Below are 56353 nucleotides of genomic sequence, written 5' to 3'. Positions count from 1 at the left end.
GTGCGCACCCGAGGACGTCCCCTCGATCACGTCGGGAAGGATCTCGCCGGTCGCGAGGTCCTTGATCCGGATCGTGTAGCGCTCGTCGCCCGCGACGTCGACGGCCCACAGCATGCGGGTGCCGTCCTTCGACACGTCGAACGACCCGAGCGAGAAGAACTCGTGCCCATCCGCCTCGGCGTTGGCGTCCAGCAGCACCTGCTCGCCCGGCACCTCGACCTCGGGGCTGAGCACCGGAGGAGTCCAGTCGTCCGGCCCCGCGATCGGTGCACGGCACTGCAGGCCGTACTGCTTGCCCGCGATCGTGCGGCCGTAGTACCACCAGCCGTCCCGGCGGCTGGGGAGGCTCAGATCGGTCTCGCGCACGCGGCCCCTGATCTCCTCGAAGATCCGCTCGCGCAGCGGCTCGAGGTGCGCGAGCGCCGCGTCGGCGTGCGCGTTCTCGGCCTCGAGGTGGGCGATCACCTCGGGAGACTCCTTGTCCCGCAGCCACTCGTACGGGTCCTCGAACGTGTCGCCGTGATGGGTCCGGGGGACGGGACGGCGGTCGGGGCGGGGAGCGGGCTGGGGGCGTTCGGTCTGCGGGGACGCGTGCGCGGTCATCCGACAACGCTATCCGCCGGGCGAGGCCCCGGTGCGCACGGGGCGCGCGGCGGTTTGACCCCTCCGCCCGCCGGTGCGAGGATCGATGACTGTCTGGTTGCCAGATCGTGAACACATGGCGAACTCTTCGTTCGCGTATGCCGGATCCATCGGATCCCCGCACCCGGAAGGCGGACGGTGGAAACCGCAGCCCTCATCGTCGCGCTCGTCATCGCGCTCGCACTCTTCTTCGACTTCACAAACGGCTTCCACGACACCGCGAACGCGATGGCGACGCCCATCGCGACGGGAGCGCTGAAGCCGAAGGCGGCCGTCGCCATCGCCGCGGTCCTGAACCTCGTCGGCGCGTTCCTGTCGACCGAGGTCGCCAAGACGATCTCGGGGGGCATGATCCGCGAGGACCAGATCTCGGGGACGGTGTTCCCCTCCCTGGTCTTCGCCGGCCTGATCGGCGCGATCACCTGGAACATGCTCACGTGGCTGCTCGGCCTGCCGTCCAGCTCGTCGCACGCGCTGTTCGGCGGCCTGATCGGCGCGACGCTCGTCGGCATCGGCGCCCAGGGCATCGACTTCGGCGTCGTGATGTCGAAGGTCGTGCTGCCCGCCGTGCTCGCGCCGCTGACCGCCGGCATCATCGCGTACGCCGTGACGAAGATCGCGTATGCCGTGACGCGCCGCTACGACGGCAAGCCCGACGGTCGAGACGGCTTCCGCTGGGGCCAGATCTTCACGTCTTCGCTCGTCGCTCTCGCGCACGGCACCAACGACGCGCAGAAGACCATGGGCGTCATCACGCTCGCGCTGATCGCCGTCGGCTGGCAGTCGCCCGAGCACCACGAGCCCCAGCTGTGGGTGATCTTCTCGGCGGCGGCCGCGATCGCGCTCGGCACGTACGTCGGCGGATGGCGCATCATCCGCACGCTCGGCAAGGGCCTCACGGACGTCAAGCCCGCCCAGGGCTTCTCGGCCGAGACATCGACGGCGGCCACGATCCTCGCCTCCAGTCACCTGGGCTTCGCGCTGTCGACGACCCAGGTGGCCTCGGGCTCGGTCATCGGATCCGGCCTCGGGCGCCGGGGCTCGGAGGTGCGCTGGCGCACGGTCGGCCGCATCTTCGTCGGCTGGCTGCTCACGCTCCCCGCGGCCGGAGCCGTGGGAGCGCTCGCGGCGCTGCTCGTCGTGTGGTCGCAGTCGCTGGGGCTCGGGGTCCTGGGCGTCGTGATCGACGCCGTGATCGCGTTCGCGATCGTCCTGGGGCTGTTCCTGCGCTCGCGCCGCGACGAGGTCCACGCGGGCAACGCCATGAGCGAGGTCGCCGAGTCGGGCCTGGCCGTGAAGGTGGACGAGAACCCGCCGCCCACGCCGCGGCAGCGCCGGATGATGTCCGAGAAGGCGCGGCGCAAGGCGGAGGCCAAGCGCCAGGGCGCGAGCGGGGGAGACGACAAGTGAACATCGACTGGAGCGCCTTCCTGCTCGTCTTCGCGGCCGCCCTGATCGCGGCGGTCGTCGTCGTGGGGTTCTACGCCCTCGGCCTGCGGATGCTCGCGCGCAGCGGTCGTGTGCCCGTCGTCGCGCCCGCCTCCTTCACGGACGCCATCACGGTGCTGTCGCCGAAGCGGCTCGCGAAGGCCGAGAAGGCGGCGGCGAAGGCGGCCGCGAAGAACCCCCTCAGCGAGGGGCAGAAGCGGCTGTCGCTGATCACGGCCTATGCGTGCTTCGTCGTGTGCGGCCTCGCCGTGCTCGCGGGCATCCTGCTGATCGTGCTCGGCTGATCCCGGCGTGTCACCCGCACGACCTACGATGACGCCCATGCAGCTCGGCCAGTACGCCCCCGCCCACCGGACGATCGTCCACCTCAGCGATAGCCATCTGCTGGCGCGCAACGCGCCCCTCGGCGGGCGCTACGACACCGAGGCGAACCTGCTGCGCACGCTCGCGCGCCTGGAGCAGCACGTCGCCGACGGCACGGTGCGGCCGGACGCGCTCGTCTTCACGGGCGACCTGACCGACCTGGGAGAGCCCGAGGCCTATGCGCGGCTGCGGGAGCTCGTCGAGCCCGTCGCCGCACGCATGGGCGCACCCGTCGTGTGGGTCGCCGGCAATCACGACGAGCGGCCCGAGATGCGGCGCGACCTGCTCGGCCTGTCCGCCGACGAGACGCCCGTCACGGGCGTGTGGGACCTGGGCGGGCTGCGCCTGGTGGCGCTCGACAGCTCGGTTCCCGGATGGCATCACGGAGCGATCGACGACGCCCAGCGCGAGTGGCTGCGCGGCGTGCTCGCCACGCCCGCGCCGCTCGGCACGATCCTCGCCCTGCATCATCCGCCGCTGCCGAGCCACGTGCCCCTGTTCGACATCCTCGAGCTGCGCGACCAGGGCGCGCTCGCCGAGGTGCTTGCCGGCTCGGACGTGCGCGCGATCCTCGCGGGGCACCTGCACTACTCGACGAGCGGCACGTTCGCGGGCATCCCCGTCAGCGTCGCGTCGGCATCCTGCTACACGATGGACGTCGCGCGCCCGCCGCAGCGCGTGAACGGGATGGATGCGGGACAGGCGTTCCACCTCGTGCATGTCTACGACCACACGATCACCCACACGGTCGTGCCGGTGGATCAGGAGGATCCCGCCGCGTTCTTCTCGCCCGAGTGGTACGAGCGGATCGCGCAGCTGACGCTAGAGCAGCGCCTCGAGGCGTTCTCGCGCAAGCCGCCGCGAGCCTAGGCTCGTATCGATGGCTTCTCGACGAGGAGGGGCCAGGCCGCCACACCCACAAGGAGAACGATGGCTGACGACTCGACCACCCGCATCGAGACCGATTCGCTGGGATCCCTCGAGATCCCGGCAGACGTGTACTGGGGCATCCACACGGCGCGCGCCCTCGAGAACTTCGACGTCTCGAAGCGCCCGATCTCGGTGTACGCCGAGCTCGTGGTCGCGCTCGCGATGACGAAGCAGGCCGCGGCGCGGGCGAACCGCGAGATCGGCGTGCTCGACCCGATCAAGGCCGACCTCATCGACCGCGCGGCGCAGCGCGTGATCGACGGCGAGTTCCACGACCAGTTCATCGTCGGCGTGATCCAGGGCGGCGCCGGCACCTCGACGAACATGAACGCGAACGAGGTCATCACCAACATCGCGCTCGAGCTCGCCGGACGCGAGAAGGGCGACTACGCCTACCTCTCGCCGATCGACCACACGAACCGCAGCCAGTCGACCAACGACGTCTACCCGACGGCGATCAAGATCGGCATCTCGCTGGTGCACGTGACGCTGCTGGAGGAGATCGAGCTGCTGCGCCGGGCGTTCCTGGCCAAGGCGCGCGAGTTCCACGACGTGCTGAAGGTCGGCCGCACGCAGCTGCAGGACGCCGTGCCGATGACGCTCGGCCAGGAGTTCAACGGCTTCGCCACCACGCTGGGTGAGGATCACGCGCGCCTCAAGGAGAACTCGTCGCTGCTGACAGAGATCAACCTCGGCGCGACCGCGATCGGCACGGGCGTGACGGCGCCGCACGGGTACGCGGAGGCCGTGCGCCGTCACCTCGTCGAGATCTCGGGGCTGCCCCTCACGACGGCGACCGACCTCGTCGAGGCCACGAGCGACACGGGCGCGTTCATGTCGTTCTCCTCGTCGCTCAAGCGCAATGCGATGAAGCTGTCGAAGATCTGCAACGACCTGCGCCTGCTGTCATCCGGTCCGCAGGCGGGACTCGGCGAGATCAACCTCCCCGCCCGCCAGGCGGGCTCGAGCATCATGCCGGGCAAGGTGAACCCCGTGATCCCGGAGGTCGTCAACCAGGTGGCGTTCTCGGTCGCCGGTGCCGACATGACGGTCACGATGGCCGCCGAGGCGGGCCAGCTGCAGCTGAACGCGTTCGAACCGGTGATCGCGAACTCGATCCTGCAGTCCATCACCTGGATGCGGCAGGCGATGCGCACGCTGCGCGTCAACTGCGTCGACGGCATCACGGCCAACCGCGAGCGCCTGGGCGCGATGGTGGGCTCCTCGGTCGGCGTCGTCACGGCGCTCACGCCGTTCATCGGCTACTCGGCCGCGGCGGCGCTCGCGAAGACCGCCCTGCTGACGAACCGCAACGTCGCCGACCTCGTGGTCGAGGCGGGGCTGATGGACCGCGCGGAGGTCGACAAGCAGCTCTCGCCCGCGCGCTTGTCCGGCATCGAGGCCATCACGGCGGCGCTGCCGGTCATCTCGCCCGAGGACCTGCAGGCCTCCTCCTGACGCGGCGCGCGGTCAGTCGAGCACGCGGCAGTGGGTCGTGAGCTCGCCGATGCCGTCGATGCCGACCGTGACGGTGGAGCGGTCGCGCATCAGCACCTGCGGCGTGCGGGAGTAGCCGGATCCGCCGGGGCTCCCGGTCGAGATCAGCGTGCCCGGCAGCAGCGTGATTCCGTGGGACAGGTGGGCGATGAGCTTGGCGACCGAGCGCACCATGGCGCCCGTCGTGGAGTCCTGCATGGTGTGGCCGTCGAGCACGGTCCAGATGTGCAGGTTCTGCGGGTCGGGCACCTCGTCGGCCGTCACGACGTACGGGCCGACCGGGGTGAAGCCGTCGAAGGACTTCGCGCGGCACCACTGCGACTCGGAGTACTGCACGTTGCGCGCCGTGATGTCGTTCACGACCGTGTACCCGAAGACGTAGTCGAGCGCGTCCTCCTCGCTGACGTCGCGCGCCGGCTTGCCGATGATCACGCCCAGCTCGGCCTCGTAGTCGACGGCCTCGCTGAGAGAGCGCGCCCACGTCGTGGTGCCCTCGTGCGGTGCGATCGAGTTCGGCCAGAGCGTGAATACGGTCGGGGTGTCGTCGGTCTTCAGATTGAGCTCGCCGGCGTGCGCCGAGTAGTTCAGCCCGACGGCCATGATCGACGGCGGGGTGAGGATCGCCGGAGCGAACGTCGTCTCGGAGATCGCGGTGCGCTCGCCGGTCCATCCCGCCGCGGCGTCGCGCACGGCGGCCTGCAGCTCGTCCCCGCCCGCGATGAGCTGCTCGATCGTGCGCGGACCGTCCGGGATCAGCGCGGAAACGGGGATCGCATGCTCTGCCTCGACGAGGACGAGGGTGGGGGAGTCGCCCCCCGGCAGGTTGACGTGGGCGAAACGCATGATTCCAGGCTACCGGCACGGCCGCCCGTCCCTTCCCGCCGTGAGCCTCGGCAATAGGATGACCGTGACCGCGCACCGCTCTCGCGGCGCGGCCTGACAGGGGGAGAGAGTATGTCGTACGGGACCGGCCTGACGCCGCCTCATCAGCAGCAGTTCCCGACGGCGCTCGCCCAGCGTCATCACGGCGCGGGCGCGGCGATCACGCCGGCGCCGTCCGCCACGGTCACGCTTCCCGTGACGTCGCCGAAGGGCCGCAGCCCGTGGGTCTGGCTCTGGCCCGTCCTCGGGCTGCTGGGCCTCGCGCTCGTGGCGTACTTCGTGACGTTCCTCGGTGCCGCGGCGTCGATCATCGGGCTCGTCGCCGCGCTGATCCCCTATGCGGTCGTGATCGCGACCGTCGTGCTGATCGACCGCTGGGAGCCCGAGCCCAAGGGGCTGGTGTTCTTCGCGCTCGCGTGGGGCGGCATCGCGTCCATCGCCTTCACGCTGCTGTTCGACCTCGCGCTCACGATCGTGCTCCCCGCGCGGGGCGACTTCTTCAGCTCCGTCATCCAGGCGCCGCTCGTGGAGGAGGGCTTCAAGGCCCTCGGCCTGCTGCTCGTGTTCTGGATGGGGCGCCGCGCGTTCGACGGGCCGGTCGACGGCGTCGTGTACGGCGCCATGATCGGCGCGGGCTTCGCCTTCACGGAGAACATCCAGTACTTCGCGATCTCGACGATCGAGGGCGGCGTGGAGGCCCTCGGCTTCACGTTCTTCCTGCGCGCGATCCTGTCGCCCTTCGCGCACGCCATGTTCACCGCCTGCACGGGCTTCGCGCTGGGCCTCGCGGCGCGCCGCGGCCTGGGGTCGGGCCCCGCGATCGCGCTCGCCGCGATCGGCTACATCGCCGCCGTGCTGCTGCACGCGCTGTGGAACGGCGCATCGTTCGTGGTGGGCGGCGGACTGATCGGCTTCCTCGGCTACTACTTCGTGCTGCAGGTGCCGATCTTCGCGCTGTTCGTGTGGGGGATCGTGATGCTGCGGCGCGAGGAGGCGCGCCTGACCCGCGCACGCCTGGGCGACTACGCCGCCGCCGGGTGGTTCACGCCGCAGGAGGTGGACATGCTCGCGACGCCCGCGGGACGGCGTGCGGGCAAGACCTGGGCGGCACGGCTGCCGGGCGGTCGCGGGCGCCTGATGGCGACGTTCATCCGCGACGCGGCGGCGCTCGCCGCAGCGCGCCAGCGGGCGATCTCGGGACGCGACCCGCAGGCCGCCTACGACGAGCAGGTGCTGCTGGCCCGCATCACGGCGACGCGCCACGCCCTGCTCTCGGCCTGACGCGCTCCGAGGGTCTTGACACTCCCGGCCCGTCGGCGCATCCTTTTCCTACGCCAACTCAGCGCCCGGAAGACTCGCAGGCATCGCCGCAGCCCGGGCGCTGAGTGCTGTCGGGCGGGGCTCTTCTCGCTGTCGGCGTAATCATGGCAAGCCCATGCCCGCGGGCGGGGGAGTCGTGGTTCGATGGGTCGCATGAGCGCAGATCGCACCAAGCCCGAGTTCGACGCACCGCAGGGCCCCGCGCCCGAGGAGCTCGTCATCCGCGACATCATCGAGGGCGACGGCGCCGAGGCCAAGCCCGGCGACACCGTCACCGTCCACTACGCGGGCGTCGAGTACGACACCGGCGAGGAGTTCGACTCGTCGTGGAACCGCGGCGAGAGCATCCAGTTCCCGCTGCGCGGCCTGATCCAGGGCTGGCAGGACGGCATCCCCGGCATGAAGGTCGGCGGACGTCGCGAGCTGGTGATCCCGCCGCACCTGGCGTACGGCCCCGCCGGCGCCGGCCACTTCCTGAGCGGCAAGAGCCTGATCTTCATCATCGACCTGATCGACGTCGCCTGACGTCTCGAAGCGACCGGAGCGCCTTCCCGCGGGAGGGCGCTTCGTCGTTTCCGGATCCGCGGCGTATGCGCGGGAATATATTCGCGCGCATGCGTATTGTCTAGGGAGACCGCCGCGCGGCGGCACGACCTCAAGGAGAGCAATGAGCATCGAGATCCCCGGCTACCGCCCCGGCACCTACGCGATCGACCCGTCGCACAGCGAGGTGGGCTTCAGCGTCCGCCACATGATGATCTCCAAGGTGAAGGGCGTCTTCCACGTGATCGAGGGCACGATCGTCGCCCCCGAGAACCCGCTCGAGGCGAAGGTCACGGCCAAGGCCGATGTCGCATCGATCAACACGAAGGACGAGGGTCGCGACCAGCACCTCCGCTCCGCCGACTTCTTCGACGCGGAGAGCAACCCGACCATCGAGTTCGTCTCCACCGGCGTCCGCGCGGAGGACGGCGACTTCTTCGTCGACGGCGACCTCACGATCCGCGGCATCACCAAGCCCGTGACGTTCGAGATCGAGTTCGGCGGCTTCGGCGTCGACCCGTGGGGCAACTACAAGGCGGGCGCGACCGGCACCGCCAAGATCGACCGCGAGGACTTCGGCCTGACCTGGAACGCGGCGCTCGAGACCGGCGGCGTGCTCGTCGGCAAGGACGTCACGATCACGCTCGACCTGCAGGGCGCTCTTCAGGCCTGAGCCCGTGCCGCCGTCTCGACCGGCGGCACCCACGATCGCCCCGGGTGGCCGCGCAGCGGCGACCCGGGGCGATCGTGCGTCCGCATCGGACATCGCACGGGCGACCGATCCCGCACGTGCGGATCCCGGTCGAACCGGTGCACGCGAGAGGCCGCGCGAGTCAATAGCCTGGAGCGAAGACGGACGACGTGGAGGCGATGATGACGGATCTGGCAGGCACGGACGAGGCCGTGGAACGGCTCGGCTTGATGGACACGCCGCCGGAGGAGCGCTTCGACCGCATCACGCGCCTCGCGCAGGAGGTGTTCGACGTGGACAAGGTGGTCATGAACGTCGTCAACTCCGCCACGATCTACACGAAGTCGCAGCCCGACGGCTCGCACTTCCGCCACACGCCTCCCGAGGACTCGTTCTGCGCCGAGACGATGAAGCAGGACGGCGTCCTCGAGGTCCCCGACGGCGCGGAGGACCCGCGCTTCGCGCACCGCGGGATCGTCGCCGAGCACGGGGTTCGCTTCTATGCGGGCTTCCCGATCCGCACCGAGGCGGGGGAGACGGTGGCGACGCTGTGCCTGCTCGACCCCAGCCCCGGCAAGCTGTCCGACGAGGACCTCGACGCGTTCGAGCGCTTCGGCAGGTGGGCGCAGGCCGAGATCCGGCACGGCGACCCCGCGGCGTTCGGGGCGGGGGACGCGCAGGCCCTCCCGGTGGCGCCGTCGACGGACGAGGACAGCACCGCCGACGGCGAGGTGCGGGTGGCGTCGCTCTCCATCCCGTTCAACCGGCTCAGCGGCGACCGCAGCGCCTGGATGCAGCTCGAGGGCAAGGTCGTCGTGACGCTCGCGGACGTCATGGGCAAGGGGCCCGTCGCCAGCGGTCTCGCCGAGGAGCTCATCGCGGCGCTGCAGGAGCGGCGCGACCTCGACCCGGTCGAGGCGCTGCTGTCGGTCGAGGACCAGGCGCGCGAGGTCCCGGCCTATCAGGAGACCTTCGCGACGCTCTTCCACGCCGTGATCGACACGACGACCGGCGTCGTCGACTACGTGGACGCCGGGCACGGTCTCACGCTGCTGCTCGGCGCGGACGGCACGGTCACGCGCCTGTTCTCGCGCAACCTGCCGCTTGGCCTGCGGCCGGGCGACGTGGAGTGGGAGTCCGGACGCGTCACAGTGCGGCCGGGCGATGTCATCGTGTCTGTCTCGGACGGCGCGCTCGACGCCTACGACTCCACGCTGGCCAGCCTGCAGATGATCGCCGAGGACCTGCGACGGGCGCGGGGCGTGACGAACGACTTCTTCGTCCGCCTCGCCGTGCGCGTCAGTGAGCACACGGTCGACGACGACGTGACCGCGATGATCGTCTCGATCCACTAGCGCGGGATCACACCGAACAGGAACCTCTTCTTCACCATCAGGAAGATGATCGCGATGACCGCGGTGTGGATCAGCGTCCCCTGCCACACGCTGGAGCGATCCAGCCCGGGGATGTTCGCCACGGCGAGCACGAAGAAGACGTGCACGATGAACACGTACAGGCTCGCCTGACCCAGGGGGATCCAGAGCCAGCCCATCGTGACGTCGAACGGCTTCCACGCGACCGTCAGCACGGCGTAGCTGCACAGGATCACCAGCACGATGTTCAGCAGGCGACCCCAGTGCATGTCGATGCGGGGGTACCCGCTGTCGTAGAGCATGCCGTAGAGGTCGGCCGGGAACGGGGCGGGGACGAATCCGAAGGCGTCGCCCGCCCAGAGGTAGACGAGGAAGCCGACGTACCCCACGACGAACACGCCCGCGGCGATCTTCCCGATCGGCGTCGTCATCGCACGGATGATCTGCCGTCGGTAGTAGCCGATCACGAGTCCGTGCGTGAAGAGGACCTGCCAGGCGAGAAGCGGGAACACGGCGTCGAACTGGGAGGAGAGCGGCGCGTAGTCGGGGAAGACGATGTGGACCGCGTACAGGCCCCAGCTGATCAGCAGCACGAGCCACCACAGGCGGCGCTTGATGAGGAACATCAGCGCCGGGTACGCCAGGCTCAGCACGACGAAGAGGCCCATGATGTTGAACGGCCAGGGACCCATCTCGAGCAGCAGGAACTGCCGGACGGCGTACCACGGCGGCGGATAGTCGAGCAGGCGGTCGGCGTTCGGGTACAGGTCGTAGACGCGCCCCTGCGTCGCCGTGCCGTCCTCGCCGGTGCCGCGGTCGGTGAAGGTCGTGACGGCGGAGGTGTCGACGAACGGCAGGAAGCCGATCGCGAAGATGAGCAGGATCACCGCCAGCGCGACGACGTACTGCTTGCGGGCCCGCGCCCACGCGCCGAGAGCGGCGGCCCACTCGCCACCGCGCCGCACGGCGGCGGGGAACACCATGCCGAGCACGATGCCGCTCAGCAGCACGAAAAGCTCCGCTCCCGTGATGGCGCCGATCACCTTCAGGGAGGCGAAGGAGTAGGGGCTCGTCACCTCGATGTGGGTCACCACGACGACGATGATCACGAAGCCGCGCACCATGTCGATGCGCAGGTCGCGCGCGCCGGAGTCGTCCTCGTACCGCCACTTCGGCAGCAGGCGCCCCACGATGCCGGATGCCAGGAACGCGACGGCGAGCACGGCGGCGCTGCCCGTGATCCAGTTCATCTCGTCGTCGGCGTCGGCCTCGCGCACCTGGACGGTCGCCGCGTTCGCCTGCTCCGCAGTGATCACCTCCGTGATCGGGCCCCACTCGAACAGCCCGCTGCCGATCAGGTCCTCGCGCAGCGCCTCCGCCACTTCGTCGTCGGCCGTGGCGCGCCAATCGACCTCCTGCTCGCCGGCCTCGGCCTCGGCGCGCTCCACCTCGAGCCACGTGATGGCGTCGATGCGGGGGCGCTCGCCGAGGGCGTCGAGGATCTGACGCCACCAGCCCTGCTTGACCTGGAGCTCGGTGTCGCCGTCGAGGCCCGGGTCGTAGAGAGCCCCCGTGTCGAGCAGCATCGGCAGGCCCTCGCCGCGCGCGAACCGGTCGTAGAAGCTCGCCGCCTGCGGCACCGTGTAGCCCCAGCGTTCGTCGAGGCGGGCCTCCACCTCCCCGGGGTCGGGCGCGCTGTTGGCCTCGAGCGGCACGTCGCGCCCCGCGGCGGCCCCGGCCTCGCCCTTGCCGAAGTAGAACAGCGTCAGTCCCACGCGGTCGACGGCGGCGTCGCCGGGCCAGTAGGGGCCATAGGGGTCGTCGGACTCGGTCAGCTGGCCGTCGTCGTCCGTGTCGAGATCCGCGAGTGCCCGCGGCGTGAGGTCGGCGAGACGTCCGTCCGCGCGCTCGAACGGATAGCCGGCGCCGTACGACGGCGCCCACACCATCTCGGCCCCCGACGACCCGTCATGCACGTGCTCGGCGAGCGTCCGGAAGGTGCCGACGTACTGTGCCGGCTGCTGACCCCAGTCCGTCCAGGATCCGTTCATCTCAGGAGCGAAGCGGACGAGGTGGTGCGTGCCGTACTGCTCATGCACGGTGTCGAGCTGCGCGGCGAGAATCTCGGCGTCCTCGGCCTTCAGATCCTCGAGCGCCGCGGTCGGCTCCAGCGTGAGGGTGAGCACGGCGCCCTGCGCGGCGACGTCCGATGCGGCGCGCTGCCAGCGCTGGCGCGAGTCGTCGTCGAGGGGGTATCCGAGCCTCACCGCGTACGTGGCGGGGGTCTCGCCGAGACGGTCGACATAGCCCTGCGGGCTGTCCTCGGCCCAGTCGAGCTCGGGCCCGAACCACGTCCCGGTCTGCTCGACCGGGGCGTCCGACGTCGCCGCCTGAGCGGGGCCGCCGATCCCGATGGCCGCCAGCAGGGCGAGCCCGACGGCGGCGGCGGCGCGCTGGATCCCTCGCTTCACGAGCGCCGGCACGTGAGACCCTGGGCGCCGCGGTCGCCGTCGCTGGGGGAGCGGCGTCAGTCACGCAGCGCCTCCTCGACCGTGACGCGGGGGCGGATCACCCGATCGAGATTCGTCAGGCGCAGGACCATCGTCACCTGCTCCGACGGCGCGGCGAGCCGCAGGTCCCCGCCGGCCTGACGCGCGGTCTTCAGGCATGCCACGATCGCCCCGAGGCCCGAGGAGTCGACGAAGTCCGTCTGCGACAGGTCGAGCACGATCAGTGCACCGTCGGCGGCGGCGATCGTCTCGGCCACCTGCTCCCGGAACGGGCGCGCCGACACCATCGACAGGCGCCCTCGGGGAACGACGATGCGGGCGCCGTCGCGGGCCTCGACATCGAGCTCGAGCATGTCAGTTCTCCTTCAGTTCCGGATAGGGCGTCGCCGCATAGAGCACGGCGCGGATGATGATGCTGAACACCGCGAGGTCGTAAAGCACCCAGGCGATGTTGACGAGCGGCGCGATGCCCTCCGCCTGTCCTGCGGCGTAGCGGATGGCGACGACGAGCAGCGAGAGCACCATGGCGGCCATGACGTAGAGCTGCGGGCGCACGAGGTCCCAGCGCGGGCGGTTCTCAGTCGTCCGCGTCTTCGGGGTGACCGAGAACGCCAGCGTCCGGCCGCGGTACACGTTGCCGAACGCGCTCGTGACGGCCCGGATCCACACGGGGAACAGCGCGAGCGAGTACTGGGCGCCCCGCCAGGTCGGTCTGCCGTTGGCCACGACGAGGAACAGCAGCTGGTTGAGCAGGAAGAACGGGATGAACCGGATGAAGAAGTCGAAGCTGAACGCGATCACCGGCATGGTCCCGAAGGACAGGTTCAGCACGGGCGCGGCGACGTACACGATCGCGGCGAAGCCCGACAGATAGCTCCACATCGTGGAGAAGTACATGAGGCGCTGACCGAGGCTGAGGCCGGGCTGCACGAGCGGGTTCTCGCGGAACATGACCTGCATCGTCCCCTGCGCCCAGCGCAGCCGCTGCGTGAGCATCGTCGGCAGGTCGTCCGGCGCGAGGCCCTTCGCGAGCACCTCGTCGTGGTAGACCGAGCGCCAGCCGAGCCCGTGCAGGCGCATGGACGTGGCCATGTCCTCGGTCACCGAGATCGTCGCGAGCGGCATGATCGCCTGCGCCTCCGCCTCGCGGCCCACCTCGAAGGCGTCGACGAGCATGCTGATCGACTCCACGGCGGCCAGCGGCGACAGGCTCCGGTCGTGCAGGCCCTCGAGCGTGATGTCGTCGATCGCCGCGAGCGTCGCGGCGTCGAGCGTGAACTCCGCGAGCTCGGCCAGCTCTGCCCGCACGCTCTCGACGTCCTGGCCGCTCATCATCGTGCGCACCGCGTCGATGCGCCGCTGGAAGCGGAAGGTGATGTCCGCCAGGCCCTCGCCGTGGGCGAGGTCCGACTTGACGTCATCCAGCGCCGCCGACACCTCGTTCAGCGCCGACAGGACGCGGCGATCCTGGCGGTGGTCTCGTCGCGCCCGCGCGAGGATGCGCCGCGACGAGCGCACGGCCCTGTTCACCGCGACGGTCACCTCGCCGACGTAGCGCGAGACGCCGAGCTGCATGAGCGCCTCGCGTCGCAGGATGGCGTTGGATCCGCAGAAGAACGCAGCGTTCCAGCCGTCCTTGGACTGCTGGATCGGCCCGTAGAACAGCGGCGCCTGGCTGCCGAGAGGGTCGGAAGGCGGGACGTTGACGAACCACTGCGGCGTCTGCACGAGCGCGACCTTCTCGTCCTCGAACCAGCCGAGCGTGCGGTCGAGGATGCGGGGATCGGGCACCTGGTCGGCGTCGAGGATCAGCAGGAACTCGCCCTCGGTCACCATGAGCGCGTTGTTGAGGTTCCCGGCCTTCGCATGGCGCGGCCGGTCGCGCCATGCATCGGAGCGGCTGATCACGCCGATGCCCTCCGCCTCCGCCATCGCGCGCAGCTCGGGCCTGTCGCCGTCGTCGAGGATCCACGTCTCGTGGGGGTATGCGATCGCCTGTGCCGCGCGCGCGGTGTTCATCACGAGATCGAGCGGTTCGTTGTACGTCGTCACCAGGACGTCCACCGTGACGTCGTGGCGCAGTGGAGGCGCATCGTGACGCTCGCGCAGACGCCACGCCCCGAGGCCGAACAGGAGCGAGTCGATCAGGCTGTAGGTCTCGGCGAGGACCAGGGGCACCGCGATCCACCACGCGTCCCAGTTGACCGAGAAGAGCCAGCGCCAGGCGACGTAGTTGATCCCGGCGATCGCGGCGAGCACGACGACAAGGCGGACGACCGCCTGCCGGCGCGTCGTCGACCGCAGCCGGCGCTGGTTCTCGCGCCTCGTCGCCTCACGGCCCACGGTTGTCTGCACGACCATGAGGTCCCCCTCTCCCGGATGTCCACGTTACTGATTCGCCGCGAGAGCACGGGGGTCTGGCGCCGTGCCGTGGGCTGCGGTAAAGGGCGCACTGTCGGCGCCCCGGCGTACTGTCTCCCCGTGAGCACGTCGCGCGTCGCGGAATGCGCGGTCGCGGGATGTCCGCGGCCGCTCGAGCCGGGCGCGCCCGCGCCGCTGTGCGCCGCTCATCTGCGGGAGGTCGCCGAGTGGCGCGAGGGCGCCGCGGGCGTGACCGACCTGCTGCCGTCGCCCTGCGCGCTGTGCGGTGCCCGGCTCGGCGTGCGCTGGCCCAGCGGCTGGCTCTGCGCGGTGTGCGAATGGCGGCAGGGGGACGTCGTCGACGGCGAGCTCCCGCCGCCGCGGATCGACGTCGTGTACTACGTGCGCTACGGCGACCGCGTGAAGATCGGCACCTCCGCGCAGCCCCGGCGCCGGCTGGCGGCGCTGGTGTACGACGAGCTGCTCGCGTTCGAGCGCGGCGACCGGCTCGTCGAGCGCCGCCGGCACGAGCAGTTCGCCGACGAGCGATTCGCGCGCACCGAGTGGTTCCGCCTCAGCGGGCGGCTCCGCGCGCACGCCGCCGCGCTGTCCGCGGGCGTCGACGATCCGTGGCGTCTGCACACCCGGTGGGTGAGCGAGGCTCTCGCGCTGCGCGCCTGAGGCGCACCTGTCCCGGGCGGACTGCGCGGGTCAGGGCGTGGGGTTCTCCGCGTCGTATGCGCGGAAGCGCGTCGCGAAGCGCAGGATCACGGCGACGATCGCGACGATCGCGATGCCGCCGGCGAGCGGCGGGAACCACAGCGCGATTCCCGACAGCAGCCCGGTGTAGAGCGCGCCGATCCGCGGCCCGCCCGCCACGACGACCATGAAGATGCCCTGCAGCCGGCCGCGCACCGCGTCGGGCACGGCGGCCTGCAGCATGGTCTGCCGGAAGATCGAGCTGATGTTGTCCGCCGCGCCCGTGAGGGCCAGGCACACGCACGCGAGCGCGATCAGCAGCACGTCGGGATGGTCGGCGTCCACGGTGCCGGCATCCGACAGGCCCAGTGCGGCGGCGAGCAGCACGAGGCCGAACAGGCCGGTCGCGAGACCGAACGCCTGGATCGCGCGCGCGATCCCGACCCCCTGGCGACGCACCGTGCCGATCCGGCCCGAGAACAGGCTCGACACGAGCACGCCCGCGGCGATCGCCGCCATGAGCAGGCCCGACGTGACCTCCCCGCCGCCGAGCAGCACCACGCCGATCGCGGGGAACAGGGCGATCGGGTGCCCGAAGGTCATCGCCACGACGTCCAGGATGAACTGCATCCGGATGTTCGGCGCGATCTTCAGGAACGCGAGGCCGTCGAGCACCGAGCGCAGCCCCGGGCGGTCGGTCTGCCCCTCGGGCCGCAGGTGCGGCAGGGTCGCGAGTCCGAGGAACAGCGACAGGGTCAGCACGGCGTCGATCGTGTAGGTGATCGGGTAGCCGAACAGCGCGACGAGCACGCCGCCGACCGCGGGACCGACCAGCACCATGACGCCGGACGTGATGCCGGTGAGCGCGGCGGCGGCCGCGATCAGATGCGTGCCCACGAGCTTGGGCGTCATCGCCGCCTTCGTCGCCCCGGCGACCGTGCTCGCGGCCGAGTTGACGATCGAGAGCACATACAGCCACGGCGCGTCGATGTGACCGGTCCACGCCAGCACGGCGAGCAGCACCGTGGAGGTCCAGCCGATCGTGGCGGCCGTCAGTGCCACGAGGCGGCGGTCGAAGTGGTCGGCGAGCATCCCGCCGTACAGGCCCGCGACGATCATGGGCACGAGACCGGCGACAGCGATCATCGACACCGCGAACGTTGAACCCGTCAGCGCGTACATGTGCAGCATGACGGCCGTGATCGTCAGCTGGCTTCCGAGCCCGCCGAGCAGTGTGCCAACCCAGAGCCGCGCGAAGGCCGGGCTCTCGGTGAGGGGGCGGATGTCGACGAAGTGGCTGCGCGCGCTCACGCGCGGGCTCGGATCTGGTGCTGCACGGATCGAGGCTAGTCGGTGCCAGAACGGGCGGACGCCGCGCGGTGCGCGATGTGTTCCATCGCTGGTAGACTCTTGTGGTTGCCGTTCGATCGGCCGCGGATAAAGAGAGCTCGCGCATCAGGTGACGGGCGCCGCGCAATGAGGAGAGAGGGGATCGGTTCTATGGCACTGGAAGCAGACGTCAAGAAGGCGATCATCGAAGAGTACGCGACGCACCCCGGTGACACCGGATCCCCCGAGGTGCAGGTCGCGATGCTGACGCAGCGCATCAAGGACCTCACCGAGCACCTCAAGGAGCACAAGCACGACCACCACTCGCGTCGTGGTCTGTTCCTGCTCGTCGGTCAGCGCCGCCGCCTGCTGGGTTACCTGCAGGACATCGACATCAACCGCTACCGCTCGCTCATCGAGCGTCTCGGTCTGCGTCGATAAGGCAGCAACGCACCAGCGTTCAATCGTCTTCTCGAAGGCCCGTCCCAGGTGTGGGGCGGGCCTTCGCCGTTCCTATGCGGTCTGGCGGCCGGGGGCGTCGGCATCCGCGTAGCCCACGGGTCGGTGCGACACGGGCTCGATTCCCGTGAGCGTGGCGAAGCCCTCCGCGAGAAGGGCCGCGTCCGTGCCCGGCTCCGGCACGTTCGGCAAATCCTCTACCGCGAGGCGGATGTGCTTCTCGTCGCGCTCGCTCAGCGTGGTCTGGACGATGCCGAACGGCGCGAGCGGCGCCTCGCGCACGCCACGGTGGGCGGGGGAGTTCGGCACGTTGAGGTTCAGGACGGATCCGCGCTCGAGCGACAGCAGGAACGGCAGGGTGCCGAGGGCCGTCGCGGCCGCGGCATCCCACTCGAACGCCTCGGGGCGTATGCCGACATCGAGGGAGACCGCGAGCGCCCACGCTCCGTTCAGCCCGCCGGTCAGGGCGGCGCCCACGGTGCCGGAATGGAGGATCGCGCGCCCTACGTTGGCACCGTGGTTCACGCCCGAGAGGACGACGTCGAACGGGTCGCCGAATGCGCCGTGCGCGGCGATCAGGGCGATCAGGCCGGGGCCGCCGCGCACGGCATACGCGGGAAGCCGCTCGAGGCCGTCGAGCGTCCGCGCCTCCATGGCGATGCGCCCCTCCTCCTCGCCCGCCACGATCGAGGCGCTGGCGCCGCTCGACTGGCGTTCGGGCGCGGCGATCGTGACGTCGAGACCCTGCCGCTCGGCCTCGCGGGCGAGGGCGTGCAGCCCTGCGGCGTCGATGCCGTCGTCGTTCGTGACGAGCACGCGCGTCATGCGTCCTCCTCCGGTCGTCGGTGCGGATGCTCGTCGCTCTCGGCGAGCGCGGCGAGCCCCTCGGGGCTGATCCGGCCGCGGCTGTCGTCGGAACCGGCGCCGCGCTCCTGCACATCCACGGCGTCGCGCAGCCGGTCGATCGTCTCCATGTCACCCGTCCCCAGACCGTGCCGCGTGACGTTCAGCGCGCCGGCGGCCGCGCCCGTGACGATCGCGTCGCGCAGCGACTGACCCGCGGCGAGCCCCGCGCACACGCCGGCCGTGAGCGAGTCGCCCGCACCCCGGTGATCCGCGATCTCCAACTGCGGGGGAGTGACCTCGAGGACCGTCTCGTCCTCGCGCACGACGAACGTGCCGCCGCCGCGGGTCACGATCACCGTGTCGGCGCCCCGGGATCGCAGCTCGTCGATCGCGCGCAGCACGTCCTCGGTGTCCTTCTCGTCCTCCGTCAGCAGCCCGTCCGCGACGAGCTCCTCGTCGCTGACCTTCAGCACGTCCACGCCGCCCTCGAGCGCGGCGGTCATCCGGTCGCCCGCAAGGTCCGCCACGACGCGCACGCCGTTCGTGCGCAGGTCCGCGGCGAGCCTCCGGTACGTGTCGGCCGGCAGCACGCCGTCGCCGTCCGGTCCGCTCAGGATCGCCAGTCCGGCGTCGATTCCCTCCCGCAGCATCGCGCCGTACAGCTCGTCGAGGTCATGGCGCCCGAGCGGATGTCCCTGCGTCTCGGCGACGGCCTCGCGCTCGCCGGCCCGGCGGTCGTGCACGTATGCGGCGCCGCTGCCCTCGCGCTCGATGCCGACGACGCGGAAGCCCTCGTCCTCCAGCAGGACGCGCACGATGCGGCCGAGCTCGCCCGTCAGCGTGCAGCAGATCGTCACGGTGACGCCCAGTCGCCGCAGCATGCGGGCCTGCCACACGCCCTGACCGCCCGCATGGACATGGATCTCCGGGGCGCCGCCGTCGCCGTCCATCCCGTGGTCCTCCACGGTGACGGTCAGCGTGGGGGAGGGGGCGAAAACGGCGACGTCCGGCATGATCCCACGCTAGGCGCGCACCATGCCGGACTCTTCCCCCTTGTGCGTCGCGCGCGGCGACGCTAGCCGTTTCAGACGCGCGCGGCGAGCAGGTCGGCGTGCCAGCGCTCCGCGACGTCCGGGTGCGCCCGCAGGCGCGACTTGAGCGCGTTCTCGCCGTACAGGGAGTGGATCGGGTTCGACGGATCCTGCTCGACGCCGCGGGCCTGGGCGGCGAGCTCCGCGGGGAGCTCGAGGATGGGCAGGCGCGCGTCGAGGGCGGGATTGAAGAAGAACGGGATCGAGATCCGGTCCTGCGGTGCACGCGGGGAGAACACGCGGTGGTTGGTCGCACGCAGGTAGCCCTGCGTGGCGTACTCGAGCATCTCGCCGATGTTGACGACGAACGACCCCGGCACCGGCGGGGCGTCGACCCACTGGCCGTCGCGCTCGACCTGGAGTCCGCCGCGCTCGGGCTGCACCCACAGCAGCGTGAGCACGCCGGAGTCCTTGTGGATGCCGACGCCCTGCTGCGGCTCCTCGGTGTGCACACCGGGGTAGCGCACGATCTTGATGAGCGTGGCGGGCTCGCCGAAGTGCTTGTCGAAGTAGTCCTCCTCGGCGTGCAGTGCGACCGCCCACGCCCGCAGCAGCTTGCGGGAGATCTCGGTCAGCTTGTCGTGCCACTCCGTGACGACCTCGCGCAGCTCGGGCAGCGCGTCGGGCCACAGGTTGGGCCCCTGCAGGCGGAAGAAGTCCGCCGCCTCGGGGTCGGTCACGGGCTGCCGCTCCGGGCCGATGTCGATCTGCTCGCGCCAGTCCACCTTGCCCTGCGTGCGCTCGCCGCCGACCCGCGTGTAGCCGCGGAAGTGGGGGCTCGTGACGTTCTCGATCGCGAGCTTGTCCTCCTCGGGCAGGTCGAAGAACGCCCGCGAGACGCGGTGCACGCGCTCCTCGAGCTCGGGCGAGACGCCCGTGCCCACCAGGTAGAAGAAGCCGACATCGCGCGTCGTGGCAGCGAGGTCGTCGCGGAAGCGGGCCGCCGCTTCGGGACCCTCGTCGAGCTGGGAGAGGTCCAGGATCGGCAGGTTCAGATCGGTCATGCATGCGACCGTACAAATCGGATCCGGCGTGCGCGAACGTGTGACGTCACAGACCGGCCCCGCGGCGCGGATTGTTACGCGTGTTCCGCCGCGTCGGGCACGGGCGCGGCGATCCGGCCGTCGCTCAGGCGGATGACGCGATCCGCCGCGGCGATGGCGTCGTCGTCGTGTGTCACGCAGGCGACGGCCGCTCCGCGGCGGGCCTCCTCCGCGAGGATCCTGCGAGCGAGGACGCGGCTGCCCGCGTCGAGTCCGGCGGCCGGCTCGTCCAGCAGCAGGATGCTCGGGCGCGATGCGATCGCCTGCGCGATCAGGGCCCGCTGGCGCTGTCCGCCGGAGAGGTCGGCGAAGGGGTGCCGCTCCAGTCCGGTCAGCCCGACGCGGGCGATGGCGTCGGCGATCGCGGCCCGCTGCGCCGCTCCCGCCGGTCGTCCGGAAGAGTGCCGCGACGTGCGGCGCCACGTCCCGATCGCGACCGTGTCGGCGACCGTGAGCGGGAGGGTGTCCGGCGCGTGGGGACGCTGCACGACGAGCGCCACGTCGGCGGAGCGGGCGATGCGGCCGGAGCGCGGCGTGCGCACGCCCGCGAGCAGCTCGACGAGCGTCGACTTGCCCGATCCGTTGGGTCCGGCGAGGGCGGCGACCTCGCCGAAGCCGAGGCGCAGGGACACGTCGTGCAGGACGTCGCGACCGTCGTAGGCGAAGCACACGGAGCGGGCGGACAGGGCGTCGCGATGAGGAGGCACCCGATCAACTATAGCAATTGATAATCGTTCTCATTTATGCCTAGACTCCGAAACCATGCCCTCTTTCCTTCCCTGGATCACCGCGCCCTTCGGCGCGGACTTCGTGCTGCGCGCTCTGCTGGGCGGCGCCCTCGTCGCCGTGATCTGCGGCGTGGTCGGCACGTGGGTGATCATCCGGGGGATGGCCTTCCTCGGCGAGGCGATCGGCCACGGCATGCTGCCCGGGGTCGCCGTCGCCACCGTGATCGGCGCGCCGGCCGTGCTCGGCGCCGCCGTCAGCGCCATCGCGATGAGTGCCGCGATCGGCGCGCTGCAGCGACGCGGCCGTCTCACCTACGACACGAGCATCGGGCTGCTGTTCGTCGGCATGCTGTCGCTGGGTGTGATCATCGTGTCGCACGCCCGCAGTTTCGCCACGGACGCCACGACGATCCTCTTCGGCGACATCCTGGCGATCGGCGAGGGCGACATCCTGCTCCTCGCGTTCGCGGCGGTCCTGACGATCGTCCTCGCCGCCGCCTTCCACCGCACGTTCGTCGCGACCGCGTTCGACCGACGGATCGCGCAGGCGCTGGGGCTGCGGCCCCAGCTCGCCCAGATCGTGCTGACCGGCCTCGTCACGCTCGCCGTCGTGGCGTCCTATCAGGCGGTCGGCTCGCTGCTCGTCGTCGGACTGCTGCTCGGGCCCGCCGTGGCCGCGCGTGCGTGGACCACCCGCATCCCGTCCACCATGCTGCTCGCCGCAGCGCTCGGCACCGCGGCGGTCGTGATCGGGCTGCTCGTCTCGTGGCATGCGGGCACGGCGGCCGGGGCGTCCATCGCGGGCAGCGCGATCCTCCTCGCCGGCCTGTCCGCGCTGCTGCGAGACATGACCCGGCGCCTGCGCCTGGCCTCCTCCCACGCCGAGCCCGTGGAGGCCCTCCGTTGACCGTTCGAAAGGAACCGATGACCGACCGACGCCCCCTCACCTTCCTCACCGGCGCCCTCGCGCTCGTCGTCCTCGCCGGGTGCGCGTCGGGCGCCCCCGCGTCACCCGCCGAGACGCCCACCGAGTCCTCCGCCGGTCACGGCGAGATCGCCGGGGCCGCCGAGGTCGCCGAGCCGCCGCTGCAGCTCGTGTCGATCGACGACAAGGGAGCCGTCGGCTCCCTGGATCTCCTCGACGGCAGCGCGTCGCGCCTGGGCACCGTCGGTGAGCCGGAGTCGGTCGCGACCGACGGGCGCTACGTGTTCGTCGCCGTCGACGGCGGCGTCGGCGTGATCGACAGCGGCGTCTGGACGTGGGACCACGTCGACCACTTCCACTACTACCGGGCCGAGCCCGCGGTCGTCGGCGAGGTGCGGGGAGAGGGGCCGGTGAGCGTCTCGACCGGGCCGCTCTCCACGGCGGGCGGGACCGGGCTGTACTTCGCCGGATCGGGTGAGGCCGTGCTGCTCGACAACGCCGAGCTCTCCCGGGGACGCATCGTCGAGACTCTCCGGGTCGAGACGGGTCTGGCGGACGGCGTCGTCGCGCCGCTCGGCGACGGGGCGCTCGTGAGCGATGCCGACGGAGGGCTGAGCTTCCACGGCGCGGACGGGACCGCGGCGCAGGGCGTCGTGGCGTGCGCGTCGCCGTCCGGTGCGATCGCCACACGGGCGGGACTCGTCGTGGGCTGCGCGGACGGCGCGGTGCTCGCCACGCTCGAGGGCGGCGATCCGGCCTTCGAGCGGATCCCGTACCCGGAAGGCGCCACCGCGGAGCGCGCCAGCGCCTTCGAGGCGCGCAAGGGCCGCCCCACGGTCGCGGCGCTCGCCGGCGATCAGGGCTTCTGGCTGCTGGACGCGCGCGAGCGCGCATGGCAGCTGGTCCGCACGGCGGTGCCGCTCGTGAGCGTGGTGGCGGCCGATGACGCCGACGGCAACGTCGTCGCACTGGACGAGGACGGCCGGGTGCGGGTGTACGCGGCCGCGACGGGCGAGGAACGCGCGGTGACGGAGCCGCTCGTCGACGCCGCAGACGGGCCGGGCGTCGGCCTGTCCGTCGACGCGCAGCGGGCCTACCTCAACGACCCGGCGACCGGCGTCGTGCACGAGATCGCGTACGCCGACGAGGCGCGCATCGCCCGCACGCTCGAGACGCCGACGCGTCCCGACTTCTTCGCGGAGGTGGGGCGATGAGCGCCGCCCGGCTCCGCCGCCTCACGGGCGCCGGTGCGGCCGTCGCCGTCGCGCTCGCACTGACGGGCTGCGCCGACGCCGCGGGCGAGGGCGAGGCGGGCGTCGACATCGTCGTGACGACGAACATCCTCGGCGACGTGGTGCGCAACGTCGCGGGGGACGAGGCCGACGTGCGCGTCCTCATGAAGCCGAACGCGGATCCCCACTCCTTCGAGATCTCGGCGCAGGAGGCCTCGCAGCTCGCCGCGGCCGACCTCGTCGTCTCCAACGGACTGGGCCTCGAGGAGGGCCTCGCGCAGCACCTCGAGCGCGCGGCGCAGGCGGGTGTGCCCCAGTTCGTCGCGGGCGACGCGATCGAGGTGCTCGCCTACAGCGCCGAGCAGGCAGACGGCGCAGCCGACCCCCACTTCTGGACCGATCCGGAGCGGATGCACGACGTCCTGGACGGGCTGGAGGACGCCCTCGGCGCGATCGAGGGCATCGACGCGGCCGCCGTCCGGGCGAACGCGGAGGCCTACCGTGACGAGTTGCGACTGCTCGATCTCGAGATGCGCGACCGGTTCGCCGCCATCGACGACGACCGCCGCGCGCTCGTGACCAACCACCACGTCTTCGGCTATCTCGCGGACCGCTTCGACTTCCGGATCATCGGCGCGGTGATTCCCGGCGGCACGACGCTCGCCGCCCCGAGCGCCGCCGACCTGCACGATCTCGCGACGGCGATCGAGGAGGCCGGCGTGCCCGCCATCTTCGCCGAGTCCTCTCAGCCGGACCGCCTGGTCCAGGCGCTCGCGAGCGAGGTGGGCATCGACGTCGAGGTCGTCGAGCTCTACACCGAGTCGCTCACCGAGAAGGGCGAGGGCGCCGACACCTACCTGACGATGATGCGCGCCAACACGGAGCGCATCGCACAGGGCCTCACCGAATGAGGTCATCCATGGAAAGGGAAACGATGAAACGACAGACGCGACTGATCGCCGCGGCGGCCGCGCTCGCAGGAGCCGCGCTCGTCTCGACGGCGTGCGCGAGCCCGTCCGCGACGCCGGGTGCGGCCGAGACGAGCGCAGCGCCGGAGGAGGCGCCTGCGGTGGGACGTGTCGCCGTGGCCTACGAGAACGGGATCGCCGTGCTCGACCCCGCGACACTCGAGGTCGTCGGCGAGGTCTCCACCGAGCCTTTCACGCGGCTCAACCCGTTCGGCGACGGGCGGCATGTCGCCGTCACCACGTCCGAGGGCTTCCAGCTGCTCGACACGGCCGCGCCCGAGCTCACCGATCTCGTCTTCGACGCGACCACGCCGGGCCACGTCGTGGTGCACCACGGCCGCACCGTGCTGTTCGACGACGGCACGGGCACCACCACGATCGTCGACACCGACGCCGTCGAGCCGGGGGCGCAGGCGCTGCCGGAGACCGAGACCTACGCGGCGGATGCCGCACACCACGGCGTCTCGATCGTGCTCGAGGACGGCACGCTGCTCACCACGGTGGGCGACGAGACCTCGCGCACGGGAGCCATGGCGCTGCACCCGCACGACGACCACTGGGATGTGGCCGCCTCGAGCGACGAGTGCCCGGGTATCCACGGCGAGGGCACCGCGGCGGATGAGGCGGTGGTCTTCGGCTGCGAGGATGGCGCCCTGCTGTTCAAGGACGGCGCCTTCGTCAAGCTCGACGCTCCGGACGAGTACGGTCGCATGGGCAACGCGTACGTCTCGGAGAGCAGCCCCATCGTGGTGGGCGACTACAAGAACGACCCCGACGCGGAGGGCTACCTGCTGAACGCCGTGACTCTCATCGACACCGCGGCAGAGACCTACGAGGTCGTCGACCTGCCGGAGGACGTGCAGTACACCTTCCGTGACGTGGCGCGCGGTCCCGGCGACCTGGCGTACATCCTGGCGACAGACGGCTCCATCCATGTGCTGGATCCGGAGACCGGTGAGCTCACCGACTCCTACCCGGTGATCGAGCCGTGGGAGGGCCCCGCCGAGTGGCAGGACGCGCATCCGGCGATCAAGGTGGACGGCGACATCGCGTACGTCACCGAGCCCGCGTCGAACGCCGTGCACGCGGTCGACCTGACGACGGGAGAGACCGTGGCGACGGCCGAGCTGAGCGCCGCGCCCAACGAGATCGCGGTCGCGCTCGGCTGAGGTCTGCAGCGTGCTGGGCGGGGCTCCGGGGAACCGGGGCCCCGCTCAGGCGTCCGCGCCGGGTCGTTCCGACGGCTTCGCGGGGCGGCGGCGCGCGCCCGTCGGATCGACCGCGCGACCCGACTGCGGCGTCACCGTGGGATCGCGGAACAGCCATCGCGAGCGCGGCTCGACGAGCGGGCGGAACACCCATCGCACGGGCTTGGAGGCGAGCAGGACCGTGATCGCGACGGACAGGACGATCACGAGGGGCAGCCACAGCCACGTCGGCTCGAGGTCCCGCAGCGCTCCCGACTCGCGGAACGGGTACAGCACGAACGAGTGCAGGAGATAGATGTACATCGTGTACGTGCCGAGCGGCGTGAAGGCGAACTGGCCGCGGGGGACGATCACGAAGAACGCCGCGCACAGCACGAGCGCCACCCCCATGAGCAGCAGACGCACGCCGCCCGCCCACCACGGCACGCCCGTGACCGGATCCGTGCCGAGGAAGTGCGCGTAGTCCTGGTCGTAGAACAGCCAGTTGCGCATGTCCATCTCGTGCCAGCCCTCGAGCCCCGCCCACGCCGTCAATCCGGCGAGCGCGAACACCGCCACGGCGCTGATGCGCGCCCACCACGCCTTGCGCTCGAGCAGCCGCAGCCTGTCGACCACCTGGTGCTCGCGCAGCCACCAGCCGAGCGCGAAGAAGGGGAGGAAGCCGAGCGTGCGCGACAGCGAGAACGTGCTGTCGACGTTCGGCAGGTAGCCGACGCCGATCGAGATCACGACGGTCCACAGCAGCGGCCAGCGCAGCAGCGCGAGGTACGGCAGGATCAGCCGGAAGATGCCGAGCGCGAGCAGGAACCACAGGGTCCACGAGGGCTGGGTCAGGTTCGGATCCGGATCGCCCTCGACGAGTCCCTTCGTCAGCCACCACAGGGCCTCGAAGATGACGTACGGCACGAGGATGTCGGTGATCACGCGCGCCATCTGGCGCCGCGAGGGCGGATCGGACTTGGAGAAGTAGCCGGAGATGATCGCGAACGCGGGCATGTGGAACGCGTAGACCACGAGGTACAGCGCGTACGCGATGTCCGAGTCGTACGTGAGTCGCTGGATCGCGTGACCCAGCACCACGAGCACGATGCACGCGAAGCGGGCGTTGTCCCAGTACGGGACCCGCCGGCGCTGGCGGGGGACCGAGCCGGTCGCGGGTGCTGTGCTCATCCTGACAACACTATGCCGCGAGCGATCGGGACGTCAGGAGGAGGAGCATGGGAATAGATCTCACGCGGCGGCGTTGCACGAGGTATATTCAGCCGCATACAAATGTCGGATGACCACGTAGCCCGCCGGACGACGGGACGGATCGGAGAAGCAGCCATGAGCGAGACCACCACGTCGCAGCCGGAGACCTCGGAGATGCAGTTCGGCATCTTCTCGGTGAGCGACATCACCACCGACCCCACGACCGGCCGGACCCCCAGCGAGGCCGAGCGCATCCGCGACATCGTCACCATCGCGAAGCACGCGGAGGAGGTCGGGCTGGACGTCTTCGCCCTCGGCGAGCACCACAACCCTCCGTTCTTCTCGTCCTCGCCCACGACGACGCTCGCGTACATCGGCGCGCAGACCGAGAAGCTCATCCTGTCGACCGCCACCACGCTGATCACGACGAACGACCCGGTGAAGATCGCCGAGGACTACGCGATGCTGCAGCACCTCACGGGCGGCCGCGTCGACCTCGTCATGGGCCGCGGCAACACCGGGCCGGTCTACCCGTGGTTCGGACAGGACATCCGCCAGGGGCTGCCGCTCGCGATCGAGAACTACGCGTTGCTGCGCCAGCTGTGGGACCAGGACGTCGTCGACTGGGAGGGCAAGTTCCGCTCGCCGCTCCAGGGCTTCACGGCCACGCCGCGCCCGCTCGACGGCGTCGCGCCCTTCGTGTGGCACGGCTCGATCCGCACGCCCGAGATCGCCGAGCAGGCCGCGTACTACGGCGACGGCTTCTTCGCGAACAACATCTTCTGGCCGAAGGAGCACTACCAGCGCCTCATCCAGCTGTACCGCCAGCGCTACGCGCACTACGGTCATGGCACGCCCGAGCAGGCGATCGTCGGCCTCGGCGGGCAGGCGTTCATGGCGAAGAACTCGCAGGATGCCGTCACGGCCTTCCGCCCGTACTTCGACAACGCGCCCGTGTACGGCCACGGTCCCTCGATGGAGGACTTCACGGAGATGACGCCGCTGACCGTCGGCTCTCCGCAACAGGTTATCGACCGCTACGCCGCGATGCGCGACTACTACGGCGACTACCAGCGCCAGCTGTTCCTGATGGACCACGCGGGCCTGCCGCTGAAGACCGTGCTCGAGCAGCTCGACCTGCTCGGCGGCGAGGTCGTGCCGGTGCTGCGCCGCGAGCTGGCGCAGAACCGTCCGGCGGAGGTGCCGGACGGCCCCACCCACGCCGCCCGCGTGCGCGCGGTGTACGGCGACGCCGAGCCGCGTCAGGCGCGGCCGAACGCCGCGGGCGGCAACAACCTCACGGTGGGCGGTCCGTACCAGGACACGCCCGCCGCCGCCCCCAAGGCCGGTTCCGCGTTCGGCGCGGCAGCGACCCGCTGAGCAAGGAAGGATCACGATCATGACCGACACCCGTCGCATCGCGGTGGTCTCCGCGGGGCTCTCCACGCCCTCGTCCACCCGGATGCTCGCCGACCGCCTCGCCGCGGCCACCGTCGCGGAGCTCGCCGAGCGCGGCATCGAGGCGACCGCGGAGGCATTCGAGCTGCGCGACTACGCGCACGACATCACCAACAACCTGCTCGCCGGCTTCGCGCCGCCCGCGCTCGAGGAGATGCTCGGAAAGGTGCAGGCCGCCGACGCGCTGATCGTCGTCACGCCGATCTTCTCGACGAGCTACTCGGGCATGTTCAAGTCGTTCATCGACATCCTCGACCGCGAGGCGCTGAGCGGCAAGCCCGTGCTGATCGGCGCGAACGCCGGCACCGCACGCCACTCGCTCGCGATCGACTACGCCATCCGGCCGCTGTTCGCGTACCTGCACGCGGAGCCCGTCTCGACCGGCGTGTTCGCCGCATCCAGCGACTGGGGCGGCAAGGAGGACGACGTCGCGCCGCTCAGCGCCCGCATCGAGCGCGGGGCGCGCGAGCTGTCCGAGGCGATCGCGGCCAAGCCGTCGCTGACCGCGACCGACCCGTTCGACCCCGACACCTACCTGGGACAGGGACGCGGCTTCGGCCACCTGCTGGGCGGTCTCGCGGGGGAGTGATCAGGCGCTCTCGACGGTCCGCGCGGTGGGTGCCGCCGCCACATCGTGGTGCGGCACCCACCGCGCCGCCGTGAGGACGAGGCCGAGCAGCAGCAGGCCCGACGTCAGCAGGAACGGCCACGTCCGGTCCATGCCGGACAGCCAGCCGGAGATCCAGCCGAACGGCGCGGCCGCGAGCATGATGACCGTGCGCTGGAGCGCCATCACGCGCGAGCGCTCGGCTTCGTCGACGTGCAGCGCCACGAGCGACTCGGACAGCATGAACACCATCCCCGCCCCGAAGCTGTCCAGCAGCAGGCAGACCCCGAGCAGCGCGTAGGTCCGCGCATCGGCGGCGCCGGAGGCCGCGGGGATCAGCACGAGCACGACCTGGCCCGCGAGGTACACGCCGAAGCCCCAGAGGGTCGCGGCCTTGAGGTCGACGCCCGTGCTGAGACGCGGGATCAGCGTGAACAGGAACAGCATCGACAGCAGCGATCGCGCCATCGGGAAGAACGGCAGGAGTGCGTCGGGCACGTGCAGGTGCGCGCTGACCACGACCTGCCAGAACGTGCCGTTCACGAGTGTGACCGCCGCCACGAGCGCGGCGATCACGAGCGCCAGCAGCGCGCCGCGCGACCGCAGCAGCAGGCCCAGCGCGCCGCGATAGCCGGCGAGCAGGCGCCAGACGCTCTCGCCGCGCGTCTGCGCCATCCGGATCTCGCCGCGACGCGTCTCGCGCGACCACCGATACAGCCAGATCACCTTGGCGAGCATCACGATCGCCGCGTTGACGAACAGCAGGCGCACGGCGGGCTCCAGCCCGAGCTGCGCGACGAGGATCGCCGCGATCGGCGCGAACAGCGCCGAGCAGTCGGCGGCCACGCGCACGAGCGAGTAGATCTGCGTGAGCTGACTGCGCTCGGCGTCCTCGACCATGAGGCAGTCCCACGAGTTCGACGTCACCTGCATCGCGCCGTTCACGAGCGCGGCGGCCAGGAAGAACCAGAAGTTCTGCGCGAAGGCCCAGATCACGCACGGGATGACCCACGCGATGACGTCGAACACGGCGGTCGTCCAGCGGCGCCCGAGGCGATCCGTGATGATGCCGCCCGCGAAGCCGAACACGACCTGCGACACCATGCCCGCCGAGGCGATCAGCCCGATCTGCGCGTCATGCACGCCGAGCGCGAGCATGAACACCGACAGGTAGGGGAGCACGAGGGCCATCGACAGGCCCCACAGCGGCTCGGTCCACACGCACGCCCGCGGATTGCCGCGCAGCGTCACGAGGGTCTGCCAGAGGGGGTTGCGCGTGCGTGCCACTGCAGAAGTCAATCAGTTCCCGCGGGCTGGGGCCGCCTCAGTCCAGGTGCCGGAGGAAGCGCTGCGGCGCGTCGAGGAACAGCCGCCAGGTGCGCACGAGATCGAGGTCGTCGTACGTCGATCGCCGGATCCCCCACGCGCCGAGCTCGAGCAGCTCCGCGCCGGGGAAGGCGGCGAGGATCGGCGAGTGCGTGGACAGGACCACCTGCGATCGGTTCGCCACCAGCTCGCGCAGGAGGGCGAGCAGCGCCAGGCAGCCCGACACCGACAGCGCCGACTCCGGCTCGTCGAGCACCCAGAGGCCGCTGATCGACGTCCGTTCCCCGACCAGGTCGAGGAACGACTCGCCGTGGCTGCGCTCGTGAAGGGCGGCGCCGATGCCGACGTCCTCGAGGTACGTGTAGAAGCCGTGCATGGTCTCGGCGCGCAGGAAGAACCCGCGCCGGGAGGCGCCCGCCCCGCGCACCAGCCGCAGGTGCTCGCCCAGCGGAGACTCCGACGCGCGGGTCGCGTGCATCGCGCCGGTCGATCCGCCCTCCGCGTTCATGCCGTAGGCGACGGCGAGGGCCTCGACGAGCGTCGACTTGCCGACCCCGTTCTCGCCCGTCAGCACCGTCACGGCACCGAGGTCCAGGCCCGCGTCGAGCACCTGCCGCACGGGCGCAAGCGCCGCCGGCCAGCCGCTCCTGTCGGCGGGCGCCAGCGGGTGCTCCTCGATGCGTCGCACGGGCAGCGCGCCGCGCCCCAGCTCCTCGGGTCTCACACGCCGACCCTAGGTCAGCACCCGGTCAGTCGACCGGGCGCACGCGGGCCAGCACGAAGTCCACGGTCCAGCCCACGGCCAGCGCGATCACGATCGACACGATCACCGCGACGACCGTGCCGCCGGGGATGATCGAGGCGATCGCCGCGCCGACCAGCGCCTGGAACGCGGCCCACGCGAGCGCCGCGCCGCCGGCGATCGGCAGATAGCGCAGCGCGGGCACGCTCGCCGCGCCGGCGGACAGGTTCACCGCGAGGCGGCCGAACGGGATGAAGCGCGCGGTGAACACCGCCGTCGCCGCGTGGGTGTGCAGCCGGCGCGACGCCCAGTCGAGCGCGCGCTGCATGCTCGGCCGCTGGAGCGGGCGCCACGAGCGCGGATGCAGCAGCCGCCCGATCAGGTAGCACGAAACGTCGCCCGCGAAGGCCGCCAGCCCGCCGATCAGGATGACCGACCACAGCGGCGGAAGACCCTGCGCGACCGCGACCGTCCCCAGAGCCGTGACCGCGACCTCGCCGGGCACGACGACCAGGAACGCGTCGGCGAACACGACCCCGGCGAGGACGACGAGCGCCCACGGGTTCGCCGCGAGGTCGGCGATCAGCTCATCCACGGCACGTGTGTACCCGCCGTCGGTGAACGGCCGGGTAACGGCGTCTCAGCGCGTGCGCAGCGCCTCGCCCATCGCCTCGACCGCGCGCTGCATGATCGGCCCAGGCGTCGCGAAGTTGAACCGCACGGCGCTCGCCCCGATCTCGCCGCACATGGCGCCGTCCGTGAGCGACACGCCGGCGCGCTCGCCGAAGAACGCGGCCGGCGCCTGCGCCAGATCCAGCGCCGTGCAGTCGAGCCACGCCAGGTAGGTGCCATCCGGGGCCGTGTACCGCACGCCCGGGAGATGCTCGGCGATCAGCTCGGCCAGTCGGCGGCGGTTGTCGTCGAGGTAGCCGACGACGTCGTCGAGCCACGCGCCGCCGGAGGTGTAGGCGGCGGTGTTCGCGATCACCCCGAGGTTGGCGGCGCCGTGCCCCCACATCGCGCCCTCCGTCAGCCACCGCGCGCGATCGGCGGCGTTGGACACGACGACCTGCGCCGCCTTCAGGCCCGGCAGGTTCCACGCCTTCGACGCCGACGTCGCGGTCAGCGTGTGGCCGGCGGTGACCTCGTTCACCGACGCGTAGGGGACGTGCCGGCGGCCGGGGTACACGAGCGGCGCATGGATCTCGTCCGAGAACACCCGGGCGCCGTGCCGCTCCACGACCTCGCCGATCGCCGCCATCTCCGCGGCGTCGAGCACCTTGCCGATCGGGTTGTGGGGGTTGCAGAGCACAAGCAGGCCGCCGCCCTCCGCGAGCACGCGATCCAGCGCGTCCAGGTCGTAGACCCAGCGCTCGCCGTCGCGCGCGAGCGGCAGCTGGATGATGCGGCGACCGTGCAGCAGCGGCACGGTCAGGAACGGCATGTACGCGGGCGTGGGCACCACGATCGCGGAGCCGGGCGCGCTGAAGTGCTCGATCGCGACCTCGAGCGCGCTGATCACGTCCGGGAACGCGTGGACATCTCCCGGGTTCACGCTCCACGCGTACCGCTGCGCGGACCAGTCCGCGAAGGCCTCCGCCATGGCGGTGCCGTCGGCGGTCGGCAGATAGCCGAACGCGCCGCGGTCCACGGCCGCATGCAGGGCGTCGGTGATCGGCGGCGCGATCCCGAAGTCCATCTCCGCGACCCAGGCCGCCAGCCGGTCCGGGAACGCGGTCCACTTCAGGCTCCCGACCTCGCGCAGCGATTCGACCGTGATGTCGTCGAAGGGATGGCGGCTCTGGAACACGCGAGGCTCGCTTTCGTCGGCGGGTGGTCCCTCCATCCTGCCCGGCTCCCGCCGCACGAGGGCGATCCGGGGATCCCATGACGCTCCGGGGGAGGGGCGGTGAAGATTCGGGGCAGGCCGGATGAACGCTCGGCGAAGCGGCGCGCCCGGCGCCGCCTCGCGACATCCGCGACCGCCACGCTGGAGTCATGAGGGTCGCACTGGTGGCAGAGTCCTTCCTCCCGCACATGAACGGGGTCACCCACTCCGTCCTGCAGATGATCCGGCACCTCGAGCGACGCGGCCACGAGACGCTCGTCGTCGCACCCGACGGCGGCGGCGCCGAGCGCGCCCCGCACGGCCGCACCGAGCTGCTTCCGTCCCTGCCCATGCCGTCCTACCCGGAGGTCCGCGTCGCCTATCCGACGACCGCGCGTCTCGCGCGCGTGCTGCGCGACTTCCACCCCGACGTCGTGCACCTCGCATCGCCGTTCGCGCTGGGATGGAAGGGCCAGGTCGCGGCCGACGCGCTGCGCCTGCCGAGCGTCGCGGTCTACCAGACGGACGTCATCGCCTACACCGAGCGCTACGGCGTCCCCGGCGCCGTCCCCCTCGCGTCCGCGCACGTCGCGCGACTCCACAAGCGCGCGACGCTCACGCTCGCGCCGTCCTCGGCCTCGGAGTCGCAGCTCGCCGCGCTGGGCGTCGATCGCCTGCGCCGGTGGGGGCGCGGCGTCGACGCCGAGCGGTTCCGCCCCGAGCGTCGCAGCGAGAGCTGGCGCGCGAAGATCGGCCGCGGCGACCTGCTCGTCGGCTACGTCGGCCGCCTGGCGGCCGAGAAGCAGGTCGAGGATCTGCGGGTGCTGTGCGGGATCCCGGGCGTGCGTCTGGTGATCATCGGCGACGGCCCCGAGCGCGAGCGGCTCGAGCGGCTGCTGCCGGACGCCGTGTTCACGGGATTCCTCGGCGGCGACCAGCTGGCCAAGGCGCTCGCGAGCCTCGACGTGTTCGTGCACCCGGGTGAGAGCGAGACCTTCTGCCAGACCGTGCAGGAGGCGCTCGCGAGCGGCGTGCCGGTGGTCGCGACGGGGCGCGGCGGCCCGGTCGACCTCGTCCGATCGAGCGTGGACGGCTGGCTGTATGCCCCCGGCGACCTGGACGACCTGCGCGAGCGCGTGCTCGACCTCACGGGCGACGACGCCAAGCGCCGCTCGTTCGCGTCCGCGGCCCGCGAGAGCGTGGTCGCGCGCACGTGGGAGTCGCTGGGCGACCAGCTGATCGACTACTACCGCGAGGCGCAGCGTCTGCGGCCCCTCGACGACGCGTCCCGCGGGCGCGAGCTGACGCGTCCGGAGGTCGTCACGCCGCCCGAGCGCCGGCCGTGGAAGCGCTTCATCGCGCTCGGCGACTCGCTCACCGAGGGCCTGTGCGACACGTCGCGCATGGCGGACGGGCAGTACCGGGGCTGGGCCGACCGGCTCTCGACCATGCTCGCGCAGGGGCGCGGCCGGTTCGAGTACGCGAACCTCGCGGTGCGCAGCCGTCGCGTCCGCGACCTCGTGAACGAGCAGGCGCCCCAGGCGCTCGCCATGAAGCCCGACCTCGTGTCGGTCTTCATGGGGGCCAACGACCTCGTCGGGCACAGCGCCGATCCGGTGCGACTGGCGACGGACGTCGAGAGGGTGGTGCGCGACCTCCGCGCCTCCGGCGCCGACGTGCTGCTCGTCACGCCGTTCCTGCCCGATCGCCCCGCGGCCCGCATCTTCGCGCGTCGCTTCGCGCTGTATGCGACCGAGCTGCGCCGGATCGCGGCGGTCACCGACTCGTACCTCCTCGACGCGGCCGCGCTTCCCGCGCTCAGCGACTGCGCGATGTACGCGGACGACATGGTGCACCTCAGCTCACGCGGGCACCGCTACCTCGCGTACCGCGCGGCCGAGGCGCTCGGCATCCCCGACGCCGAGGCGCTCGGCCGCCTAGATGATGCGCTGCACGGCTTCGACCCGATCGACGACCCGACGCCGCAGGGCGACTGGCTCCGCACGCACGCGTTGCCGTGGGTGTGGCGCCGGATGCGTGGGCGCACGGCGGGGGACGGCCTGCTCGCGAAGCACGCCGACTACGTCGTGATCCCCGGGCGCAACGCGCCCAAGCGCACGAAGCTGGGCTGACGCCGCCCTACTCGTCCAGCCCGCCGAGACCGCGCGCCTCATCGCGCTCCTGGTCGACGAGGGGGTCCTGATCGTCCTGGATGCGCTCGTCCGGGTCGAGCGTGGGAGGCGGCAGCTCGAGCTCCGTCTCGTCGTCGAGGTCGACCTCGCGCTCCGCGTCCGGGGTGGTCTGCTCAGGGAAATCCGACATGCCGCCAGGGTAGGCACGCGCGCCGAGTCGCCGACAGACCCTGACCGGATCGGCCTCCCGCTGATAGGCTTGCGGGGACGTCCGTCCGCGGATGTCGCGAACTGAATACGCAAGAGGAGCAGGCTGGCAGGAAGCTGGTCCCCTGAAGTGGTCTCCCAGGCGCACGATCCGATGGATCCGGTCTGGTGGATTTCTCCTGGTGGCCAGCGCAGGCGAGCGTGATCGATGCCCCGCACGATCGGACGTGTGCGCGCCCATATCTGCCTGTTCCCTGCTCCTGACGTGAGTCCCGCATCGCGGGCACAGACAAGAGCCCACCCGTGCAGACGCGTGCCGAGAAGGAACACCGCGTGTCTGCGCGGCCAACAGAAGGAGAGACCTCTTGGAAGGTCCTGAAATCACCGCCGCCGAGGCCGTTCTCGACAACGGCCGCTTCGGCACCCGCACCGTCCGCTTCGAGACCGGCCGCCTCGCGCAGCAGGCGCAGGGCGCGGTCGCCGCGTACCTCGACGAGGAGACGATGCTCCTCTCGGCGACCAGCGCCAGCAAGCACCCCCGCGAGGGCTTCGACTTCTTCCCCCTGACGGTGGACGTCGAGGAGCGCTCGTACGCCGCGGGCAAGATCCCCGGCTCGTTCTTCCGTCGTGAGGGCCGCCCCTCGACCGAGGCGATCCTCGTCTGCCGCCTGATCGACCGTCCGCTGCGCCCGTCGTTCGTCGACGGCCTCCGCAACGAGATCCAGATCGTCGTGACGGTGCTCTCGATCGCTCCGGGCGAGTTCTACGACGCTCTCGCGATCAACGCCGCGTCGGCGTCGACCCAGATCTCGGGTCTGCCGTTCTCGGGCCCGATCGCGGGTGTGCGCCTCGCGCTCATCCCCGGTCACGGCGAGCACGCCGACCAGTGGGTCGCGTTCCCGAACGCCGAGCAGGTCGAGTCGGCCGTGTTCGACCTGATGGTCGCCGGTCGCGTCCTCGACAACGGCGACGTCGCGATCATGATGGTCGAGGCCGAGGCCACCGAGAACAGCTGGAACCTCATCAAGGCCGGCGCGACCAAGCCGAACGAGGAGATCGTCGCCGGCGGTCTCGAGGCGGCCAAGCCGTTCATCAAGCAGCTCGTCGCGGCGCAGGCCGAGATGGCCGCCGCCTCGACGAAGGCGCCGCTGGAGTTCCCGGTCTTCCCCGCCTACAGCGAGGAGACCTTCGCCTTCGTGAGCGAGAAGGCCTCCGACGACCTGGCGAAGGTGTACCAGATCGCCGACAAGCAGGAGCGCCAGAACGCCGACGACGAGGTCAAGGCCCGCGTCAAGGCCGAGCTGGTCGAGAAGGTCGAGGCGGGCGAGCTGCCCGCCGCCGCGCCGCTCGAGTTCGCCGCCGCCTACAAGTCGATCACGAAGAAGATCGTGCGCGGACGCATCCTCAGCGAGGGCGTGCGCATGGACGGCCGCGGCCTCGCCGACATCCGTCCGCTCGACGCCGAGGTGCAGGTCATCCCGCGCGTCCACGGCTCGGCGATCTTCCAGCGCGGCGAGACGCAGATCATGGGCGTCACCACGCTGAACATGCTCAAGATGGAGCAGCAGATCGACTCGCTGTCGCCCACGACGAGCAAGCGGTACATGCACCACTACAACTTCCCGCCCTACTCGACCGGTGAGACCGGCCGCGTGGGCAGCCCGAAGCGTCGCGAGATCGGCCACGGCTTCCTGGCCGAGCGCGCGCTCGTGCCGGTCCTGCCGTCGCGCGAGGAGTTCCCGTACGCGATCCGGCAGGTCTCCGAGGCGCTGGGCTCCAACGGCTCGACGTCGATGGGCTCCGTGTGCGCCTCGACCCTGTCGCTGCTGAACGCGGGTGTGCCGCTGCGCGCGCCCGTCGCCGGCATCGCGATGGGCCTCGTCACCGACGAGGTCGACGGCCAGACGCGCTACGCCGCGCTGACCGACATCCTCGGCGCCGAGGACGCCCTCGGCGACATGGACTTCAAGGTCGCGGGCACGAGCGAGTTCATCACGGCGATCCAGCTCGACACCAAGCTCGACGGCATCCCCTCCGAGGTGCTCGCCGGCGCGCTGACGCAGGCGAAGGACGCGCGCACGCGCATCCTCGAGGTCCTGAACGCCGCGATCGACGCTCCCGACGAGATGGCGCCCACCGCGCCGCGCGTCATCAGCGTGCAGATCCCGGTCGACAAGATCGGCGAGCTGATCGGCCCCAAGGGCAAGACGATCAACGCGATCCAGGACGAGACCGGCGCGCAGATCTCGATCGAGGAGGACGGCACCGTCTACATCGGCGCGACCGACGGCCCCTCGGCCGAGGCGGCCCGCGCGCAGGTGAACGCGATCGCCAACCCCACCAACCCGGAGGTCGGCGAGCAGTTCCTCGGCACGGTCGTGAAGATCATCCCCTCGGGTGCGTTCATCTCGCTGCTGCCGGGCAAGGACGGTCGCATGCACGTGACGCAGATCCGCAAGCTCAACGGCGGCAAGCGCGTCGAGAGCATCGAGGACGTCGTCTCGGTGGGTCAGAAGATCCTGGTCCGCATCGCCGAGATCGACGACCGCGGCAAGATGGCGCTCGAGCCGGTCATCGACGAGACCCCGGCGGGCGACGCGCCCGCGGAGGAGGCCGTCGAGGCCTGAGCCTCGGAAGGTCCGACGGCCCGCTCGCCCTTCGGGGCGGGCGGGCCGTTCCGCTTCCCGTCACCTCGCGTGACGAGAACGTTACGGCGCGGTGCACGGCGGTGTCCGTGGCCTGCAATACGCTCGAAGCACACGTCGGCAGCGGGCGTGACGCGAGTCCCCTTCCCCGGGACGGTCGCGTGAAGGGGCGGGGAACATGGATGAAGCGCAGGCAGGCGGGCTGACTCAAGCCGCCGCCACGCCGCGCGAGCATCCGTCCGCTCCGATCCCCGTGCTGGGTCCCGGAGTGGGGACGTTCGTGCGCGAGCGCCTGGGCGACACGGGCATCGACATCTTCCCCGTGATGCTGGGCGGCGCGGAGTTCGGCTGGACGGTCGATCAGGATCGCGCCGACGCGCTGCTCGACCACTTCGTCCGGATCGGCGGCAACGCCGTGCACACGGCCGACAGCTTCGCAGCCGGGCGCAGCGAGCACATCATCGGACGCTGGATCCGCCGGCGTCGCATGCGCGACGACATCACGCTCGCGGTGCGCGTGGGCGGTCATCCCGACAACCCGGGCCTGGGCTCGGTGAACCTCGTCCGCGCGGTCGAGGCCTCACTGCTGCGGCTCGACACCGACCGCATCGACGTGCTGTACCTCGACGCGACCGCCGAGCGCATCGGATCCGTCGAGGACGCCCTCGCGACCGCGGAATGGCTCATCGAGACGGGCAAGGTGCGCCACATCGGCGCCTACGGCTTCACGGCCGAGCAGCTGGTCGAGGCGCGCATCCTGGCCTCCGCCGGCTACCCGCGCATCGAGGCGCTCGACGTGCCGTACAACCTGATGCGGCGGAAGGAGTTCGAGGGCGACCTGCGGCTCGTGGCGGGCGCGCAGGCCCTCGCCGTGACACCCTCGCAGGCGCTCGAGCACGGCTTCCTGTCGGGGCGTCACCGGTCGCGGCAGGGTGTGGCGGCCTCCGCGCGCGGGCGCCAGCTCGCCGGCAGCCTCAACCGCCGCGGCGTGCGGGTGCTGAAGGCGCTCGACGTCATCGCGGCCGAGCTCGCCGTGCCGCACGCCTCGATCGCGATCGCGTGGCTGCTCGCGCAGCGGTCGGTGACGGCGGCGATCGTCAACACCTATTCGCCCGCGCAGCTCGACGAGCTCGTGCAGGGCGTGGGGGTGCGCCTCACGCGGGCCCACCTGTCCGACCTGACCAAGGCGACGGAATAGGCCACCGGCTGTGACGGCTCGCCACACGCCTGCCGGCGGTGCCGCCGCGGTCACGTAGTGTGGGGGAGGACCGCGGGTGCTCCGGCGCCGCATGCTCGGTCCGAGGTCGATCCGAACATGATGCGGTGAAGGACGGGGTGAGACTGTGGCGCACTACATCTATCTCGTCCGGCACGGCGAGCAGCTGGATGCAGAGCACGGCATGGAGGACGGCCCGCTCTCCCCGCGGGGCCGACGCCAGGCCGAGCTGATCGCCGACCGGCTCTCGGGCATCCCGCTGGAGCGGGTGTGCCACTCGCCGCTCGTGCGGGCCACCGACACGGCGCGGATCATCGCCGAGCGCCTCCCGTCCGTCACGCCCGAGCCCCACGCCCTCCTGTTCGACTGCGTGCCGACCGGCATGACCGACGAGACACCCGCGGCGTTCGAGCCGTTCTTCGGCGGCGTCACGGAGGCCGAGATCGAGGCGGGCAAGGCGCAGATGGCCGACGCCGTGGGCGAGTTCCTGGCTCGCAGGACGGGCGACGTGCACGAGCTGCTCATCACCCACAACTTCGTCATCTCGTGGTTCGTGCGCGAGGTGCTCGGCGCTCCCGAGTGGCGCTGGATGACCCTCAACCAGGCGAACTGCGGCCTCACGGTGCTGAGCCAGCGTCAGGGCCGCCCCTGGACCCTCCTGACCCACAACGACCTCGCCCACCTCCCGGTCGAGCTGCGCACCGGACTGCCCGACCAGCTCTCCTTCTGACTCGGGGCGGGTCCGTTGACCGGTCGCCGCGTTCTCAGGAGATGTCGGGGGGCTTCTCAGGGGCGGATGCGCGTCTCGGGTCCTGAGAACGCGACATCTCCTGAGAAGCGGGCGGCGCTGCCGCGTCCGTGTGCAGGACGAGTATCGGCTCGCCGGACATAGTGTGAGCGCATGCCTTCCGCGAAAACCGGCACGGCGTGGCCGCAGCTGGATCAGAAGCTCGGAGGCGCGCTCTTGATCTTCAGCGGCGGATTCACGTCGCTCGTGTTCGGCGCCGCGACGCTCTGGCTGCTGCGCGAGCAACTGCACATCGGCTGCGACGCGTACGCCGACGGGCCTGAGGCTGCCTACAGCTGGATCTGCTCCGACGGCATTGGCTACCTCGCGCCAGGACTGACACTGGTGACGATGACGGCGTTGGTCGTAGTCGTCGGACTCGTCGTCACCGCGTTGGTTCGGTCCGACCGCTCAGCGCGAGTGTGGTTCACAGTTCTCGCTGCGCTTCCCATCGTCTGGACCCTGGCATGGACCTGGTACGGCTCCGAGCGCCTCGTCTACCCACCGCCCGGCGTGCACCCCATCGAGTACTGGATCGGCTCCCTCGGTCCTGCTGCGCTCGTCTGCCTGCTCGCGCTCGTCGTCGCCGTGATGGCATTGTTCGTCAGCGGCCGCATGGCGTTTGGACTCACCGTGGCCGCGGTGGTGAGCATCGGGATCGCCACGGTCCTTCAGCCCGGCATCGGCATCGCGAGCGGGGCGACCGCCGCTCTTCTCTGCGCCGCGCTGTTGCGGACGAAGAAGGTGACCGTCGCGGGGAGACTCGCGCGGACCACTGTGGTGAAGCTCGATACGAGTGAAGTCCGGGCGCGGAGAGCGCGGCGAACGCCTTGACGACGGTCAGGACGGTGCGGGCGTCTCCGGATCCCGGGCTTCGGCGAACGAGGTCGGATCGCGGAGGACGGCCGCGAGTTGCAGCACCCCGACCAGCAGAGTCGCCGCACCTGCGACGAGGATGAGCCAGAGCCAGGGATTCCATCCGCTGATGCCGGTCTCGTCCGCGATCATCCCGTGCGTGACCATCGCGCCGCCGCCCGCGATCGTGACGACGACGCCGAGGACGACGGTGGCTCCCGCCAGGAGGTGTGACATCTTCCGCTCCACTCTCATCGCCGGTTCTCAGGAGATGCCCGCTTCTCAGGACCGGATCCGCGTTCGCGCTCCTGAGAACGCGACATCTCCTGAGAAGCGGGCAGGCCCTTGCTCAGACCAGGGCCTTGCCGTACCAGCGCGTCGCGTTGGGGTTGTCGTTGTAGGGCTCGATGGGGGCGAAGCCCGTGCGGGCGTAGAGCGCGGCGGCGGCCTCGAGCGTGTGGTGCGTGTCGAGCACGAGTTCCCGTGCTCCCCACGCCCGTGCCTGGCGCTCGAGCTCGGCCATGAGCAGGCGTCCGGCGCCCAGGCCGCGGGCGGCGGGGCGCGTGTACACGTGCTTGATCTCGTAACGCGCTCCCAGCGGGCCGTCCGCGATCCGGCGGATGGCGCCGCATCCGATCAGCCCGCGCGTGGCGTCCCCCTCGGGATCCGTGTGCTCGATGAGCAGCAGGACGCCGTCGGGTGCGCGGAACGCGTCGGGCCCCGGCAGCACGGGCCGGTACTCGCCCGGGAACCCGGATGCGCGTTCGGCGAAGTACTCGACGATCAGCTCGTGGGCGTCGGGATCGGCGGGCGAGGCGGCGCGGAACGTCATCACGCCTTCGAGCGTAGAGCCGGATGAGCGCCCCGGTTGTCAACCCTCCGCGGGCGATGGCACCGCCGGAAACTAGGATGGACGCATGACGACACGGATCGCCCTGGTCGGCGGCACCGGCAAGCTGGGCGGCATCATCCACGAGGTCATCGAGGGCCTCGACGGGTTCGAGGTCTCGGCGGTGCTCACGTCCCGCAGCGACCTGTCCGAGCTGGACGGCGCCGACCTCGTGGTCGACGCGTCCGTCCCCGCGGTCAGCGTGGATGTCGTCCGGGCCGCGATCGAGCGCGGCATCAACGTCGTCGTCGGCACCAGCGGATGGTCGGCGGAGCGGATCGCCCTGGTGCGTCCGCTCGTCGAGGCCTCGGGCACCGGTGCCGTGTTCGTCCCGAACTTCTCGCTCGGCTCCGTGATCGGCAGCGCGATCGCCGCCGCGGCGGCACCGCACTTCCCCTCGGCGGAGATCGTCGAGGCCCACCGTGACACGAAGGTGGATTCGCCGAGCGGCACCGCCGTCCGCACGGCCGAGCTGATCGCCACGGCGCGCCGCACGCCCGTCCAGGCGCCGCATGTGGATCAGCGCGCCCGCGGGCAGCAGGTCGCGAGCGTGCCTGTGCACTCGCTGCGCCGCCCCGGCGTGATCGCTCGCCAGGAGACGATCCTGTCGGGCCCCGGCGAGTCGCTCTCGATCGTGCACGACACGACGGATCCGGCCGCGGCGTACGCGCCGGGCATCCGCGTCGCGCTGCAGCATGCGGGCGACGTGCGCGGTGTCGTGATCGGACTCGAGAACTTCATCGACATCGGCATCGGCGCCCCCCGGCTCGCCGAGCGGCGCCCCGTGAAGGACGAGTCCGTGCCCGGCCAGGTCGCGCAGGCGACGAGCGCGTGAGCGCACGCATCGGCGTGGCCGTCATGGCCGTGCTTCTCGCGCTGTACATCGTGCTCGTCGGATGGCGGGCGGTGCAGCTCGTCCAGACGGGAGATCCCGTCGGCATCGCGATGGGCGTCGCGCTGTTCGTTCTGCCGGTGATCGCCGCGTGGGCGCTCGGACGCGAGCTGTGGTTCGGCGTCCGGGCCGAGCAGCTGGCGCGACGTCTCGAGACCGAGGGCGGGCTGCCCGACGACGTGGTGGCCACGACGCCGAGCGGCCGGGTGACGCGCGCGGAGGGCGACGCGGTCTTCCCGCGCTACCGCGCCGAGGTCGAGAACGATCCCGAGAACTGGAAGGCCTGGTTCCGCCTCAGCCTCGCGTACGACGCGGCGGGCGACCGCCGACGGGCACGTCAGGCCGCGCGCGAGGCGATCCGCCACGAGCGCGCGACCCGTTGAGCGAGACACGCTGAGCGCGGCGCGCTGACCGGCGTCAGGCCGGGACGGCCGCCTCGATGGCGTCCTCGGCCGTCCGGTGGCGGAACGTGAAGCCGGATGCCGACAGCGCCGCGGGTACGACGTGCGCGTCCGTGAGCAGCACCGCGTCGGCGAAGTCGTCGCCCAAGGCGGTGCGCATCGCCCAGGTCGGCGCGCGCAGCACATAGGGCCGGTTCAGGCGACGCGCGAGGGCGAAGCCGATGTCGTTCGCGGTCGCCCGCGTCGGCCCCGCGAGGTTCACCGGACCGGTGAGCCCCTGATCCAGCACGTGCAGGATCGCCGCTATCTCGTCGTCGAGCGAGATCCAGGGCCAGGACTGGGTGCCGGATCCGAGCGGGCCCGAGACGCCGGCGCGCGTGAGCGCGATGAGCGGCTTGAGCACGGCCTCGGGGTGCAGGACCGGGGCGGTGCGCAGCAGAGCGGTGCGCTCGCCCGCGATCCGGGCGGCGTGCTCCCATTCGACGCAGAGCGAGGCGAGGAACGTGCTGCCGGGTCGGGCATCCTCTTCCAGCTCTCGGCCCGATCCGTAGAATCCAGTGGCGCTCGCGGAGACGAAGTGCGGCCGCTCGCCGCGCGGCAGCGCCTCGACCGCCCGGGCGAGTGCGCGGGTGGGGGTGATGCGCGACCACAGCAGCTCGCTGCGGTAGGAGCGTGTCCACGGCAGGCGTGCGATGCTGGCGCCGTTCAGGCCGACGACGGCGTCCGCTCCAGCCACGACTTCGGGGTCGAGAGGCGACCCGTCGAGCCAGCGCACCTCATCCGGGGCCGCCGACTCTCGCCGCACAAGCCGCGTGACGCGGTCGCCGCGCTCGTGCAGAGACGCGACGAGGGCGCGCCCGATCAGGCCGGACGCGCCCCCGATGACGACGTGCATCAGGCCAGCGTTGCTTCCAGCGTGATGTCGATTCCCGCGAGCGCCTGCGAGACCGGGCAGCCGGCCTTCGCGCCCTCGGCGATCTCCTGGAACTTCTCCGCGTCCAGACCCGGCACGACGGCGTTCACGTTGAGGTGGCTGCCGGTGATGCCGGTGCCCGGCTTGAACGTCACCGAGGCGGTCGTGTCGAGCTTCTCGGGCGGCGTGCCGTTCTCGCTCAGCGCGTGCGACAGCGCCATGCTGAAGCACGACGCGTGCGCGGCGCCGATGAGCTCCTCCGGCGTGGTCGTGGACTCGGAGCCTTCCGAGCGCGCCTTCCAGTTGATGGGGAAGGAGCCGATGCCCGACGCGAATGAGACGGTTCCGGATCCCTCGGCGAGGCTTCCTGTCCAGGCGGTGGTGGCTTCGCTGGTGACGGTCATGGCATCCTCCGAATCGGCGATGAGCGGTGTCCGGCCAGCCTATCGACCGGTGCGCCGCCCGTCACCGGCCGCGCCCATCCCGAGGGGCATCGTCGCCGCGAGACCGCATGCGCGGGCGTGCCTGCTCGGGCCGTGGATGCCCGCTCGAGCCGCCCCATGCCCGGGCGCGCCCGGACACCCGCGTCACGCAGCGCGCGTGCGGCCGACGACGCCGGCGCGCTGCAGCAGCAGGTAGATCTGGCAGCCGAGGCAGAAGCCGAACGCGGCGTTCAGGAAGGCCGCGATCAGGGCGGCCGCCGCGGCGATCGGCAGCGCCCAGGGCACGCCGATCGCGTGCAGGATGAGGCCCGTCGCGGTGACGAACAGACCAACGCCCTGCGCGAAACGCGGCGGTCGCGGATCCTCCAGCTCGCTCGGGGGAGCGAGGCGCGGGCGCACGAGACGGCGGAACACGACGCCCCACGGAGCCGTGCGGGGCGACACGACGCTCCACGCGAACAGCGCCGCGACGATCGCGACGGCGAGGAAGCCCGGGTCGGCGATGCGCTGCCAGAGCGGCGCGGTGCCCGGCACGTACACGCTGTCTGCCAGCGGCTGGTAGGCGAACCAGCCGAAGCTTTCGCTCTCCTGGCCGAGACGCGGCGAGATGCCGACGAGCGACAGATACGTCGCGACGAGCAGCAGCGCGGTGGTGATGACGGCCGCGAAGCGCGGTCCGCGGGGGTCGATGCGGGCGGGCGCGGGCGCGTCAGACATGGGTCTCCTCCAGGAGTCGGTCGAGCTCGCGTGTCACATCGTGGGCGCGCGGGGAGCCGCCGATGCGGGCGCGCACGGCGCCGTCGGGGTCGACGATCAGCGTCGTCGGGGTCTGCAGCACACCGAAGCGGCGGGTGAGGTCGGGTCGGTCGGTGAGGTCGACATCGACGTGCGCGACGCCGTGCCTCGCATGTGCGATGCCGCCGAGCACGCGTCTGGTCGCCGGGCAGCGCGTGCAGTACGCGGTGCCGAACTGCACGAGCGTGGCGCGCGCCCCGAAGGTCGCCGGGTCGACGTCGAGGGACGCGGGCGTCGCGCGGGCGCCGGGGGAGGCCGCGCGCACGCGACCTTCCCGCCGGCGCAGGACGAGGCCCAGCACCGCAGCGGCGCCCACGACGGCGCCGAGCACCCCGAGCGCGGTCAGCGGTTCCACGCCGCCACGATAACGGGCGTCCCGCGCGGCGTAAGCGGCGCGGACACCCGGCGTAACACGCGGATCGGCCCGCCCTCGCGAGGAGAGCGGGCCGATCCTGTCACTGCTACTCGGCGACGGTCGCGGCGCCGATGTCCGGGTTGTCGGTGAAGAACCCGTCGATGCCCGTGTCGAGGAACGCGCGGATCTCGCCCGCCAGGTCGCCGGGGGCGTACGGGTCGGCGCCCGAGCGGAAGTCGGCCGCGAGGAACTGGTTCTCGACGCGGAAGGTCCAGGCGTGCACCGTCAGACCTGCGCGGTGCGCGTCGCGGACGACGCTGCTCGGCTCGGCGAGCGTGCCGTCCGCATTGCGCGGGATGATCACGTTCTTCTCCGCGCCGATGCCGTCGGCGTAGCGCGCGATCTCGGCGACGCCGCGTCGGGTCACGAGGTCGGCGTACGTGCGGGGGTCACCGGCGGCGACGAGGTCGTACGGCGCTCCCGAGTTGCTGATCAGCTGCGCGAGCGGCACGTTCGTCATCCGGTTCAGGTCGCGGAGGTTGCGCGTCTCGAAGCTCTGCAGGATGACCGGTGCACGGCGGTCGTCGAGGCCGTTGCGGCGCAGCTCGACCACGAGCGGCTCCTCGAGCGAGAGGCCGATCGAGTCGAAGTACGTCGGGTGCTTGGTCTCCGGGTAGACGCCGACGGGGCGGCCGTCGCAGGTCTTCGAGTGCCGGGCGAGGTCCATGACCTCGTCCAGCGTCGGGATCGGATAAAGGCCGTCGAACGCCGCGCTCTGCGGGCGCACCTGCGGCAGGCGCTCCTCGGCGCGCAGCGTCCGCAGCTCGGCGAGCGTGAAGTCCTCCGTGAACCACCCGGTGACCTGGACGCCGTCGATCGTCTTGGTCGTGCGACGGTCGGCGAACTCGGGGTGCGCGGCCACGTCCGTCGTGCCGCCGATCTCGTTCTCGTGGCGGGCGACGAGCACGCCGTCCTTCGTCGCGACGACGTCGGGCTCGATGTACTCGGCGCACTGCGTGATGGCGGTCTCGTAGGCGGCGAGCGTGTGCTCGGGGCGGTAGCCGCTCGCGCCGCGGTGGGCGACGACGGTCACGGCGTCGGGGGTCACCCGCGTGCGCTGCAGGTCGACGATCGCGAACTCGGTGTCGTCCGGCGTGCCGGTGTTGCGCGCATCGTTGCCGGGGTAGTTGTTGTCGTTGCCGATCAGCAGCCGGCCGTCGCGCAGCTGCAGCACCGTCTCGAACGACTGCACCGGAAGCGCGTACGTCTCGCCCAGGCCGTAGCCCTCGCCCTCGTCGATGCCGTGCGGGTTGTCGACGCGCAGCGCGTCCAGCACGAGCGTCTTGTGCAGGAAGCCCTCGCGGTCCGGGCGCTGGCGCAGGTCGACCTGGTACACGCGCTTGATGACCGACTGGTCGCCCTCGAAGTCGTCGCGCTCGATCAGCAGCAGCTTGCCGTCGCGCGTCGTGAACGCGTCGCCGATCACGTTCGGGGTGATGTCGGTCTGGTACGACCACGTGCGGCCCGTGTAGCGGCCCTTGCGGGTGTCGAACTCGTTGATCACGCGGCGGCGCTGGTCGGTGTCCGCCAGGTACGCGCCCTCGAGCACGGGGTAGAGATAGCGGCCGTCTCGCGACCCCGCCATGGCCTCGAAGCCGCGGCTCGCGGCGACCGTGGGCTGGGCGCCGCCGAGGTACGGATTCTGCGGCGACTGGGCGCCGGCGAGCGGGTACGGCTTCTCGAGCAGCGTGCCGTTCTTGTCGAAGTGCAGCAGGAACGGACCGAACTCCTCGCCGACCCAGAACGTGCCGTCCTTCGCCCGCACGATCGACTCGATGTCGAAGTCGGCGCCCGTCAGCAGGCGCTCCGAGGTGTCCTCGTTCACGATCGCGAAGTCGAGCACGCCGTTGCGGTCGTTGTAGGAGATGTGGCGCAGGATGTCGATCTCGCCCGCGCCGCCCCGGGAGGTCTGCCACTCCGGTTTGACGAGGTAGTTGCGCAGCAGGAAGTCGGCCGAGTTCCCCTTCGCGCCGAATCCGTTGTCGGGCTGGGCCCAGAAGGTGCCGTCGCCGTTGTCGAGCATGGCGGAGAAGCCGGGAATGACCTGGCCGTCGAACGGTCCGCTGCGGCCGTTCGCGGGCGTCACGGCCGCGCCGGAGGCCGGCCCCTCGGCGAGGTAGTCGGCCGAGAGCGTCGCCCGCGCGTCGAGCGTGGGGACGACGGTCTTCTCAGATCGCGGGGAGGAGCCGTGGCCGGTGACCGCGGTCGTCGCGGACGCCGCGGCGGGCAGGAGCGCGGCGATGAGCGACGCCGCGGCGGAGAGGGCGATGAGCGCGGCGGGCGACGTGTGCCGGCGGCGCTGCGGGGGAGTGATCGTCACCCGCGCGACGCTTCTCTCCCCGCGTCACCGGAGGACGACCGTCCGGTGAACGAGGGCAGAACTGCCCAGGCAGGGATGTCCGCGACGCGCGCGGCGACGTCCTCGCGCCCGGCGGCCCGGTTCGCGCGCGCCTGATCCGGATGTCCGAAGCCGGGTCTACCCTGGATCGCGTGATCCCGACACCGTACGAAGACCTGCTGCGCGACGTGCTCGCGCACGGCACGCACAAGGACGACCGCACGGGCACCGGCACGACCAGCGTGTTCGGGCGGCAGCTGCGCTACGACCTCTCGCAGGGCTTCCCGCTGATCACGACCAAGCGCGTGCACTTCAAGTCCGTCGCGCTCGAGCTGCTGTGGTTCCTGCGCGGCGACTCGAATGTGCGCTGGCTGCAGGAGCGCGGAGTGACGATCTGGGACGAGTGGGCTGACGCCGACGGCGAGCTCGGGCCCGTGTACGGCGTGCAGTGGCGCTCGTGGCCCACCCCGAGCGGCGAGCAGATCGACCAGATCCAGCAGGCCGTCGACCTGCTGAAGAGCAACCCCGATTCGCGCCGCATCGTGGTCTCGGCGTGGAACCCCGCCGAGATCCCCGACATGGCGCTGCCGCCGTGCCACGCGTTCTTCCAGTTCTACGTCGCCGACGGCAAGCTGTCGTGCCAGCTCTATCAGCGCAGTGCGGACATGTTCTTGGGTGTGCCCTTCAACATCGCGTCGTACGCGCTGCTGACCATGATGATGGCGCAGCAGACGGGCCTGGAGCCGGGCGAGTTCGTGTGGACGGGCGGCGACGTGCACATCTACGACAACCACCGCGATCAGGTCGCCGAGCAGCTCTCGCGCGATCCGTTCCCGTACCCGACGCTCGAGATCACCCGGAAGCCCGCGTCGATCTTCGACTACGAGTTCGAGGACTTCGCGGTGCACGACTACCAGCACCACCCGCCGATCCGCGCGGCCGTCGCGGTCTGATGGCGGTCCGCGCGATCTGGGCGCAGGCGGCCAACGGCGCGATCGGCGCCGACGGCGGCATGCCGTGGGACCTCCCGGAGGACATGGCGTACTTCAAGCGGGTCACGACCGGTGCGCCCGTCGTGATGGGCAGGCGCACGTGGCAGTCCTTTCCGGATCGGTTCCGCCCGCTGCCGGGCCGGCCGAACGTGGTGGTCACGCGCGACGAGTCGTTCGACGCACCGGGCGCCGAGGTCGTGCATGCGCTCGATGACGCGCTGCACCGCGCCCGTGAGCTGGGGGACGACGTGTGGGTGATCGGCGGCGCCGAGATCTACCGGCAGGCGATGCCGCTGCTCGACGAGCTCTGGGTCACCCGCATCGACGTCGACGTCGAGGGCGACGCCTTCGCGCCCGAGGTCGACGCCTCCTGGCGACTCAGTCGCGCCGACCCCGCGCCCGGACAGTGGCACACGAGCCGCACGGGCACGCGCTACCGCTTCGAGGTGCTCGAGCGCGCGGGATCCGCAGGAGCCTGAGAGCGCGGGACGATAGCCTGGGGAGCATGACGCACTCGGGCAACCCCTTCGGACAGGTGCTCGTCGCGCTCGTCACTCCGATGACGGCCGACGGCGAGGTCGACTGGCCCGCCGTCGAGAAGCACATCGACGACGTCATCACGTCGGGTGCCGACGGCATCGTCGTGACCGGCACGACGGGCGAGACCTCGACGCTCACCGACCCCGAGAAGCTGCGCCTCGTCGAGGTGGGCAAGGACGTCGCGGCGGGGCGCGCAAAGATCATCACGGGCGGCGGATCCAACGAGACCGCGCACGCGATCGAGCTCTACCGCAAGAGCGAGAAGGCCGGCGCCGACGGCATCATGATCGTCACGCCGTACTACAACAAGCCCACGCAGGCGGGCATCCTGACGCACTTCCGGCTGGTGGCGGACTCCACCGACCTGCCGGTCATCCTCTACGACATCCCGGGCCGCACGGGCGTCCCCATCAAATACGAGACGATCCTGCGGCTCGCGAAGCACCCCAACATCCTCGCGATCAAGGACGCCAAGGGCGACTTCAGCGAGGTCAGCCGCGTGCTGAACCAAACCGACCTGCTGTACTTCTCGGGCGACGACGCGAACGTGCTGCCGCACCTCGCGATCGGCGCATCGGGGCTGATCGGCGTGACCGCGAACATCGCGGCGGCGCCGTACCGCATGATCGTCGACGCGGTGAACCGCGGCGATCTCGCCGCGGCGACCGAGCAGCACATGAAGCTCGAGCCGCTCGTGCGCGCCGTCATGACGCACGTGCCGGGCACGGTGTCGGCGAAGTACATCCTGCACGGCCTCGGCCGCATCTCCAGCCCGCGCGTGCGCCTGCCGCTCGTCGGGCCGGAGGAGTGGGAGGCCGCGATCATCGAGGACGAGCTGGCCCTCGTGAAGGATGTCGCCGGCGTCGACCTCTCGAACTTCCGCCCCGACCGCAACGCGGCCGCGGGCGGCGCACTGCCGAAGATCGCCGGCACCACCCGCTGACGCGACGTCGGCCCACGATTCCCCGCGGCGGAGAACGCCGCACCCACACAAGAGAACACGACACCGAGGTCGCATGCCCGACTCGGCATGCGACCCGAAACCGGGTGCCGCCTCGCGCCGCGCCCGTGAAAGGCGGACCATGTCCACTCCGGTCTACGATCCCCCCGCGCTCGAGAACGGCGCGCTGCGCGTCACACCGCTCGGCGGCCTCGGCGAGGTCGGTCGCAACATGACCATCTACGAGTTCGACGGCAAGATCCTCGTCGTCGACTGCGGCGTGCTCTTCCCCGAGGAGCACCAGCCGGGCGTCGACCTGATCCTGCCCGACTTCGAGCCCATCAGGAACCGCCTCGACGACATCGTCGGCGTGGTCCTGACCCACGGCCACGAGGACCACATCGGCGCGGTGCCGTACCTGCTCAAGCTGCGACAGGACATCCCGCTGATCGGCTCTGCGCTCACGCTCGCGCTCGTCGAGGCGAAGCTCAAGGAGCACCGCATCAAGCCCGTCCTGACCGTGGTCAAGGAGGACGAGGAGTGGGACATCGGGCCGTTCGCGCTCGAGTTCGTCGCCGTGAACCACTCGATCCCGGACGCGCTCGCGGTCGCGATCCGCACGCCCGCGGGCCTCGTCCTGCACACGGGCGACTTCAAGATGGACCAGCTGCCGCTCGACGGCCGCATCACGGACCTGCGCGCCTTCGCCCGCCTGGGCGAGGAGGGCGTCGACCTGTTCCTGCCCGACTCCACCAACGCCGACGTGCCGGGCTTCACGCCGACCGAGCGGGCGATCGGGCCCGTGATCGACCAGGTCATCTCGAAGACGCCGGGCCGCGTGATCGTCGCGAGCTTCTCGAGCCACGTGCACCGCGTGCAGCAGGTGCTCGACGCCGCGGCGGCGAACGGTCGCCGCGTCGCGCTGCTCGGTCGCAGCATGGTGCGCAACATGACGATCGCGGCCGACCTCGGGTACCTGAACGTGCCCGAGAACGTGCTGATCGACTACAAGAAGGCGCGGGACATCCCGGACAACCAGATCGTCTACATGTCGACCGGATCGCAGGGCGAGCCCATGGCCGTGCTGAGTCGGATGGCGAACCTCGACCACGCGATCGAGCCGGGCGAGGGCGACACCGTGATCCTGGCCTCGAGCCAGATCCCCGGCAACGAGAACGCGATCTACCGCGTGATCGACGGCCTCACGAAGCTGGGCGCGAACGTCGTGCACAAGTCGAACGCGCGCGTGCACGTGTCCGGCCACGCCGCGGCGGGCGAGCTGCTCTACTGCTACAACATCCTCAAGCCCAAGAACGTGCTGCCGGTGCACGGCGAGTACCGTCACCTGATGGCGAACGCCAAGCTCGCCCAGGACACGGGCATCGCGGAGGAGCGCACGATCCTCGGGGAGAACGGCGCGGTCGTCGACCTCAAGGACGGCGTTGCGCGCATCGTGGGTCAGCTCGACCTGGGCTTCGTCTACGTCGACGGCTCCACGGTCGGCGAGATCACGGACGCCGACCTGAAGGATCGCCGCGTGCTCGGCGAGGAGGGCTTCGTGTCGGTCATCATCGTGGTCGACGCCGCGACGGGCCGGATCATCACGGGGCCCGAGATCCACGCGCGCGGCATCGCGGAGGACGACGCGGTGTTCGAGGCCGTCAAGCCGAAGATCGCCAAGGCGCTCGAGGAGGCGGCCGCCGCGGGCGTGCGCGACAATCACGCGCTGTCGCAGACCGTGCGCCGCACGATCGGCCGCTGGGTCAACCAGTCGCTGCGACGTCGGCCCATGATCGTGCCGCTCGTCATCGAGGCGTAGCAGCGCGTCCCGCGGCGCGGACCCGGCGTCGCCTCGGCGTCGCTCGACCGCATAGGCTCGCTCGCGTGAAGCGCCTATCGGCCGTTCCGCTCCTCGCCACGATGCTCGTGCTCGCCGCGTGCGGCGGAGAGCCATCACCGGGCAACTCCGCCGCGGCGAGCCCGTCGTCCACCGCCCCGTCGCCGTCGGCGAGCGCTTCGCCGACGCCGACTGCCGTGCCGACGCCGAGTGCCGTGCCGACGGGCGCGCCGGGGCTCGCGGAGCTGACCGTGTCCGCCGACGGGCTCGGTCCGCTCCTGCTGGGGAGCGCCGTCGCAGGCGAGGGGCTCGAGATGGTCGAGCTCGTCGAGGACTGCTCGCGGCCGTTCTGGCAGACCGTCGACGCCTACACCGTTCCGGACGGTGGGTATGGCGGCGCGGGCGGGCCGGCGTTCACGGTCCGGTCCGAGGCGCCGGACGCGCCGCTGCAGCGGATCGACGTGCTCGGGCAGGAGATCGCGACCGAGGAGGGGATCCGGGTCGGTGCTCCGCGGAGCGACGTCGAGGCGGCGTATCCCGACGCGGAGCGCGTCGACGACGCCGGCCTGACGACGCTGTTCGTGGTGCCGGGGGAGACCGGGCAGCTGCTGATCGAGGTGGCGGGATCGGATCTCGCGTACTGGCAGGAGGACGCCGACACCGTCGTCTATCTCAGGGTGATCGGCGCCGATCGCGAGCCCACGGGCATCGCTGCGACCGACGACGTCGTGGGCTTCTGCGCCGACCCGGAGTGATCCGGGCGGGTCCCGCGGCGCGGATCCGGGCAGTGCCCGGCGTCGCTGCCGCGCGATGTCGGCCCTCGCGCGTACCGTGGAGGCATGCCACGCACGTCCGCCGCGTCCAAGGGTCAGGCCGCGAGCAAGAGCCGGGCGGCCTCGAAGCCCGAGGCCGCACCTTCGCGCGCGCGCAAGAAGGCTGAGCCGGCCGCGAAGCCCTACTTCGAGGAGACGGACCGCCCGTCCGTCGTGGTGCGCGCCTGGAACGGGCTCGGCCACGCGGTCGGCGCGCTCTTCCGCGCGTTCGGGCCCGAGGGGCTGGAGAAGGACGACCGCCGCGACGGCTTCCCGCTGCTGCTCGTGATGCTCGCGATCGCGGGCGCCGTGACCGAGTGGTTCTTCATCGGCAACGAGATCGCGATGAACATCAGCGCGTACACGTTCGGCATGCTGATCGGGCGCACGGCGTTCGTCTTCCCGGTCGCGCTGCTCCTGCTCGCGGGATGGCTGTTCCGCCATCCCTCCTCCGTGCACGACAACGGCCGCATCGGCATCGGCTTCACCCTGCTGACCGTCACGGTCGCGGGCTTCTGCCATATCGCGGGCTCCCGCCCCCAGCCGTCCGAGGGCATGCCGGCACTGAGCCGGTCCGGGGGCCTGTTCGGCTGGCTGGTCGGGGAGCCGACGGCCATGCTGCTGAGCCCGATCGGCGCCTACGTGCTGCTGTCGCTGGTCGCAGCCCTGAGCGTGCTGATCATCACCAAGACGCCGCCGAACCGCATCGGCCGCCGCCTGGGCGAGCTGTACGCATGGATGTTCGGGGCGGAGCACGCGGAGGAGAACGCGAACGCGAACGCGAAGGCGCAGACGGCGCCCACCGAGGTGCTCACCGAGAGCGACGACGAGCACGTCCCGTGGTGGCGCCGAAACAAGTCGGGTCGCGAAGAGGACCCGGATGTCGTCGACTCGCCCCAGGATCTCACCGAGCTGCTCACCGAGCAGAGCGACGGGGGCTACGACAAGGCGATCGTCGTGGCCGAGCCCGAGGAGGACCCGCGCGACTCCGCGACGCAGGTGCTCAGCTCGATCAGCGGCGTGACCGGATCGCTCGCCGAACACGGCTCCACGGGGCTCGTCGGCGACGGCGACGACTCCGAGACGGGCGAGCTGCCGGGACTGATGGGCTTCGGCACCGACGGCCCGGGCGGACGCGGCCCGCAGCCGCCCGTCGCCCCCTACGTGCTGCCGTCGCCCGCGTCGCTGTCGTCCGGCCCGCCGGCCGTGGCGCGCAGCGAGGCGAACGACCGCGTCGTCGAGCAGCTCACCCGTGTTCTCGCGGAGTTCAAGGTCGAGGCGAAGGTCACCGGGTTCTCGCGCGGACCGACCGTCACGCAGTACGAGATCGAGCTGGCGCCCGGCGTGCGCGTCGAGCGGATCACGCAGCTGCAGAGCAACATCTCCTACGCCGTGGCGTCGAACGACGTGCGCATCCTGGCGCCGATCCCAGGCAAGAGCGCGATCGGCATCGAGATCCCCAACACCGACCGCGAGACGGTCGCGCTGGGCGACGTGCTGCGCTCGGCCGCCGCGCAGAAGTCTTCGCACCCGCTCACGGTCGGCGTCGGCAAGGACGTCGGCGGCGGCTTCGTCGTCGCGAACCTCGCCAAGATGCCGCACCTGCTGGTGGCGGGCTCGACGGGCTCCGGCAAGTCGAGCTTCATCAACTCGATGATCACGAGCATCCTGATGCGCGCGAAGCCCAGCGAGGTGCGCATGGTGCTCGTCGACCCCAAGCGCGTCGAGCTCACGAACTACGCGGGTGTGCCGCACCTGATCACGCCCATCATCACGAACCCGAAGAAGGCCGCCGAGGCCCTGCAGTGGGTCGTGAAGGAGATGGACATGCGGTACGACGACCTCGCGTCGTTCGGGTTCCGCCATGTCGACGACTTCAACGCCGCGCTCGCGAAGGGCGAGGTCGAGGTGCCCGTCGGCAGCGAGCGGGTGCTCAAGCCGTACCCCTACCTTCTCGTCGTGGTCGACGAGCTCGCCGACCTGATGATGGTCGCGCCGCGCGACGTCGAGGACTCGATCGTGCGCATCACGCAGCTGGCGCGCGCCGCCGGCATCCACCTGGTGCTCGCGACGCAGCGCCCGTCCGTGAACGTCGTCACGGGCCTGATCAAGGCGAACGTGCCCTCGCGTCTGGCGTTCGCGGTCACGAGCGTGACCGACAGCCGCGTGATCCTCGACGAAGGCGGCGCCGACAAGCTCATCGGTCAGGGTGACGCGCTGTTCTCGCCCATGGGGTCGTCCAAGCCGCTGCGTGTGCAGGGAGCCTGGGTCACCGAGGACGAGATCGACCGCGTCGTCAAGCACGTCACCGGCCAGGCCCGCCCCGAGTACCGCTCGGACGTCGCCGAGGCGATCGAGGCGAAGAAGAAGGAGATCGACGAGGACATCGGCGACGACCTCGAGGTGCTGCTCGCCGCGGCAGAGCTCGTGGTCACGAGCCAGTTCGGCTCGACCTCCATGCTGCAGCGCAAGCTCCGCGTGGGCTTCGCGAAGGCGGGTCGCCTCATGGACCTGCTGGAGTCGCGCGAGATCGTCGGGCCGTCCGAGGGATCCAAGGCCCGCGACGTGCTCGTGACGCCCGAGCAGCTGCCCGAGGTGCTGGCGCGCATCAAGGGCGAGGAGCCGCCCGCGCGTCCCGCCGCCGCTCCCGAGAGCGGCGAGGGCCACGCGGACGATCGCTACGGCGACGACCCGATCGAGGCGCAGTTCCGCGGCCATCCGGTCGAGGACGACGAGGGCGACGAAGACGCCTGGCAGCTGACCGGACGGGACTGATACACATGGCGATTCCCCGGCAGCTGCCGAACGCGATCACGGTCGCGCGCATCCCGCTCGCGGTGCTCTCGCTGATCCTGCTGCTGCTCGGCGGGATGCTGGGGGACTCGAACCTCGCGCTGCGGTGGACCGCGGCGATCATCTTCGTGGTCGGGATGTCGACCGACTGGGTCGACGGCTACCTCGCGCGTCGCCACGACATCGTGAGCGACTTCGGCAAGCTGTGGGATCCGATCGCCGACAAGTTCCTCACCGGCGCGGGCTTCATCGGCCTCGCGATCCTCGGCGAGGTGTGGTGGTGGATGGTCGTGATCATCCTGATCCGCGAGTGGGGCATCACCGTCCACCGCCTCATGATCGCGAACGAGCACGTGGTCGCCGCCGCCTGGATGGGCAAGATCAAGACCGTCGTGCAGGCGATCGCGCTGTCGTGGGCGCTGCTGCCGTTCTGGCTGCTGATCGGCGTGCAGGCGTTCTCGGTCGTCTCGCTGGTCCTGATGTCGCTCGCCGTGCTCCTGACGATCGCGAGCGGCATCGACTACGTCGTCGCACAGGTGCGGGGGGCGAGGGCGGCGCGGTGAGCGCCGCATCCGCCGCCGTCGCCGTGCTCGCCGCGCTGCGCGAGCGCGGATGGAGCATCGCGGTCGCGGAGTCGCTCACCGGCGGGCTGGTGGTGTCGGCGCTGGTCGACGTGCCGGGCGCATCCGCGAGTCTGCGCGGAGGAGTGGTCGCCTACGACACCGCGATCAAGGCGTCCGTCCTGGGCGTCGATGACGACCTGCTCGCCGCGCACGGCGCGGTGCACCCGGACGTCGCCCGCCAGATGGCCGAGGGCGTGCGCCGGGCGCTGGCGGTCGGCGGCAGGCCCGCAGACGTCGGCGTCGCGACCACCGGTATCGCCGGCCCGGGCTCGCCCGACGGCCAGCCGGTCGGCACGGTGCACGTCGGCGTCGCGACGCCAGGGGGAGCGACGGTCAGCTCGTGGGTCTTCCCCGGGGGGCGCGCCGCCATCCGGAGCGCCGCGTGCGCGCAGGCGCTCGCAGATGTGGCCGACGCCGTGCGCATGGGGGGCGGCGCGGGCTGATGGTCGCGTCCGTCTTGCGTCCCGCCGGCAGGGACTTCGCCGATTCCCACCCGATACATATGCGCGCGGGATTAAATTGGGCTCATGGGTGTTGTACTGTTGTGCACCCGGTGGGAGCAGTGAGGAGGGGGCCGCAATGATCCTGGTTCGTCAAGAGATCGGCGATGTTCTGCGTGACATGCGTCAGCAGAAGGGCCAGACCCT

General features: G+C 71.2%; 55 protein-coding genes (2 of these 55 only partly in view). 32 read left to right on the top strand and 23 right to left on the bottom strand.

Annotated elements, in window-relative coordinates:
- Positions 1-603, bottom strand: partial view of a S9 family peptidase gene (locus tag BJP60_RS10840; protein ID WP_203135765.1) — the 5' portion only. 1542 nt of this gene lie to the left of the window's left edge; only the first 603 of its 2145 coding nucleotides appear in the window; the start codon lies at positions 601-603; the stop codon falls past the left edge of the window.
- Positions 604-780: 177 nt separating this feature from the next.
- On the opposite strand from BJP60_RS10840, the gene BJP60_RS10835 reads away from it, so the two are divergent.
- Genes BJP60_RS10835 through BJP60_RS10820 form a run of 4 tightly spaced genes read left to right on the top strand, consistent with a single transcriptional unit; the run spans position 781 to position 4842 of the window.
- Positions 781-2052, top strand: a complete 1272-nt coding sequence (locus BJP60_RS10835; protein ID WP_203135764.1) for an inorganic phosphate transporter — start codon at positions 781-783, stop codon at positions 2050-2052.
- On the top strand, positions 2049-2375 hold the full coding sequence (locus tag BJP60_RS10830) for a peptidase (protein WP_203135763.1): 327 nt from the start codon (positions 2049-2051) through the stop codon (positions 2373-2375). Before BJP60_RS10835 ends, BJP60_RS10830 begins: the two co-directional genes overlap by 4 nt.
- A gap of 28 nt (positions 2376-2403) precedes the next feature.
- Complete coding sequence (locus tag BJP60_RS10825; protein ID WP_203135762.1) at positions 2404-3324, top strand: phosphodiesterase; 921 nt, start codon at positions 2404-2406, stop codon at positions 3322-3324.
- A 60-nt stretch (positions 3325-3384) separates the two neighbouring features.
- Complete coding sequence (locus tag BJP60_RS10820; RefSeq protein ID WP_203135761.1) at positions 3385-4842, top strand: aspartate ammonia-lyase; 1458 nt, start codon at positions 3385-3387, stop codon at positions 4840-4842.
- A 12-nt stretch (positions 4843-4854) separates the two neighbouring features.
- Here the strand turns inward: BJP60_RS10820 and BJP60_RS10815 are convergent, their stop codons facing one another.
- The gene (locus BJP60_RS10815) at positions 4855-5724 is read right to left on the bottom strand and encodes a fumarylacetoacetate hydrolase family protein (protein WP_203135760.1); all 870 of its coding nucleotides are present in this window, start codon (positions 5722-5724) and stop codon (positions 4855-4857) included.
- A gap of 111 nt (positions 5725-5835) precedes the next feature.
- On the opposite strand from BJP60_RS10815, the gene BJP60_RS10810 reads away from it, so the two are divergent.
- The 4 genes from BJP60_RS10810 to BJP60_RS10795 all read left to right on the top strand — a co-directional run bounded on the left by BJP60_RS10810 (position 5836) and on the right by BJP60_RS10795 (position 9672).
- A complete protein-coding gene (locus BJP60_RS10810; protein WP_203135759.1) occupies positions 5836-7044 on the top strand; it encodes a PrsW family intramembrane metalloprotease in 1209 nt (402 codons plus the stop codon).
- A 192-nt stretch (positions 7045-7236) separates the two neighbouring features.
- Positions 7237-7608 carry an FKBP-type peptidyl-prolyl cis-trans isomerase gene (locus BJP60_RS10805; RefSeq protein ID WP_203135758.1) on the top strand — a complete coding sequence of 124 codons (372 nt, stop codon included), beginning with the start codon at positions 7237-7239 and terminating at the stop codon, positions 7606-7608.
- Positions 7609-7750: 142 nt separating this feature from the next.
- Positions 7751-8299, top strand: a complete 549-nt coding sequence (locus BJP60_RS10800; RefSeq protein ID WP_203135757.1) for a YceI family protein — start codon at positions 7751-7753, stop codon at positions 8297-8299.
- A gap of 200 nt (positions 8300-8499) precedes the next feature.
- Positions 8500-9672 (top strand): SpoIIE family protein phosphatase, encoded by a 1173-nt coding sequence (locus BJP60_RS10795; protein ID WP_203135756.1) that lies wholly within the window; start codon positions 8500-8502, stop codon positions 9670-9672.
- Here BJP60_RS10795 and opgC read toward each other — a convergent pair.
- The 3 genes from opgC to BJP60_RS10780 are packed head-to-tail and all read right to left on the bottom strand — an operon-like array spanning position 9669 to position 14561.
- The gene (gene opgC / locus BJP60_RS10790; RefSeq protein WP_203135755.1) at positions 9669-12173 is read right to left on the bottom strand and encodes an OpgC domain-containing protein; all 2505 of its coding nucleotides are present in this window, start codon (positions 12171-12173) and stop codon (positions 9669-9671) included. The two genes, BJP60_RS10795 and opgC, sit on opposite strands and share 4 nt — an antisense overlap.
- A 44-nt stretch (positions 12174-12217) precedes the next feature.
- On the bottom strand, positions 12218-12553 hold the full coding sequence (locus tag BJP60_RS10785) for an STAS domain-containing protein (RefSeq protein ID WP_203135754.1): 336 nt from the start codon (positions 12551-12553) through the stop codon (positions 12218-12220).
- A gap of 1 nt (position 12554) precedes the next feature.
- On the bottom strand, positions 12555-14561 hold the full coding sequence (locus BJP60_RS10780; RefSeq protein ID WP_203135753.1) for a glycosyltransferase family 2 protein: 2007 nt from the start codon (positions 14559-14561) through the stop codon (positions 12555-12557).
- A 120-nt stretch (positions 14562-14681) separates the two neighbouring features.
- Here BJP60_RS10780 and BJP60_RS10775 point away from each other — a divergent pair, with 120 nt between their 5' ends.
- Positions 14682-15242 (top strand): GIY-YIG nuclease family protein, encoded by a 561-nt coding sequence (locus BJP60_RS10775; RefSeq protein ID WP_203135752.1) that lies wholly within the window; start codon positions 14682-14684, stop codon positions 15240-15242.
- 30 nt (positions 15243-15272) lie between these two features.
- Here the strand turns inward: BJP60_RS10775 and BJP60_RS10770 are convergent, their stop codons facing one another.
- Entirely contained in the window at positions 15273-16571 is a 1299-nt protein-coding gene (locus BJP60_RS10770; RefSeq protein ID WP_203135751.1) for an MFS transporter, read from the bottom strand.
- Between the two features lie 189 nt (positions 16572-16760).
- On the opposite strand from BJP60_RS10770, the gene rpsO reads away from it, so the two are divergent.
- A complete protein-coding gene (rpsO, locus tag BJP60_RS10765) occupies positions 16761-17030 on the top strand; it encodes a 30S ribosomal protein S15 (RefSeq protein ID WP_005048780.1) in 270 nt (89 codons plus the stop codon).
- A 72-nt stretch (positions 17031-17102) separates the two neighbouring features.
- Here rpsO and surE read toward each other — a convergent pair whose 3' ends face one another.
- From surE to BJP60_RS10745, 4 genes are all read right to left on the bottom strand, one after another.
- Positions 17103-17873, bottom strand: a complete 771-nt coding sequence (surE, locus tag BJP60_RS10760) for a 5'/3'-nucleotidase SurE (RefSeq protein WP_203135750.1) — start codon at positions 17871-17873, stop codon at positions 17103-17105.
- The gene (locus BJP60_RS10755; protein WP_203135749.1) at positions 17870-18907 is read right to left on the bottom strand and encodes a 1-phosphofructokinase family hexose kinase; all 1038 of its coding nucleotides are present in this window, start codon (positions 18905-18907) and stop codon (positions 17870-17872) included. The genes surE and BJP60_RS10755 overlap by 4 nt, the downstream gene beginning before the upstream one ends.
- Before the next feature lie 71 nt (positions 18908-18978).
- Entirely contained in the window at positions 18979-19989 is a 1011-nt protein-coding gene (locus BJP60_RS10750) for an isopenicillin N synthase family dioxygenase (protein ID WP_203135748.1), read from the bottom strand.
- Positions 19990-20063: 74 nt separating this feature from the next.
- Complete coding sequence (locus BJP60_RS10745; protein WP_203135747.1) at positions 20064-20735, bottom strand: ATP-binding cassette domain-containing protein; 672 nt, start codon at positions 20733-20735, stop codon at positions 20064-20066.
- Positions 20736-20790: 55 nt separating this feature from the next.
- Between BJP60_RS10745 and aztB the strand changes: the two genes are divergently transcribed.
- Genes aztB through aztD form a run of 4 tightly spaced genes read left to right on the top strand, consistent with a single transcriptional unit; the run spans position 20791 to position 25050 of the window.
- Positions 20791-21663 (top strand): zinc ABC transporter permease AztB, encoded by an 873-nt coding sequence (gene aztB / locus BJP60_RS10740; RefSeq protein WP_203135746.1) that lies wholly within the window; start codon positions 20791-20793, stop codon positions 21661-21663.
- A gap of 17 nt (positions 21664-21680) precedes the next feature.
- Positions 21681-22895, top strand: a complete 1215-nt coding sequence (locus BJP60_RS10735; RefSeq protein WP_203135745.1) for an ABC transporter — start codon at positions 21681-21683, stop codon at positions 22893-22895.
- Entirely contained in the window at positions 22892-23824 is a 933-nt protein-coding gene (gene aztC, locus BJP60_RS10730) for a zinc ABC transporter substrate-binding protein AztC (protein ID WP_203135744.1), read from the top strand. The genes BJP60_RS10735 and aztC overlap by 4 nt, the downstream gene beginning before the upstream one ends.
- Before the next feature lie 23 nt (positions 23825-23847).
- Positions 23848-25050 carry a zinc metallochaperone AztD gene (aztD, locus tag BJP60_RS10725; protein WP_238439394.1) on the top strand — a complete coding sequence of 401 codons (1203 nt, stop codon included), beginning with the start codon at positions 23848-23850 and terminating at the stop codon, positions 25048-25050.
- A 45-nt stretch (positions 25051-25095) separates the two neighbouring features.
- On the opposite strand, the gene BJP60_RS10720 is transcribed toward aztD, so the two are convergent.
- Complete coding sequence (locus BJP60_RS10720; RefSeq protein ID WP_203135742.1) at positions 25096-26259, bottom strand: acyltransferase family protein; 1164 nt, start codon at positions 26257-26259, stop codon at positions 25096-25098.
- 195 nt (positions 26260-26454) lie between these two features.
- Here BJP60_RS10720 and BJP60_RS10715 point away from each other — a divergent pair, with 195 nt between their 5' ends.
- Positions 26455-27660 carry an LLM class flavin-dependent oxidoreductase gene (locus BJP60_RS10715; RefSeq protein ID WP_442923424.1) on the top strand — a complete coding sequence of 402 codons (1206 nt, stop codon included), beginning with the start codon at positions 26455-26457 and terminating at the stop codon, positions 27658-27660.
- 19 nt (positions 27661-27679) lie between these two features.
- Positions 27680-28327, top strand: coding sequence for a CE1759 family FMN reductase (locus BJP60_RS10710; RefSeq protein WP_203135740.1), 648 nt, complete (start codon positions 27680-27682; stop codon positions 28325-28327).
- Here BJP60_RS10710 and BJP60_RS10705 read toward each other — a convergent pair whose 3' ends face one another.
- From BJP60_RS10705 to BJP60_RS10690, 4 genes are read right to left on the bottom strand one after another with little or no spacing between them, the layout of a single operon-like run.
- Positions 28328-29632 carry an MFS transporter gene (locus BJP60_RS10705; protein ID WP_203135739.1) on the bottom strand — a complete coding sequence of 435 codons (1305 nt, stop codon included), beginning with the start codon at positions 29630-29632 and terminating at the stop codon, positions 28328-28330.
- A 37-nt stretch (positions 29633-29669) separates the two neighbouring features.
- Positions 29670-30395, bottom strand: a complete 726-nt coding sequence (locus tag BJP60_RS10700; protein WP_238439393.1) for an AAA family ATPase — start codon at positions 30393-30395, stop codon at positions 29670-29672.
- A gap of 25 nt (positions 30396-30420) precedes the next feature.
- The gene (locus tag BJP60_RS10695; protein WP_203135738.1) at positions 30421-31008 is read right to left on the bottom strand and encodes a DedA family protein; all 588 of its coding nucleotides are present in this window, start codon (positions 31006-31008) and stop codon (positions 30421-30423) included.
- Positions 31009-31053: 45 nt separating this feature from the next.
- Complete coding sequence (locus tag BJP60_RS10690) at positions 31054-32223, bottom strand: MalY/PatB family protein (protein WP_238439392.1); 1170 nt, start codon at positions 32221-32223, stop codon at positions 31054-31056.
- A 188-nt stretch (positions 32224-32411) separates the two neighbouring features.
- Between BJP60_RS10690 and BJP60_RS10685 the strand changes: the two genes are divergently transcribed.
- Positions 32412-34373 (top strand): GDSL-type esterase/lipase family protein, encoded by a 1962-nt coding sequence (locus BJP60_RS10685; RefSeq protein ID WP_203135736.1) that lies wholly within the window; start codon positions 32412-32414, stop codon positions 34371-34373.
- 7 nt (positions 34374-34380) lie between these two features.
- Here the strand turns inward: BJP60_RS10685 and BJP60_RS10680 are convergent, their stop codons facing one another.
- On the bottom strand, positions 34381-34563 hold the full coding sequence (locus tag BJP60_RS10680) for a hypothetical protein (RefSeq protein ID WP_203135735.1): 183 nt from the start codon (positions 34561-34563) through the stop codon (positions 34381-34383).
- A gap of 382 nt (positions 34564-34945) precedes the next feature.
- Here BJP60_RS10680 and BJP60_RS10675 point away from each other — a divergent pair, with 382 nt between their 5' ends.
- The 4 genes from BJP60_RS10675 (at position 34946) to BJP60_RS10660 (ending at position 40062) form a co-directional block, all read left to right on the top strand.
- Complete coding sequence (locus BJP60_RS10675; RefSeq protein ID WP_203135734.1) at positions 34946-37207, top strand: polyribonucleotide nucleotidyltransferase; 2262 nt, start codon at positions 34946-34948, stop codon at positions 37205-37207.
- Positions 37208-37403: 196 nt separating this feature from the next.
- The gene (locus BJP60_RS10670; RefSeq protein WP_203135733.1) at positions 37404-38423 is read left to right on the top strand and encodes an aldo/keto reductase; all 1020 of its coding nucleotides are present in this window, start codon (positions 37404-37406) and stop codon (positions 38421-38423) included.
- Between the two features lie 145 nt (positions 38424-38568).
- Positions 38569-39171 carry a histidine phosphatase family protein gene (locus BJP60_RS10665; RefSeq protein ID WP_203135732.1) on the top strand — a complete coding sequence of 201 codons (603 nt, stop codon included), beginning with the start codon at positions 38569-38571 and terminating at the stop codon, positions 39169-39171.
- Between the two features lie 171 nt (positions 39172-39342).
- A complete protein-coding gene (locus tag BJP60_RS10660) occupies positions 39343-40062 on the top strand; it encodes a hypothetical protein (protein WP_203135731.1) in 720 nt (239 codons plus the stop codon).
- Between the two features lie 6 nt (positions 40063-40068).
- Here BJP60_RS10660 and BJP60_RS10655 read toward each other — a convergent pair whose 3' ends face one another.
- Together BJP60_RS10655 and BJP60_RS10650 are read right to left on the bottom strand one after the other, a co-directional pair.
- On the bottom strand, positions 40069-40320 hold the full coding sequence (locus tag BJP60_RS10655) for a hypothetical protein (protein WP_203135730.1): 252 nt from the start codon (positions 40318-40320) through the stop codon (positions 40069-40071).
- Between the two features lie 112 nt (positions 40321-40432).
- Positions 40433-40915 (bottom strand): GNAT family N-acetyltransferase, encoded by a 483-nt coding sequence (locus BJP60_RS10650; protein ID WP_203139266.1) that lies wholly within the window; start codon positions 40913-40915, stop codon positions 40433-40435.
- An 85-nt stretch (positions 40916-41000) separates the two neighbouring features.
- Between BJP60_RS10650 and dapB the strand changes: the two genes are divergently transcribed.
- Positions 41001-41807 carry a 4-hydroxy-tetrahydrodipicolinate reductase gene (gene dapB / locus BJP60_RS10645; RefSeq protein ID WP_203135729.1) on the top strand — a complete coding sequence of 269 codons (807 nt, stop codon included), beginning with the start codon at positions 41001-41003 and terminating at the stop codon, positions 41805-41807.
- On the top strand, positions 41804-42247 hold the full coding sequence (locus tag BJP60_RS10640) for a hypothetical protein (RefSeq protein ID WP_203135728.1): 444 nt from the start codon (positions 41804-41806) through the stop codon (positions 42245-42247). The genes dapB and BJP60_RS10640 overlap by 4 nt, the downstream gene beginning before the upstream one ends.
- Before the next feature lie 34 nt (positions 42248-42281).
- On the opposite strand, the gene BJP60_RS10635 is transcribed toward BJP60_RS10640, so the two are convergent.
- The 5 genes from BJP60_RS10635 to BJP60_RS10615 form a co-directional block, all read right to left on the bottom strand.
- Entirely contained in the window at positions 42282-43160 is an 879-nt protein-coding gene (locus BJP60_RS10635; RefSeq protein WP_203135727.1) for a TIGR01777 family oxidoreductase, read from the bottom strand.
- The gene (locus BJP60_RS10630) at positions 43160-43582 is read right to left on the bottom strand and encodes an OsmC family peroxiredoxin (protein ID WP_203135726.1); all 423 of its coding nucleotides are present in this window, start codon (positions 43580-43582) and stop codon (positions 43160-43162) included. Before BJP60_RS10630 ends, BJP60_RS10635 begins: the two co-directional genes overlap by 1 nt.
- 183 nt (positions 43583-43765) lie before the next feature.
- Positions 43766-44338, bottom strand: coding sequence for a DUF4395 domain-containing protein (locus tag BJP60_RS10625; RefSeq protein ID WP_203135725.1), 573 nt, complete (start codon positions 44336-44338; stop codon positions 43766-43768).
- Positions 44331-44771 (bottom strand): TlpA family protein disulfide reductase, encoded by a 441-nt coding sequence (locus BJP60_RS10620; protein WP_203135724.1) that lies wholly within the window; start codon positions 44769-44771, stop codon positions 44331-44333. Before BJP60_RS10620 ends, BJP60_RS10625 begins: the two co-directional genes overlap by 8 nt.
- A gap of 106 nt (positions 44772-44877) precedes the next feature.
- Positions 44878-47151, bottom strand: a complete 2274-nt coding sequence (locus BJP60_RS10615) for an esterase-like activity of phytase family protein (RefSeq protein WP_238439391.1) — start codon at positions 47149-47151, stop codon at positions 44878-44880.
- 140 nt (positions 47152-47291) lie between these two features.
- On the opposite strand from BJP60_RS10615, the gene BJP60_RS10610 reads away from it, so the two are divergent.
- The 9 genes from BJP60_RS10610 to BJP60_RS10570 all read left to right on the top strand — a co-directional run.
- Entirely contained in the window at positions 47292-48122 is an 831-nt protein-coding gene (locus BJP60_RS10610) for a thymidylate synthase (protein WP_203135723.1), read from the top strand.
- The gene (locus tag BJP60_RS10605; RefSeq protein WP_203135722.1) at positions 48122-48640 is read left to right on the top strand and encodes a dihydrofolate reductase; all 519 of its coding nucleotides are present in this window, start codon (positions 48122-48124) and stop codon (positions 48638-48640) included. Before BJP60_RS10610 ends, BJP60_RS10605 begins: the two co-directional genes overlap by 1 nt.
- 26 nt (positions 48641-48666) lie before the next feature.
- Positions 48667-49644, top strand: coding sequence for a 4-hydroxy-tetrahydrodipicolinate synthase (gene dapA / locus BJP60_RS10600; RefSeq protein WP_203135721.1), 978 nt, complete (start codon positions 48667-48669; stop codon positions 49642-49644).
- Positions 49645-49783: 139 nt separating this feature from the next.
- Positions 49784-51460, top strand: coding sequence for a ribonuclease J (locus BJP60_RS10595; protein ID WP_203135720.1), 1677 nt, complete (start codon positions 49784-49786; stop codon positions 51458-51460).
- A 65-nt stretch (positions 51461-51525) separates the two neighbouring features.
- Positions 51526-52233 (top strand): hypothetical protein, encoded by a 708-nt coding sequence (locus tag BJP60_RS10590; RefSeq protein WP_203135719.1) that lies wholly within the window; start codon positions 51526-51528, stop codon positions 52231-52233.
- A gap of 84 nt (positions 52234-52317) precedes the next feature.
- The gene (locus BJP60_RS10585; protein ID WP_203135718.1) at positions 52318-55065 is read left to right on the top strand and encodes an FtsK/SpoIIIE family DNA translocase; all 2748 of its coding nucleotides are present in this window, start codon (positions 52318-52320) and stop codon (positions 55063-55065) included.
- A 5-nt stretch (positions 55066-55070) separates the two neighbouring features.
- Positions 55071-55646 carry a CDP-diacylglycerol--glycerol-3-phosphate 3-phosphatidyltransferase gene (pgsA, locus tag BJP60_RS10580; protein WP_203135717.1) on the top strand — a complete coding sequence of 192 codons (576 nt, stop codon included), beginning with the start codon at positions 55071-55073 and terminating at the stop codon, positions 55644-55646.
- Complete coding sequence (locus tag BJP60_RS10575) at positions 55643-56149, top strand: CinA family protein (protein ID WP_203135716.1); 507 nt, start codon at positions 55643-55645, stop codon at positions 56147-56149. Before pgsA ends, BJP60_RS10575 begins: the two co-directional genes overlap by 4 nt.
- A gap of 136 nt (positions 56150-56285) precedes the next feature.
- Positions 56286-56353 carry the 5' portion of a helix-turn-helix domain-containing protein gene (locus BJP60_RS10570; protein ID WP_203135715.1) on the top strand. 241 nt of this gene lie beyond the right edge of the window, so only the first 68 of its 309 coding nucleotides appear in the window; it begins with the start codon at positions 56286-56288; its stop codon lies beyond the right edge, outside the window.

It is taken from the genome of Microbacterium sp. JZ31 (assembly GCF_016805985.1).
Classification (GTDB): Bacteria; Actinomycetota; Actinomycetes; order Actinomycetales; family Microbacteriaceae; genus Microbacterium.
The sequence above is the reverse complement of the archived record's forward strand: the minus strand, read 5'-3'. Positions and strand labels throughout refer to the sequence as shown.

What these genes read in the sequence shown, in the direction of transcription:
- BJP60_RS10685 (WP_203135736.1), top strand. Translation starts at nt 32,412, where the DNA reads ATGAGGGTCGCACTGGTGGCAGAGTCCTTCCTCCCGCACATGAACGGG.
- BJP60_RS10595 (WP_203135720.1), top strand. Translation starts at nt 49,784, where the DNA reads ATGTCCACTCCGGTCTACGATCCCCCCGCGCTCGAGAACGGCGCGCTG.
- BJP60_RS10630 (WP_203135726.1), bottom strand. Translation starts at nt 43,582, where the DNA reads ATGACCGTCACCAGCGAAGCCACCACCGCCTGGACAGGAAGCCTCGCC.
- BJP60_RS10650 (WP_203139266.1), bottom strand. Translation starts at nt 40,915, where the DNA reads ATGACGTTCCGCGCCGCCTCGCCCGCCGATCCCGACGCCCACGAGCTG.
- dapB (WP_203135729.1), top strand. Translation starts at nt 41,001, where the DNA reads ATGACGACACGGATCGCCCTGGTCGGCGGCACCGGCAAGCTGGGCGGC.
- BJP60_RS10785 (WP_203135754.1), bottom strand. Translation starts at nt 12,553, where the DNA reads ATGCTCGAGCTCGATGTCGAGGCCCGCGACGGCGCCCGCATCGTCGTT.
- pgsA (WP_203135717.1), top strand. Translation starts at nt 55,071, where the DNA reads ATGGCGATTCCCCGGCAGCTGCCGAACGCGATCACGGTCGCGCGCATC.
- BJP60_RS10795 (WP_203135756.1), top strand. Translation starts at nt 8,500, where the DNA reads ATGACGGATCTGGCAGGCACGGACGAGGCCGTGGAACGGCTCGGCTTG.
- BJP60_RS10585 (WP_203135718.1), top strand. Translation starts at nt 52,318, where the DNA reads ATGCCACGCACGTCCGCCGCGTCCAAGGGTCAGGCCGCGAGCAAGAGC.
- BJP60_RS10780 (WP_203135753.1), bottom strand. Translation starts at nt 14,561, where the DNA reads ATGGTCGTGCAGACAACCGTGGGCCGTGAGGCGACGAGGCGCGAGAAC.
- dapA (WP_203135721.1), top strand. Translation starts at nt 48,667, where the DNA reads ATGACGCACTCGGGCAACCCCTTCGGACAGGTGCTCGTCGCGCTCGTC.
- BJP60_RS10825 (WP_203135762.1), top strand. Translation starts at nt 2,404, where the DNA reads ATGACGCCCATGCAGCTCGGCCAGTACGCCCCCGCCCACCGGACGATC.
- BJP60_RS10735 (WP_203135745.1), top strand. Translation starts at nt 21,681, where the DNA reads ATGACCGACCGACGCCCCCTCACCTTCCTCACCGGCGCCCTCGCGCTC.
- rpsO (WP_005048780.1), top strand. Translation starts at nt 16,761, where the DNA reads ATGGCACTGGAAGCAGACGTCAAGAAGGCGATCATCGAAGAGTACGCG.
- BJP60_RS10655 (WP_203135730.1), bottom strand. Translation starts at nt 40,320, where the DNA reads ATGTCACACCTCCTGGCGGGAGCCACCGTCGTCCTCGGCGTCGTCGTC.
- surE (WP_203135750.1), bottom strand. Translation starts at nt 17,873, where the DNA reads ATGACGCGCGTGCTCGTCACGAACGACGACGGCATCGACGCCGCAGGG.
- BJP60_RS10610 (WP_203135723.1), top strand. Translation starts at nt 47,292, where the DNA reads ATGTCCGAAGCCGGGTCTACCCTGGATCGCGTGATCCCGACACCGTAC.
- BJP60_RS10670 (WP_203135733.1), top strand. Translation starts at nt 37,404, where the DNA reads ATGGATGAAGCGCAGGCAGGCGGGCTGACTCAAGCCGCCGCCACGCCG.
- BJP60_RS10605 (WP_203135722.1), top strand. Translation starts at nt 48,122, where the DNA reads ATGGCGGTCCGCGCGATCTGGGCGCAGGCGGCCAACGGCGCGATCGGC.
- BJP60_RS10810 (WP_203135759.1), top strand. Translation starts at nt 5,836, where the DNA reads ATGTCGTACGGGACCGGCCTGACGCCGCCTCATCAGCAGCAGTTCCCG.
- BJP60_RS10710 (WP_203135740.1), top strand. Translation starts at nt 27,680, where the DNA reads ATGACCGACACCCGTCGCATCGCGGTGGTCTCCGCGGGGCTCTCCACG.
- BJP60_RS10680 (WP_203135735.1), bottom strand. Translation starts at nt 34,563, where the DNA reads ATGTCGGATTTCCCTGAGCAGACCACCCCGGACGCGGAGCGCGAGGTC.
- BJP60_RS10800 (WP_203135757.1), top strand. Translation starts at nt 7,751, where the DNA reads ATGAGCATCGAGATCCCCGGCTACCGCCCCGGCACCTACGCGATCGAC.
- BJP60_RS10625 (WP_203135725.1), bottom strand. Translation starts at nt 44,338, where the DNA reads ATGTCTGACGCGCCCGCGCCCGCCCGCATCGACCCCCGCGGACCGCGC.
- BJP60_RS10805 (WP_203135758.1), top strand. Translation starts at nt 7,237, where the DNA reads ATGAGCGCAGATCGCACCAAGCCCGAGTTCGACGCACCGCAGGGCCCC.
- aztD (WP_238439394.1), top strand. Translation starts at nt 23,848, where the DNA reads ATGAAACGACAGACGCGACTGATCGCCGCGGCGGCCGCGCTCGCAGGA.
- BJP60_RS10815 (WP_203135760.1), bottom strand. Translation starts at nt 5,724, where the DNA reads ATGCGTTTCGCCCACGTCAACCTGCCGGGGGGCGACTCCCCCACCCTC.
- BJP60_RS10635 (WP_203135727.1), bottom strand. Translation starts at nt 43,160, where the DNA reads ATGCACGTCGTCATCGGGGGCGCGTCCGGCCTGATCGGGCGCGCCCTC.
- BJP60_RS10715 (WP_442923424.1), top strand. Translation starts at nt 26,455, where the DNA reads ATGCAGTTCGGCATCTTCTCGGTGAGCGACATCACCACCGACCCCACG.
- aztC (WP_203135744.1), top strand. Translation starts at nt 22,892, where the DNA reads ATGAGCGCCGCCCGGCTCCGCCGCCTCACGGGCGCCGGTGCGGCCGTC.
- BJP60_RS10820 (WP_203135761.1), top strand. Translation starts at nt 3,385, where the DNA reads ATGGCTGACGACTCGACCACCCGCATCGAGACCGATTCGCTGGGATCC.
- BJP60_RS10750 (WP_203135748.1), bottom strand. Translation starts at nt 19,989, where the DNA reads ATGACCGATCTGAACCTGCCGATCCTGGACCTCTCCCAGCTCGACGAG.
- BJP60_RS10660 (WP_203135731.1), top strand. Translation starts at nt 39,343, where the DNA reads ATGCCTTCCGCGAAAACCGGCACGGCGTGGCCGCAGCTGGATCAGAAG.
- BJP60_RS10720 (WP_203135742.1), bottom strand. Translation starts at nt 26,259, where the DNA reads ATGAGCACAGCACCCGCGACCGGCTCGGTCCCCCGCCAGCGCCGGCGG.
- BJP60_RS10755 (WP_203135749.1), bottom strand. Translation starts at nt 18,907, where the DNA reads ATGCCGGACGTCGCCGTTTTCGCCCCCTCCCCCACGCTGACCGTCACC.
- aztB (WP_203135746.1), top strand. Translation starts at nt 20,791, where the DNA reads ATGCCCTCTTTCCTTCCCTGGATCACCGCGCCCTTCGGCGCGGACTTC.